This window comes from Kitasatospora sp. NPDC042419 (genome assembly GCF_056437345.1).
This window is the reverse complement of record NZ_JBWKAW010000030.1, coordinates 57,441-114,274: the sequence shown is the minus strand read 5'-3', so window position 1 is coordinate 114,274 and position 56,834 is coordinate 57,441. Positions and strand designations below refer to the sequence as shown.

50 protein-coding genes and 1 tRNA gene (2 of these 51 cut by a window edge) are annotated in these 56,834 nt (G+C 74.2%); 25 read left to right on the top strand and 26 right to left on the bottom strand.

Translation table 11 applies throughout. The features are described from left to right. The 4 genes from AC067J_RS36345 to AC067J_RS36330 all read right to left on the bottom strand — a co-directional run. Positions 1 to 1,070: the 5' portion of a PLL family lectin gene (locus AC067J_RS36345; protein ID WP_478306665.1), read on the bottom strand. Its footprint begins 379 nt before the window's first position; only the first 1,070 of its 1,449 coding nucleotides appear in the window; it begins with the start codon at positions 1,068 to 1,070; its stop codon lies off the left edge, out of view. Positions 1,071 to 1,468: 398 nt separating this feature from the next. Continuing rightward, on the bottom strand, positions 1,469 to 1,678 hold the full coding sequence (locus tag AC067J_RS36340; protein WP_478306663.1) for a hypothetical protein: 210 nt from the start codon (positions 1,676 to 1,678) through the stop codon (positions 1,469 to 1,471). 431 nt (positions 1,679 to 2,109) lie between these two features. Further along, positions 2,110 to 3,897: a glycoside hydrolase family 3 protein gene (locus AC067J_RS36335; RefSeq protein WP_478306661.1), complete on the bottom strand. Its 1,788-nt coding sequence runs from the start codon at positions 3,895 to 3,897 to the stop codon at positions 2,110 to 2,112. Further along, positions 3,894 to 4,682: a tyrosine-protein phosphatase gene (locus AC067J_RS36330; protein ID WP_478306659.1), complete on the bottom strand. Its 789-nt coding sequence runs from the start codon at positions 4,680 to 4,682 to the stop codon at positions 3,894 to 3,896. The genes AC067J_RS36335 and AC067J_RS36330 overlap by 4 nt, the downstream gene beginning before the upstream one ends. Before the next feature lie 251 nt (positions 4,683 to 4,933). On the opposite strand from AC067J_RS36330, the gene AC067J_RS36325 reads away from it, so the two are divergent. After that, the gene (locus AC067J_RS36325) at positions 4,934 to 5,878 is read left to right on the top strand and encodes a GntR family transcriptional regulator (RefSeq protein ID WP_478306657.1); all 945 of its coding nucleotides are present in this window, start codon (positions 4,934 to 4,936) and stop codon (positions 5,876 to 5,878) included. 118 nt (positions 5,879 to 5,996) lie between these two features. Here AC067J_RS36325 and AC067J_RS36320 read toward each other — a convergent pair whose 3' ends face one another. Beyond that, on the bottom strand, positions 5,997 to 6,632 hold the full coding sequence (locus AC067J_RS36320; protein WP_478306655.1) for a TetR family transcriptional regulator: 636 nt from the start codon (positions 6,630 to 6,632) through the stop codon (positions 5,997 to 5,999). A 339-nt stretch (positions 6,633 to 6,971) separates the two neighbouring features. On the opposite strand from AC067J_RS36320, the gene AC067J_RS36315 reads away from it, so the two are divergent. The 9 genes from AC067J_RS36315 to AC067J_RS36275 all read left to right on the top strand — a co-directional run bounded on the left by AC067J_RS36315 (position 6,972) and on the right by AC067J_RS36275 (position 15,893). After that, on the top strand, positions 6,972 to 8,531 hold the full coding sequence (locus tag AC067J_RS36315) for an ABC transporter substrate-binding protein (protein ID WP_478306653.1): 1,560 nt from the start codon (positions 6,972 to 6,974) through the stop codon (positions 8,529 to 8,531). Next, positions 8,528 to 9,496, top strand: a complete 969-nt coding sequence (locus AC067J_RS36310) for an ABC transporter permease (RefSeq protein WP_478306651.1) — start codon at positions 8,528 to 8,530, stop codon at positions 9,494 to 9,496. The genes AC067J_RS36315 and AC067J_RS36310 overlap by 4 nt, the downstream gene beginning before the upstream one ends. After that, on the top strand, positions 9,483 to 10,418 hold the full coding sequence (locus AC067J_RS36305) for an ABC transporter permease (protein WP_478306649.1): 936 nt from the start codon (positions 9,483 to 9,485) through the stop codon (positions 10,416 to 10,418). Before AC067J_RS36310 ends, AC067J_RS36305 begins: the two co-directional genes overlap by 14 nt. Continuing rightward, complete coding sequence (locus tag AC067J_RS36300; RefSeq protein ID WP_478306647.1) at positions 10,415 to 11,482, top strand: ABC transporter ATP-binding protein; 1,068 nt, start codon at positions 10,415 to 10,417, stop codon at positions 11,480 to 11,482. Before AC067J_RS36305 ends, AC067J_RS36300 begins: the two co-directional genes overlap by 4 nt. Continuing rightward, positions 11,479 to 12,426 (top strand): ABC transporter ATP-binding protein, encoded by a 948-nt coding sequence (locus tag AC067J_RS36295; protein WP_478306645.1) that lies wholly within the window; start codon positions 11,479 to 11,481, stop codon positions 12,424 to 12,426. Before AC067J_RS36300 ends, AC067J_RS36295 begins: the two co-directional genes overlap by 4 nt. Before the next feature lie 255 nt (positions 12,427 to 12,681). Continuing rightward, complete coding sequence (locus AC067J_RS36290) at positions 12,682 to 13,980, top strand: PucR family transcriptional regulator (RefSeq protein ID WP_478306643.1); 1,299 nt, start codon at positions 12,682 to 12,684, stop codon at positions 13,978 to 13,980. 284 nt (positions 13,981 to 14,264) lie between these two features. Next, positions 14,265 to 14,642, top strand: a complete 378-nt coding sequence (locus AC067J_RS36285; RefSeq protein WP_478306641.1) for a hypothetical protein — start codon at positions 14,265 to 14,267, stop codon at positions 14,640 to 14,642. 157 nt (positions 14,643 to 14,799) lie between these two features. After that, positions 14,800 to 15,552 (top strand): SDR family NAD(P)-dependent oxidoreductase, encoded by a 753-nt coding sequence (locus AC067J_RS36280; protein ID WP_478306639.1) that lies wholly within the window; start codon positions 14,800 to 14,802, stop codon positions 15,550 to 15,552. After that, positions 15,549 to 15,893, top strand: a complete 345-nt coding sequence (locus tag AC067J_RS36275) for a hypothetical protein (protein ID WP_478306637.1) — start codon at positions 15,549 to 15,551, stop codon at positions 15,891 to 15,893. The genes AC067J_RS36280 and AC067J_RS36275 overlap by 4 nt, the downstream gene beginning before the upstream one ends. Positions 15,894 to 16,114: 221 nt before the next feature. Here AC067J_RS36275 and AC067J_RS36270 read toward each other — a convergent pair whose 3' ends face one another. After that, positions 16,115 to 17,815 carry a 4Fe-4S binding protein gene (locus tag AC067J_RS36270; protein ID WP_478306635.1) on the bottom strand — a complete coding sequence of 567 codons (1,701 nt, stop codon included), beginning with the start codon at positions 17,813 to 17,815 and terminating at the stop codon, positions 16,115 to 16,117. 144 nt (positions 17,816 to 17,959) lie between these two features. Next, entirely contained in the window at positions 17,960 to 18,907 is a 948-nt protein-coding gene (locus AC067J_RS36265) for an AurF N-oxygenase family protein (RefSeq protein WP_478306633.1), read from the bottom strand. A 449-nt stretch (positions 18,908 to 19,356) separates the two neighbouring features. On the opposite strand from AC067J_RS36265, the gene AC067J_RS36260 reads away from it, so the two are divergent. The 4 genes from AC067J_RS36260 (at position 19,357) to AC067J_RS36245 (ending at position 26,255) form a co-directional block, all read left to right on the top strand. After that, complete coding sequence (locus tag AC067J_RS36260) at positions 19,357 to 21,888, top strand: SpoIIE family protein phosphatase (RefSeq protein WP_478306632.1); 2,532 nt, start codon at positions 19,357 to 19,359, stop codon at positions 21,886 to 21,888. Between the two features lie 860 nt (positions 21,889 to 22,748). Further along, positions 22,749 to 22,982 carry a chaplin gene (locus tag AC067J_RS36255; RefSeq protein ID WP_478306630.1) on the top strand — a complete coding sequence of 78 codons (234 nt, stop codon included), beginning with the start codon at positions 22,749 to 22,751 and terminating at the stop codon, positions 22,980 to 22,982. Positions 22,983 to 23,091: 109 nt separating this feature from the next. After that, positions 23,092 to 24,858: a flavin monoamine oxidase family protein gene (locus tag AC067J_RS36250; protein ID WP_478306628.1), complete on the top strand. Its 1,767-nt coding sequence runs from the start codon at positions 23,092 to 23,094 to the stop codon at positions 24,856 to 24,858. Further along, positions 24,855 to 26,255, top strand: coding sequence for a glutamate-cysteine ligase family protein (locus AC067J_RS36245; RefSeq protein WP_478306627.1), 1,401 nt, complete (start codon positions 24,855 to 24,857; stop codon positions 26,253 to 26,255). Before AC067J_RS36250 ends, AC067J_RS36245 begins: the two co-directional genes overlap by 4 nt. Positions 26,256 to 26,486: 231 nt before the next feature. Here AC067J_RS36245 and AC067J_RS36240 read toward each other — a convergent pair whose 3' ends face one another. From AC067J_RS36240 to AC067J_RS36230, 3 genes are all read right to left on the bottom strand, one after another. Further along, the gene (locus tag AC067J_RS36240) at positions 26,487 to 27,854 is read right to left on the bottom strand and encodes a glycoside hydrolase family 18 protein (RefSeq protein WP_478306625.1); all 1,368 of its coding nucleotides are present in this window, start codon (positions 27,852 to 27,854) and stop codon (positions 26,487 to 26,489) included. 326 nt (positions 27,855 to 28,180) lie between these two features. Continuing rightward, entirely contained in the window at positions 28,181 to 28,447 is a 267-nt protein-coding gene (locus AC067J_RS36235; protein WP_327681464.1) for a metal-sensitive transcriptional regulator, read from the bottom strand. Between the two features lie 145 nt (positions 28,448 to 28,592). Continuing rightward, positions 28,593 to 30,056, bottom strand: a complete 1,464-nt coding sequence (locus AC067J_RS36230) for an MBL fold metallo-hydrolase (protein WP_478306623.1) — start codon at positions 30,054 to 30,056, stop codon at positions 28,593 to 28,595. A 323-nt stretch (positions 30,057 to 30,379) separates the two neighbouring features. On the opposite strand from AC067J_RS36230, the gene AC067J_RS36225 reads away from it, so the two are divergent. Beyond that, positions 30,380 to 31,252 (top strand): sulfite exporter TauE/SafE family protein, encoded by an 873-nt coding sequence (locus tag AC067J_RS36225; RefSeq protein WP_478306621.1) that lies wholly within the window; start codon positions 30,380 to 30,382, stop codon positions 31,250 to 31,252. Positions 31,253 to 31,331: 79 nt separating this feature from the next. Beyond that, positions 31,332 to 31,910, top strand: a complete 579-nt coding sequence (locus tag AC067J_RS36220; RefSeq protein ID WP_478306619.1) for a rhodanese-like domain-containing protein — start codon at positions 31,332 to 31,334, stop codon at positions 31,908 to 31,910. A 144-nt stretch (positions 31,911 to 32,054) separates the two neighbouring features. Here AC067J_RS36220 and AC067J_RS36215 read toward each other — a convergent pair whose 3' ends face one another. The 9 genes from AC067J_RS36215 to AC067J_RS36175 all read right to left on the bottom strand — a co-directional run bounded on the left by AC067J_RS36215 (position 32,055) and on the right by AC067J_RS36175 (position 44,711). Continuing rightward, entirely contained in the window at positions 32,055 to 33,065 is a 1,011-nt protein-coding gene (locus AC067J_RS36215) for a M12 family metallopeptidase (RefSeq protein WP_478306617.1), read from the bottom strand. 332 nt (positions 33,066 to 33,397) lie between these two features. Next, positions 33,398 to 34,333 carry an ABC transporter ATP-binding protein gene (locus AC067J_RS36210; protein ID WP_478306615.1) on the bottom strand — a complete coding sequence of 312 codons (936 nt, stop codon included), beginning with the start codon at positions 34,331 to 34,333 and terminating at the stop codon, positions 33,398 to 33,400. Positions 34,334 to 34,398: 65 nt separating this feature from the next. Further along, positions 34,399 to 37,248 carry a hypothetical protein gene (locus AC067J_RS36205; RefSeq protein WP_478306613.1) on the bottom strand — a complete coding sequence of 950 codons (2,850 nt, stop codon included), beginning with the start codon at positions 37,246 to 37,248 and terminating at the stop codon, positions 34,399 to 34,401. Positions 37,249 to 37,438: 190 nt separating this feature from the next. After that, on the bottom strand, positions 37,439 to 40,801 hold the full coding sequence (locus AC067J_RS36200; RefSeq protein ID WP_478306612.1) for an FtsX-like permease family protein: 3,363 nt from the start codon (positions 40,799 to 40,801) through the stop codon (positions 37,439 to 37,441). 379 nt (positions 40,802 to 41,180) lie between these two features. Continuing rightward, a complete protein-coding gene (locus AC067J_RS36195; RefSeq protein ID WP_478306610.1) occupies positions 41,181 to 41,576 on the bottom strand; it encodes a hypothetical protein in 396 nt (131 codons plus the stop codon). Between the two features lie 317 nt (positions 41,577 to 41,893). Then, on the bottom strand, positions 41,894 to 42,214 hold the full coding sequence (locus AC067J_RS36190; protein ID WP_478306608.1) for a hypothetical protein: 321 nt from the start codon (positions 42,212 to 42,214) through the stop codon (positions 41,894 to 41,896). Between the two features lie 352 nt (positions 42,215 to 42,566). Further along, positions 42,567 to 42,941: a hypothetical protein gene (locus AC067J_RS36185; RefSeq protein WP_478306606.1), complete on the bottom strand. Its 375-nt coding sequence runs from the start codon at positions 42,939 to 42,941 to the stop codon at positions 42,567 to 42,569. Positions 42,942 to 43,068: 127 nt separating this feature from the next. After that, a complete protein-coding gene (locus AC067J_RS36180; protein ID WP_478306604.1) occupies positions 43,069 to 44,088 on the bottom strand; it encodes an endonuclease/exonuclease/phosphatase family protein in 1,020 nt (339 codons plus the stop codon). Continuing rightward, positions 44,085 to 44,711, bottom strand: a complete 627-nt coding sequence (locus AC067J_RS36175; protein ID WP_478306602.1) for a M15 family metallopeptidase — start codon at positions 44,709 to 44,711, stop codon at positions 44,085 to 44,087. Before AC067J_RS36175 ends, AC067J_RS36180 begins: the two co-directional genes overlap by 4 nt. Before the next feature lie 169 nt (positions 44,712 to 44,880). Between AC067J_RS36175 and AC067J_RS36170 the strand changes: the two genes are divergently transcribed. Both AC067J_RS36170 and AC067J_RS36165 read left to right on the top strand, forming a co-directional pair. Then, positions 44,881 to 45,567, top strand: coding sequence for a response regulator transcription factor (locus AC067J_RS36170; RefSeq protein ID WP_478306600.1), 687 nt, complete (start codon positions 44,881 to 44,883; stop codon positions 45,565 to 45,567). Next, positions 45,564 to 46,691: a sensor histidine kinase gene (locus AC067J_RS36165; protein ID WP_478306598.1), complete on the top strand. Its 1,128-nt coding sequence runs from the start codon at positions 45,564 to 45,566 to the stop codon at positions 46,689 to 46,691. The genes AC067J_RS36170 and AC067J_RS36165 overlap by 4 nt, the downstream gene beginning before the upstream one ends. Before the next feature lie 120 nt (positions 46,692 to 46,811). Here the strand turns inward: AC067J_RS36165 and AC067J_RS36160 are convergent. The 4 genes from AC067J_RS36160 to AC067J_RS36145 form a co-directional block, all read right to left on the bottom strand. Further along, a tRNA-Leu gene (locus AC067J_RS36160) sits at positions 46,812 to 46,895 on the bottom strand. 70 nt (positions 46,896 to 46,965) lie between these two features. Next, the gene (locus tag AC067J_RS36155) at positions 46,966 to 48,291 is read right to left on the bottom strand and encodes an alpha/beta hydrolase (RefSeq protein ID WP_478306596.1); all 1,326 of its coding nucleotides are present in this window, start codon (positions 48,289 to 48,291) and stop codon (positions 46,966 to 46,968) included. A gap of 122 nt (positions 48,292 to 48,413) precedes the next feature. Continuing rightward, positions 48,414 to 48,551, bottom strand: coding sequence for a DUF397 domain-containing protein (locus tag AC067J_RS36150; protein WP_478306594.1), 138 nt, complete (start codon positions 48,549 to 48,551; stop codon positions 48,414 to 48,416). Next, the gene (locus AC067J_RS36145; protein WP_478306592.1) at positions 48,508 to 49,464 is read right to left on the bottom strand and encodes a helix-turn-helix domain-containing protein; all 957 of its coding nucleotides are present in this window, start codon (positions 49,462 to 49,464) and stop codon (positions 48,508 to 48,510) included. The genes AC067J_RS36150 and AC067J_RS36145 overlap by 44 nt, the downstream gene beginning before the upstream one ends. Before the next feature lie 170 nt (positions 49,465 to 49,634). On the opposite strand from AC067J_RS36145, the gene AC067J_RS36140 reads away from it, so the two are divergent. The 3 genes from AC067J_RS36140 (at position 49,635) to AC067J_RS36130 (ending at position 51,155) form a co-directional block, all read left to right on the top strand. After that, entirely contained in the window at positions 49,635 to 50,123 is a 489-nt protein-coding gene (locus tag AC067J_RS36140) for an ATP-binding protein (protein WP_478306590.1), read from the top strand. A 166-nt stretch (positions 50,124 to 50,289) separates the two neighbouring features. Further along, on the top strand, positions 50,290 to 50,478 hold the full coding sequence (locus tag AC067J_RS36135) for a hypothetical protein (RefSeq protein WP_478306588.1): 189 nt from the start codon (positions 50,290 to 50,292) through the stop codon (positions 50,476 to 50,478). A 23-nt stretch (positions 50,479 to 50,501) separates the two neighbouring features. Then, on the top strand, positions 50,502 to 51,155 hold the full coding sequence (locus AC067J_RS36130) for a hypothetical protein (RefSeq protein ID WP_478306586.1): 654 nt from the start codon (positions 50,502 to 50,504) through the stop codon (positions 51,153 to 51,155). Positions 51,156 to 51,235: 80 nt separating this feature from the next. Here the strand turns inward: AC067J_RS36130 and AC067J_RS36125 are convergent, their stop codons facing one another. Beyond that, complete coding sequence (locus AC067J_RS36125; protein ID WP_478306584.1) at positions 51,236 to 51,721, bottom strand: hypothetical protein; 486 nt, start codon at positions 51,719 to 51,721, stop codon at positions 51,236 to 51,238. 17 nt (positions 51,722 to 51,738) lie between these two features. Beyond that, complete coding sequence (locus tag AC067J_RS36120) at positions 51,739 to 53,196, bottom strand: hypothetical protein (RefSeq protein WP_478306582.1); 1,458 nt, start codon at positions 53,194 to 53,196, stop codon at positions 51,739 to 51,741. A 266-nt stretch (positions 53,197 to 53,462) separates the two neighbouring features. Between AC067J_RS36120 and AC067J_RS36115 the strand changes: the two genes are divergently transcribed. The 4 genes from AC067J_RS36115 to AC067J_RS36100 all read left to right on the top strand — a co-directional run bounded on the left by AC067J_RS36115 (position 53,463) and on the right by AC067J_RS36100 (position 56,304). After that, positions 53,463 to 53,945, top strand: coding sequence for an ATP-binding protein (locus tag AC067J_RS36115; protein WP_478306580.1), 483 nt, complete (start codon positions 53,463 to 53,465; stop codon positions 53,943 to 53,945). A 183-nt stretch (positions 53,946 to 54,128) separates the two neighbouring features. Continuing rightward, positions 54,129 to 54,299 carry a hypothetical protein gene (locus AC067J_RS36110; RefSeq protein ID WP_478306578.1) on the top strand — a complete coding sequence of 57 codons (171 nt, stop codon included), beginning with the start codon at positions 54,129 to 54,131 and terminating at the stop codon, positions 54,297 to 54,299. Positions 54,300 to 54,379: 80 nt separating this feature from the next. Beyond that, positions 54,380 to 55,573, top strand: a complete 1,194-nt coding sequence (locus AC067J_RS36105; protein WP_478306576.1) for a JmjC domain-containing protein — start codon at positions 54,380 to 54,382, stop codon at positions 55,571 to 55,573. After that, positions 55,507 to 56,304: an aldo/keto reductase gene (locus AC067J_RS36100; protein ID WP_478306574.1), complete on the top strand. Its 798-nt coding sequence runs from the start codon at positions 55,507 to 55,509 to the stop codon at positions 56,302 to 56,304. Before AC067J_RS36105 ends, AC067J_RS36100 begins: the two co-directional genes overlap by 67 nt. On the opposite strand, the gene AC067J_RS36095 is transcribed toward AC067J_RS36100, so the two are convergent. After that, positions 56,292 to 56,834 carry the 3' portion of a hypothetical protein gene (locus AC067J_RS36095; RefSeq protein WP_478306572.1) on the bottom strand. It continues 285 nt past the right edge of the window, so only the last 543 of its 828 coding nucleotides appear in the window; its start codon lies beyond the right edge, outside the window; the stop codon is at positions 56,292 to 56,294. The genes AC067J_RS36100 and AC067J_RS36095 overlap by 13 nt on opposite strands.

Below are 56,834 nucleotides of genomic sequence, written 5' to 3'. Positions count from 1 at the left end.
GAGCCGCTGACGGCGCGGATGGTGTGCTGGACCGCGCCGCCCGAGGCGGCCACGACCTGGAGCTGGCCGTTGACGTTCGCGGCCGCCGCGCTCGTCACCGTGTCCGCCGACGGGCTGATGTCGCCGAACTGCAGCCAGGTGCCGTTGGCGAGCCGGGCCGTGTGGAAGAGCCGCCCGTTGGCCACCGCGACGACGTGGAGGTCGCCGCCGATCGAGACCGCGGAGAGCTTGGTAACGCTGCCCAGCCAGTTGGCCTGCGAGCCGATGTCGGCGAACCCGTCCCACGAGCCGTTGGAGTGCCGGATGGTGTGGTAGATGTTCCCGTTGCCGCCGACCGCGACCAGGTGGGTGTCGCCGTTGATGCCGGCGTCCGCGATCGCCCGGACCACGCCGATGTCGCCCGCCGCGGCCTCCACGTTGCCGAAGCCGCTCCAGGAGCCGTTGGAGGAGCGGGTGCTGTGGAAGACGTCGCCGCCGCCGTTCACCACGACCTGGGCGCCCCAGCCGACCGGTGCCGGCTTGGGCGGCAGCGGGGCGCTGTCGACGGTCTTGTCGTAGCGGTAGGGCTTGAAGCCGTTGGCGACGAGGTAGCTGCGGGTGTAGTTGACCTTGCGGGCCGTCAGGCCGGGCCGCGGCTCCTCGTAGACGACGGCGGTGGTGTGGCTGCTGTCGGTCCAGCCGGCGAAGAGCACGACGTGGGTGGTGATGTTGTCGATCATGTCGCCGGGCTGCAGCGCGTCGAGGCTGTTGAGCTGCGTGGACACGTCGTCGAGGGTGGAGGTGACCCGGCTGCGGTCGAGGTGCCAGGCCATCGAGACCATGCCCGAGCAGTCCTGCCGGTAGGAGCCGTTGCTGTCGCTGTGCCAGAGACTCTGGCTGTACGGCACCGCCTGGTCCACCCAGTTCTGGGCCCGGGCGATGATCTCGGACCGGGTGATCGGGCCGTTGACGGAGGACGTGCCGATGGCGTGCGCCGCCGGTGCGGTCAGCGAGACGGTGGAGACGGCCGCGCCGAGGGCGAGGGCGCCGGCCAGGACGACGTTGGTGAGCTTGGAACGGTTGACAGACATGGCTGATCTCCAGGGAGAGGTGGTGGTTCGTCATCCGGGTCCGCGCAGGGCGCCCGGGAGGTCGGTGTCGGCGGTCGGCGCACGTGGTGCGCGGACCTGCCTGCCGCCCGCTCCTCGGGAGCCGCCGGCTCGGTGGCGGCAGCGGCGCGACGGGAGGCGGTGCGGTGGTGCGGCGGTGCTGAGCGGCTTCGGTGGTGCGGCGGTGCTGAGCGGCTTCGGTGCTGCGGTGCTGCTGAGCGGCTTCGGTGCCGCGGCGGTCGTGCGGTGCGGCGGCCAGGTGGACGGCTGCCCTGCAGGAGCAGCCGGTCTACGGAGGCGGGGACGGCCGGGGACGGCCGGGGACGGCCGGGAAGGGCGAGGAGGGCGAGAAGGGCGGGCGAGGTGCGGGCCCTGCGCCGTCAGCCCCAGATCATGTTGTCGCCGGTGCCGGGGGTGCCCGACCGGGTGGGGGCGGGCTGCGTGGGCGCCGGCTGCGTGGCGGCGGGCTCCGCGGCTTCCGCGGCGGCGGCCGGCCGGGCCGGGGCGGCCTCCGCGGCGACGACCGGGGCCAGACCGATCAGGGCGAGGGCGAGGACCGCGGCGGCCTTGGCGATGACGGTGCGGAACATGGTGGGCTCCTTCGGCTTCGATGCGACGGGGTGAGCCGGTTGTCGCGTCCCGCGGTGACGCGTCCTCCGGTGTGCCGCCCGGGCGGTGCTCTCGGCGGCAGTCATAAGCTTCGTCGCAGCTCAGCGGTCGTGGAAGGGCCCTCGGCTGGCCGGAAACGTCCCTGGACCGTTTCGGCCAGGAGGAGTGCGGCGGCGTGCGGCGGCGTGCGGTGGCGGAGCGTCGTCACCGGTGGGGGCCGCGCGCCGACGCCCCGTGAACCGACCGGGGAGAACACGCCGGAGCAGGAAGTCGGTCCGGCCGACTTCCTGCTCCGTGTCCCCTGCTCCGTAATCTCCTGCTCAGGGCGGGCCGGGCGCGCCTCGGACCGGGCTGCCCTCGCCCGCCGTGGTGTCACCCTCGATGCGGTGCGCGCCCGGCAGCGGCCCGCCGGTCAGCCCGCCGCCGCGCGCGGGGCCGTCGGGTGGCCGAAGCGGAAGAGCGGGTCCGCCGTGTCGAAGGGGACGTCCTCGCGGGCGGCCTCGACGGCGGCGTCCGAGCGCGGCAGGTCGAACGGCAGCGAGCCCGTCATCGGGGCCCGGCCGAACACCGCGTCCAGCACAACGTCGTCGGCCGCGCCGAACTCGCCGACCAGCAGGGCCGCGTGAGGCTCCAGCGGGGTCAGCACCGCGGGCCGCTCCAGCTGCGCCACGAACGCCGTCGGCACCACGCCGGCCAGCGCCGCCAGCCGCCCGGCCTCCGCCGGGGCGAACTCCAGCGAGCCGGAGTGGAAGGCCTGCTCCAACAGCCCCTCGCGCTGCTCGTACGGCGTGGCGAGCCGGATCACCGCGGCGTCCGCGTCCTCGGGCCGCTCGACGAGCGTGCCGTAGCGGGCGGCGACCTCCCGGTCCACGCCCTCCACGTACAGGCGCGCCCCGGTGAGGGGCTGCCCGGCGAGGTGGACCAGCGAGCGGGCCTGCACCCGGCGGCCCAGCGCGCGCCCGTCCGGGGTGCCGACCAGGTCGGCGGCGGCCTCGACGTCCACGTACGGGTCGTCGAACAGGCCGAGGCGGAACTTGTCGCGCAGGATGCGGCGCACCGACTCGTCGATCCGGGCCTCGCTCACCGCGCCGGAGCGGACCACGCCCAGGATCAGCTCCGGGTCGGTCTCGCCACCGAGCTGGTCGGCGCCGGCGTGCAGCGTCAGCGCGACCTGCTCGGGCACCGACAGCTCCTCGACGCCCCAGTGGCGCGGCGGGAGGCTGACGATGCCCGGGACGTCCATGCCGGTGATCGCGTTGAAGTCGGTGCAGACGACGCCGTCGAACCCGTACTTGCCGCGCAGCAGGCCGGTGATGACGTCGTGGTTGAAGTTGGCGCCGACCTCGGCCAGCCCGCTGCCGGACGGGATCGCGTAGGCGGGCATGATCTGCGCGGTGCCCGCCTCGAACGCGGCCTCGAAGGGCCGCAGGTGCCGCTCGAACGCGCCGCCCGGGTAGACCAGCCGCCGCCCGGCCGCGAAGTGCGAGTCCTCGCCCCGGAACTGCGGGCCGCCGCCGGGGAAGTGCTTGGTCATGCAGGCGACGCTGTCCGGGCCGACCCGCTCCCCCTGGAGGCCGCGGATGTAGGCGGCGATGGTCCGGGAGGCGCGGTCCGCGTCCTCGCCGAAGGTGCCGGCGATCCGGGCCCAGCGCGGTTCGGTGGCGAGGTCGGCCATCGGGTGGATGGCGAGCCGGATGCCGACGGCGCGCAGCTCGCGCCCGATCAGCTCGGCGTACTCGCGGACGAGGCCCGGGTCGTCGGTGGCGGCGAGGCCGATCGGCTCGGGGCCGGTGGAGAAGCCGCCGCCGGTGAAGGCGGTGGCGGGGTTCTCCGTGAAGCCGTGCCGCGGGTCGGAGGCGAGGGTGACCGGGATGCCCAGGCGGCCGGCGGCGGCGAGGTCCTGGACGTGGTTGTTCCAGGCGGCCATGGTGCGGGCGTCGGGCACCGCCATCATGCCGAAGGCGGTGAGGCCGCGCTCGGTGATCAGGTGCGCGCCGGACGGGAAGGGGCCGTGGTCGCCGGGGAGCATCCGCCCGTGGCACATCAGGGCGGCCTTCTCGGCGAGGGTCATCCGGTCGAGCAGGTCGTCGACGCGCTCCTCGACGGGCAGCCGCGGGTCCTCGTACGGCTCCATGGTGCCGTTGTGGTTGAGGTCCCGGAACGGGGTGCCGTCGTGGTGGCGGAGCAGGGCGCCCGTCATGCGACGGCCTCCGTCCCGGCGGTGGCGGCGGTAACGGTGCCGGCCGGGGCGGCGGCGGTCGCGGCGGCCTTCGCGCGGTAGGCCTCGATGGTGGCGGCCCGGACGCCGCAGTGGGTCAGGAAGCCCTCGGTGCCGCCGTAGCGGGCGGCGACCAGCTCCAGGAAGGCGGCGATCGCGCCGGCCGGGGCCTCCAGCAGCGGGGCGGGCACGGTGAGCGAGCCGGCGTGGTAGTCGTTCAGGGCGCTGCGGTTGCGCTCGGCGAGGATCTCGAAGATCTGCGTCAGCGCCTCGTTGGTGCGGGCGTAGTCGGCGATGATCTCCTCGGCGGGGACGCCGACGAGGTCCAGCAGCAGGGCGACGAGCAGGCCGGTGCGGTCCTTGCCGGCGGCGCAGTGCAGCAGGACGCCGCCGGGGCGGGCCGCGGCCTCGACCGCGAGCACCACGGACTCGGGGGCGGACTCGGCCATCAGCAGGTAGAAGGTGCCGAGGTCGGCGGCGGTGCTCATCTCCCGCATGCACGCGTCCAGGGCCGGGTTGGTGGGCTGGATGCGCGCCGCGACGATCTCGATCCCGGCGGCCGCCGCCGCGGCCCAGTCCTCCTGGTCGGCCTCGGCGTCACCGCGCAGGTCGATGACGGTGCGGATGCCGGCGCCGTTCAGCAGGTCGACGGTGGCCTGGTCGGCGGCGGGGTAGGGCTGGGCGGAGCGGTGGACCACGCCGGGGCGGATCCAGCGGCTGTCGGGGTCGGCGAGGACGGCGGGGTCGCGGAAGTTGACCAGGGTCATGGGAGGGCCTTTCGGAGGGGAGGTGGGGGATGAGGCGATGGGGAGCGCCGGGGCGGCGGTGGAGCGGTGGAGCGGTGGAGCTTTCTTGGAGCAGGACATCTAGATGTCTAGATGTCTACCCGGTGAGTCCGGTGCAGGGCAAGCGTCGGTGGGATGAACACCGGGCCAACCCCGCGTTCGCACCGACCGTCGGCACCCGCAGGCCGCCCGCGGACCGCCCGCGGACCGCCCGGATCCGTAGGATCTGGCCCGTGGCAACGCACCGAAGCGACACCCCGCTGTACCGCCGACTGGCCCGGCAGCTCCAGGAGCGGATCGACGCCGGCACGTACCCGGCGGGCGCCCGACTGCCCAGCGAGCCCGAGCTCAGCGCCGAGTTCGGCGTCAACCGGCTGACCGTCCGGCAGGCGGTGGCCGAGCTGGAGCGGGCGGCCGTGCTGGAGATCCGCCGGGGCGTGGGGACCTTCGTCCGCCAGCCGGCCGTCCGGATCTCGATCGCCGTCGACCCGCGCAGCCAGCGGTTCGACCTGGGCAGCGTGCACGGCTCGCTGCCGCTGCACGCGGAGTCCGTGGCGGACACCCGGCCCGCGCCGGGCGGCACCGCGAGCGGGCCCGCCGCGAGCAGCCCTCGCGCGAACAGCGAGAGCGGCCCCGGCGGGGACGGCACCGGCACGGACGGCACCGGCACCCGCGCGGAAGGCACCGGCACGGACGACTCCGGCACGGACGGCGAGTTCGTGGTCGCCGCCCCGCCGGTGGCCGGCTCCGCCGAGGACGAGGAGGCCGCCCGGCAACTCGGCCGCCCGGCCGCCGAACTGGCCCGGGTGGACACCGTGATCCGCCTCGGCGGCCGACCCCGGGTGGTCAGCAGCTACTGGGTGACGGCCGGACCGCTGCCCGCCGAGCTGGTCCGGCCGGGCCGCCCCGGCAACATGGTGCCGGCCCTGGCCGGGGCCGCCGGGGTGGAGCTGGAGTACGACTGGCGGGCGTTCGGCGCGATCGGCGCGGACCTCGGAGACGCGGAGCTGCTCGGGGTGCCGGTCGGCACCGCGCTGCTGGTCCGCGAGGGGGTCAGCTGCACCCCCGACGGCACGCCCGCGCTGTACGTCCGGCGGCGGATCGACGGCAGCAGTGCGCGGTTCGTCCTGCACTACCGGGACGGGGACGGCGCGGGCGGCTCCGCCCGGGAGAAGTAGCCCCGGGAAAAGTAGCCCCGGAAGGAGCAGCCGCGGCAGAAGGAGCAGCGGCGGCCGGGCTCCGGCGGGTCCGGTCCGGGGCCCGCCCGCCGGCCGGCCGCCCCGCCGGGGGCCCGCCTCACCGCGGGTCCCCCGCCGGTCCGCCCGGCCCGACCAGCTCGCGGAACGCCTCCGCCCACGCCGCCATCGGCTCCGAGCCGCCGGGGGACATCACGTGCCGCCGGGTCAGGCCGGCGAGGGCCGCCCCCAGCACCTGCGGCCGCAGGTCGGCGGCGGGGGAGACGCCGAGCCGCTCCCCCGCGATCGCCACCGCCCGCTGCGAGATGGCGTCGATCTGGATCACCGCGAAGTCGTGCACGGACCGGACGTCGAGGAACCGCCGGCGCAGCGCGCGGCGCCGGGCGGTGTGCTCGGCGGGCTCCTCCAGCTGCCCGTCCGTGACCTGCACGGCGTGCTCGAAGGCCGCCCAGAGGCCGAGTGCGGCCGGCGCCTGCGCGAAGGCCTCCAGCACCACCAGGCCGAAGTCGAGCCCGAAGAGGATCGCCTCCTTGCACGCGTAGTAGCGGAAGAAGGTGCGGTGGGCGACGTCCGCGCGCCGGCAGATCTGGTCCACCGTGGTGCCCTCGAAGCCCTGTTCCTCGAAGAGGTCGAGCCCGGCCGTCCGGATCGCCTGCCGGGTCCGCGCCCGCTTCCGGTCGCGCAGCCCGATCTCGGCGGCGCTCGCCGCCCCGGTGTCCGTCCCCTGCCCCTGCATACCTTGCTCGCCCCTCGTCGCGCCCGGTTCCCTCGGGCGTCGTGCGTGTCGGTCCTGCGCGTCGGTCCTGCGTGTCGGTCGTGCGCGTCGGTCGTGCGTGTCGCGTGTCAACTGCCGTACCGCATACGGCTTCGTCCGTACGCAATCACGCCGGGTGCGGGTCGCTCAAGGCGGGAGCGAATTCGTCGTCAGTTCGTCACGCGAAGTTTGCACAACTGCCAATTGGCAGTTGTGCCACTTCCGAAAGGTGGTCCCCGGCGACGTCCCCGGCGACGACCGGAACAGCATCGTCCGCCCCTCGCCACCCCCTCCCCCCATTCCGAGGAAGCACGGGAAACCATGAAGCGGCACACGCACGTTCTGGTAGCGACGGCCTGCACGGCCGCCCTCGCCCTCACCGCAGGCGCCTGCTCGGCCTCCGACGACACGGTCTCCGCCGGCGGCCCCGCCAGGAGCACGGCCGACGACGGGCCCGCCGTCGACGGCGGCACCCTGAAGATCGGCCTGGACCGGCCCTTCGCGAAGCTCGACCCCGCCGACACCGGCCTCGCCTCGATGCCGCTGATGATCCTCACCAACGCGCTCTACGACCCGCTGATGGTCAACGGCGACAACGGCGCCGTCCAGCCGTACCTGGCGAAGTCCTTCACCCCCAACGCCGACGCCACCGGCTGGACGCTCGGCCTGCGCGAGGGCGTCACCTTCAGCGACGGCAAGCCGCTCGACGGACAGGCCGTCGTCGACCACGTCACCCGCCTCTCCAGGCCCGAGAACAAGTGCGCCTGCGCCGCCGACGCCGCCACCATCGGCACGATGGCGGTCGACTCCCCCACCTCCGTGACCTTCACCCTCAAGGCCCCCAACGCCGCCTTCCCCAACCTGTTCACCCGCTCGCTCGGCTACGTCTCCGAGGCCCCCGCCGCCGCCGACGCCCCCGCCGTCGGCTCCGGCCCGTACACGGTGGAGAGCGTGCAGCCCGGCGTCTCCGTCACGCTCGCCCGCAACCCCTCCTACTGGGGCGCCAAGGGCCACGCCGACAAACTCGTCTACAAGGTGCTGCCCGACTCCGACAGCCGCTACCAGTCGCTGCGCTCCGGCGACGCCGACCTGATCTGGGCCGAGACGCCCGCCCAGTTCAAGCAGGCCGCCGGCGACGGCCTGCGCTCCGCCACCGGCCCCGGCTCCACCTCCACCGTGCTGTTCAACACCAAGGCCGCCCCCTTCGACGACCCGAAGGTGCGCAAGGCCCTCCAGCACGCGGTGGACCGCGAGGCCGTCGAGAAGATCGTCTACCTCGGCCAGGGCAAGGTCTCGGACGGCCCGATCGGCTCCACCTCCCCCTACCGCGGCACCGCCGCCCACCCCGCGCGCGACGTCGCCAAGGCCCGCGCCCTGCTCGCCGAGGCCGGCCACCCCGACCTCTCCTTCGAGTACCTGGTCGACAGCCGCCCCGAGGGCCAGCAGCGCGCCACCGTGCTCCAGCAGATGTTCGCCGAGGCCGGCGTCAAGATGACCATCAAGCCGCTCGACCCGGCGAGCCTCGGCACCGCGATGTACCAGCGCCAGTTCCAGGTGATGGACTTCATCACCAGCATCTTCGGCGACACCGACACCGCACTCGCCAGCCTCTTCGCGACCGGCGCCCCCTACAACTTCACCGGCTGGAGCGGCCCCGCCGCCGGGAAGGCCATCGCCACCGGGCGCGCCACCCTCGACCAGGCCCAGCGGGCCCGCTCCTACCAGGAGGCCGCGCAGGCCGTCGTCGAGGAGGCCCCGATGCTCTTCCTCACCGAGAACACGGTCGGCTTCCTCGCCTCCGCCAAGGTCGCCGGACTGCCCGACGTCTCCGAGCGGACCGTCGTCAGCGTCTCCCCGGCCGCCCTGTGGGTGAAGAAGTGACACCCCGGACCCTGCGCGTCGCCGGCTGGGCCGGCCAGGCCGGACGCGCCGGCGCCGTCCTGCTGCTGGTCACCGTGGCCGCACTCGCCCTGCCGCACCTGATGCCCGGATCCCCCGCGCTCGCCGCACTCGGCCCCACCGCCACCCCCGAACAGGTCGCCGCGTACGAGGCGAAGCTCGGCCTCGACGAGAACGTCCTCACCGCCACCTGGCGCTGGATCGGCGACGCCCTGCACGGCGACCTCGGCCACTCGCTCTCCACCGGCGGCGCCGTCACCGCCGAACTCGCCGCCCGCATCCCCGTCACCCTCGAACTCTTCGTCACCGCCCAGGTGGTGGCGCTCGGCGTGGCCCTGCCGGTCGCGCTGTACTCGGCCTGGAAGCCGGGCGGCGCGGTCGACCGGATCGCCACCGCGGGCGCCTTCGTCTGGCTCGCCGTGCCCGGCTTCGTGCTCGGCCTGCTGCTGATCTGGATCGCCGCCGTCCAGCTGCGGATCCTGCCCGCCACCGGCTGGACCCCGTTCACCGAGGACCCGCTGGACAACCTCCGCCACCTGGTCCTGCCCGCGCTCACCCTCGGCCTCACCGAGGCCGCCGTCTTCACCCGCACCCTGCGCGGCCAGCTCATCGACACCCTCGACCAGACGTACGTCGCCGCCGCGCGCAGCCGGGGCATGGGCACCGTGCGGCTGCTGCTGCGCCGGGCGCTGCGGCCGTCCTCGCTGCCGCTGGTCACCCTGGTCGGGATCGGCGTCGGGACGTCGCTCGGCGGCTCGGTGCTCGTCGAGTCGCTGTTCGCGGTGCCCGGCGTCGGCAGCCTCGCCGCCGGGGCCATCAACGGACGCGACTTCCCGGTCGTCCAGGCGGTGGTGGTGGTCAGCGCCGCCGCCGTGGTGGCGGCCACCTTCGCGGTGGACCTGCTGTACCGCACGATCGACCCGAGGATCGCCCATGACCACCGCTGAACCCGCCACCACCGCCGGGGCCGGGGCGGCCACCACTGCCCGGGCCAGCGAGGCCGCCGAGGCCGCCGCGAAGGGATCCGCCGGCGGGCGCCCCGCGGCCCCCCGCCCCCGCAGGGCCCGGCGGCGGCCGTCCGCCGGAGTGATCGCCGCCGCCGGCTGGCTGGCCGTCGTCGCGCTCGCCGCCCTGCTCCTCCCGCTGCTCCCCGGCTTCGACCCGCTGCACGGCGACTTCGCCCACCCCTCCGCCGCCCCCGGCCCCGGCCACTGGCTCGGCACCGACGCCGCCGGGCGCGACGTCCTCCAGCGCACCGTGGCCGGCGCCCGCGCCTCCTTCGCCGTCGCCGGACTCACCATCGCCGTCGGCCTGCTCGGCGGCGGCGCCCTCGGCGTGGCCGCCGGCTGGTTCCGCGGCCCGGTCGACAAGGCCATCGGCTTCGCCACCGACCTGCTGATGTCCGTGCCCACCCTGATCCTGGTGATGATCGTGGTCGCCCTGCGCGGCCCCAGCCTGACCGTGATCGGCACCCTGATCGGCGTGTTCACCGTGCCGCACTTCACCCGCGTGGTACGCGCCGTCGTGCTCTCGCTCAGCGAGCGCGGCTTCGTCCAGGCCGCCCGGATGATCGGCACCGCCCCGCTGCGCATCCTGCGCCGCGAGGTCGTGCCGCACGTCGCGCCGGCCGCCCTGACCTTCGCGTTCACCGCCACCACCGTCGCCATCGTCGCCGAGGGCTCGCTCAGCTTCCTCGGCTTCGGGCTCCGCCCGCCGGAGCCGTCCTGGGGCGGCATCATCGCCGAGGGCCGGACCACCCTCGGCAGCGCGCCGTGGATCTCGCTCGCCCCCGCGGCGGTGCTCTGCCTGACCGTCCTCGCCCTCAACTACCTCGGCGAGCAGCTCCGTTCGAAGGGAAGCCGCACATGACCGCCCCGGTCCTGGAGGTCCGCTCGCTCGACACCACCCTGCACACCCCCGACGGCCGGGACCTGCACGTCCTGCACGGCGTCGACCTCACCATCGACGCGGGCGAGTGCCTCGGCGTGGTCGGCGAGTCCGGCTCCGGCAAGTCCGTGCTCGCCCGCACCGTCCTCGGCGTCCACCCCCGCACCACCAGGGTCACCGCCACCGGACAGGTGCTGCTCGACGGCGAGGACCTGCTCACCGCCGCCCCCGCCCGGCGCGCCGAACTCCTCGGCACCGGCGTCGCCATGGTCCACCAGGACCCGATGACCTCGCTCAACCCCGTCGTCCGGATCGCCGACCAGGTCACCGAGTCGCTCACCAACCGGCGCCGGCTCTCCCGCCGGGCCCGCCGCGAGACCGCCGCCGAACTGCTCGCCGCCGTCGACGTCCCCGACCCGGCCCGGCGCGCCCGCGCCTACCCGCACGAGCTCTCCGGCGGCCTGCGCCAGCGCGTCGGCATCGCCGCCGCCCTCGCCGGCTCCCCCGCCCTGCTGCTCGCCGACGAACCCACCACCGCACTCGACGTCACCGTCCAGCGCACCGTCCTCGACCTGCTCGACCGCCACCGCGAGGACCGCGGCCTCGCCACCCTCCTGATCACCCACGACATCGGCCTGCTCTACGGCCGGGCCCGGCGGATCGCCGTCATGTACGGCGGGCGGATCGTCGAGACCGGCCGCACCGAGGACGTCACCGAACGCCCCGCCCACCCCTACACCGCCGCGCTGCTCCGCTCGGTGCCACGCGTCACCGGGCCGCTGCGCCGCACCCTCCCCGCCATCCCCGGCTCGCCACCGGACCTCTCGCAGCCGATCCCCGGCTGCCCGTTCGCGCCGCGCTGCGAGCGCGCGGAGACGGTCTGCACGACCGAGGCGCCGCCGCTCCACCTGGCCGGCCCCGGCCGGACCGCGTCCTGCCACTTCCCGCTCACCCCGGCCGCCCCGGTCGCCCTGGATTCGCCCGGCCCGCCCGGCCCGCTCACCCCGTCGGAGAAGACCGTGACCACCTCGGAGAACGCCGCATGACCGCCGTCCTGCAGGCCACCGGGCTCTCGGTGGTCCACCGCACCCGCTCCGGCCCCCTGCACGCCGTCAGCGACGTCGACCTGACGCTCCACGAACGCCGGACCCTCGCCCTGGTCGGCGAGTCCGGCTCCGGCAAGAGCAGTATCGCCAAGGCCCTGCTCCGGCTCCCCCCTCCCACCACCGGCACCGTCACCCTGGACGGCACCGACCTCGGCGCGCTCGCCCCCCGCGCGCTGCGCGCCCTGCGCCCGAGGATGCAGATGGTCTTCCAGGACCCGGTCTCCTCGCTCAACCCGCGCCGCACCGTCCGCGACCTCGTCGCCGAGCCCCTCGACGCCCACCCGGACCCGGCCCGCGACCGCGCCGAGGTGGTGGAGCGCCAGCTGGAGGCCGTCGGCCTGCCGACCGCCCTGTTCGGCGACCGCCGGCCGGGCCAGCTCTCCGGCGGCCAGGCCCAGCGGGTCGCCATCGCCCGGGCGCTCGCCGCCGAACCGCGCGTCCTGATCGCCGACGAGGCCGTCTCCGCGCTCGACGTCTCCGCCCAGGCCACCGTCCTCAACCTGCTCCGCCGGCTCACCGAGGAACGCGGCCTGGCGAGCCTGTTCATCTCGCACGACCTGGGCGTCGTCCGCGCCGTGAGCGACGACGTCGCCGTGCTCCAGCTCGGCCGGCTCTGCGAGCAGGGCCCCACCGAGGAGGTGCTCGCCGCCCCCGCCCACCCCTACACCGCCGCGCTGCTCGCCGCCGTCCCCGAACCGGGCCGCCCGCTCGGCGAGACCGGCCTGCTCCCCGCCGACCCGCCCTCCCCGCTCGACCCGCCCTCGGGGTGCCGCTTCCGCACCCGCTGCCCGCTCGCCGACGCGCGGTGCGCGAGCGAGGTGCCGGAACTGCTGGAGGTCGCCCCCGGGCGGACCGTCGCCTGCCACCGGCCCCTGCTGCCGTGAGCCCGGCGCCGGCGGGCGCGCGACCCGGTGCCGCGTGCGGGGCGGCGTGCGGGGCGGCGCCGCGTGGGTGCGGGTGCGGCGTGCGGGGCTTGGGCGCGGGGCGGGCGGTCCGAGGACGGCGGCGGGCGGCCCGTTCCACGGCGACGTTCCACGGCGACAAACGCCCCGGGCACCGTCGGTGACAACCCGGTAGCATGCCCGCCCGGGGCAGTGGTTGCGAAGCGGCACGGACGGACCGGGGCGGAGCATGACGGCATGACGGTGACGAACGAACACGGAACGCCGGGACTGCCGGGACTGCCGGGACTGCCGGAACGACCGGGCCCACCGGGACCGCCGGGGCCCCGCGGAGCACCGGCACCGCCCGCCCCGGCCCCGAGACCGTCCGATCCGTCCCCCGCTCCCAGTGCCGCCCCCGCCCCGGCGCCGCCGAGGCCCGACGCCACGGCCGGGCCGCTCGACGTACCCGCCGAACTCACCCTGCGCTGCCTCGACCTGCTCGCCGACGTCTCCCGCACCGGCCGCCTCCTGCGCCGCGCCGAGCTGGAGAGCCTGCGCGCCCTCGGCGAACGCGGAGCCGAGTCCGGCCACGGCCTGCGCGACCTCGTCGCCCACTGCCTCGGGGCCACCCGCCGCGCCTGGCAGACCCTGCCCGGCCTCGCCTCCGCCGCGACCGCCACCGAGATGCGCCGCACCGGCGACGCCGTGCTCGCCGCCACCCAGGCCGCCCTGGGCGCCCTCGGCGAGGGCCACGAACGGGCCCAGCGGCAGGCGATGCACCTGGAGGAGTCCAACCGGCGGGAGTTCATCGACGACCTGCTGCACGGCCGCGGCGACCTCAGTCTGCTCGCCGAGCGCGCCGAACGGTTCGGCGTGCACCTCGCCGCCGGCTACACCGTCGCCGTCGCGATCGCCGAACGCCCGTACGTCGACGGGCAGATCGGCCGCTGCCGGATCCTCAGCGAGCTGTGCGGCCGGTTCGACGAGCGGACCGTCCTGCTCGCCGCCCGCAACGGCAGGCTGATCTGCATCGCCCCCGACAACGCGCACGCGGTGCTCGACGCCTTCATCGACCTCGCCCTCCGGCCCGGCCCCGGCCACAACCCGGCGCACCGGGTGGCGAGCGGCCGCCGGCACACCGGCACCGGCGGCGTCGTCCGCAGCTACGAGGAGGCGCTCAGCACCCTGGAGTACGCGGAGCGGCTGGCACTGCCCGCGAAGCGGCTGCGCGCCGAGGAACTGCTGGTCTTCCCGGTCCTGATGCGCGACCGGGCCGCCATGGCCGACCTGGTCCACAACGTGCTCGGCCCGCTCACCGCCGCCCGCGGCGGAGCGCAGCCGCTGCTGGAGACCATCACCGTGCAGTCCGAGGCCGGGTACGTGAACGCGGAGACCGCCCGCCGGCTCGGCGTCAGCGTCCGCACCCTCGGCTACCGGCTGGAGCGGATCCGCACCCTGACCGGCTACGACCCGGCCGACGCGCTGCACCGCTACACGCTGGAGACCGCCGTGATGGGCGCCCGCCTGCTGGAGTGGCCGGCCCGGCAGCTCTGACCGGCCCGGGCGCGGCGGCCGCCGTGCGTCGTGTGCCGTGGGCCGCGTGCCATGTGCCGTGTGACTGGCGACCGGTTCCCCCCGATCGGTCCCGGAAGTTCCGATCCGATGATCCGTTCCGGGTGTCAAAACGTCGTCAAGATTGCCGGATCCTGGCAATGTGCGAACGGCCCTTCTCCTGCCAGGATCTTCACGGCGCCCGGGGGAACCGGCGCCACGGGGAGAGCCGGGGGGACGGTCGGATGCAGGGGTTCTTCGAGACGGCACCGGTTTCTCCGATTCCGGTGACGGGTGCCGAGTCGTGGGCGCTGCCCCCGCTCGGCGGCCGGGGGGCCGACGCCGCTCACGGGGGTGGCGACGTCGGCCACCGCACCGCGCCCGAAGGCGGCGGCGCGGGCCCCTCCGCCGAGTCCTGCGACTGGGAGGCCGACTCGTTCCCCCTCGTCGGCCGCGCCTGCGCGATCCTCGCCGGCGGCGCCACCGCCTCCACCGGCTGGGCCGAGACCACCACCGACGACGGCTCCCCCGCGCTCCTCCCGGTCCGCACATCGCCCGGCGACCCCGCCCTCCCGGCCGGCCGCACCGCCCTTCTCCACTCGCACGACGCCGCCACCGGCATCTTCCTGGTCTCCCCCCTCGACCTCGCCACCCTCTTCAGCTGACACCCTCCTCGGCTGACACCCTCCTCGGCTGACACCTTCTTCGACTGGCACCCTCCTCGACCGACGGGCCCGGGCAGCCCCGCCGGATCCGTCCCATGAAGTTACCTGGAAGTAGGATCGCCCCCGAAGCAATGACTGCCCAGGACTTGGGGGAACGATGGAGCAGCAGCGGACCGCGGTCGTGTCGGGTGGCGGAACGGGCATCGGCCGGGCCATCGCCGCCGAACTGGCCCACCAGGGCCACCGGGTGGTGATCCTCGGCCGCCGGACCGAGGTGCTGGAGCGGACGGCCGCGGAGCTGGGTCCCCAGGTGGTGCCGCTCGCCGTCGACCTGACGGACGCCGCCCAGGTCACCGAGGCGGCAGCGGAGATCGCGGCGTTCGGCCCGGTGGACGTCCTGGTCAACAACGCCGGCGCGGTGATCACCCCGCCGGCCGACCGGACCCTGGAGGCACTCGCCGCGGCGTGGCGGCGGGACCTCGACACCAACCTGCTGACCGCCGTCCTGCTCACCACCGCCCTCGCCGACCGACTCCGCCGCCCCGGCGGCCGGGTGGTCCTGATCAGTTCGGCCGCCGCCCAGCGCGGCGGAGCCGGCCCCCACTCGGCCGGCTCGTACGCGGCCGCCAAGGCCGCCCTGCACGGCTGGGCGTTCGGCCTGGCCCGCCAGTTCGGCCCGGACGGCATCACCGTCAACGTCCTCGCCCCCGGCTACGTCGCCGACACCGAGATCTTCGGCGCCGACTGGACACCCGGCTTCCACGCCGACAAGGTCGCCGCCACGCTGGTCGGCCGCGCCGGCACCCCCGAGGACGTCGCCGCCGCCGTCGGCTACCTCGCCTCCCCCGCCGCCGGCTACGTCACCGGCCAGATCATCGGCATCAACGGCGGCGCGGTGCTGGGCCGATGACGACCGGCACCGAAGCCCCTGACCCCCTGGCCGGACCCGCCGGTCCGCCCGCGCTCCGCATCCCCGCGGCCGACCTGCACCGGGCGCTCGACGTCCTCGTCCGCCACCTCACGGAACGGCTGCCGGACGACGGGATCGCCGTCCACCACGACTTCTACTGGTCCCTCCCGCCCGCCGAGGCCGCCGACGTCCACGCCGACCCGCCGGAACCCACCGTCGGCCAGGTGACGGAGGCGTGGGAGCACCTGGAGAGGATGATCGGGGGCGAGACGGCCGCCGTCGGCTACGGCTTCGTCTGGCTCGGCGACGTCCTGCGCGCCATCGGCGCCGAGGCACTCTGACCTCCGCCCCCGGGCGGCGGACACGACGGGCCCTGCGGACCGATCGGATCGGACGAGGCCGCGGCGCCTGGGCGCGTGCATCGCAGGCGGAGGGCGGGGGTACCGCCTGGCGCCCGGCTACCCGGCTACCCGGCCTCCTGGCTTCCCGGACTTCCGGACTTCCGGACTTCCGGACTTCCGGACTTCCGGCCGAAGGCTGGGGCACGCCCGCCCCCGGGGCCTCAGCGGCGGGCGGCGGCGAGGAGGGCCGGGACGGTGGGGAGTTTGACGCGGGGGCGGCCGGTGGCCTCCCCCTGGGCGCGTTCGGCGCGGTCGATGGCCCGGAGCTGGCGCAGTCCGAGCGCGTCGGGGCGGCGGACCCGGACCAGGCGGTCGAACTCCTTGCGGGTCCCCGTGGGGACGGGCAGGGCACGGGCGACGGCGTCGTCGAGGAGGGCGTCGACGGTCTCCTGCGCGCAGGCCCGGTTGGCGCCGATGCCGCCGGACGGGCCGCGCTTGGCCCAGCCGACGAGGTAAGTGCCGGGCAGCGGAAGGCCGGTGGCCGGGTCGAGGACGCGGCCCGCCCGGTGGGGGACGGTGCCTGCGGCCTCGTCGAAGGGCAGGCCGGGGACGGGGACGCCGCGGTGGCCGATGGAGCGGACCACCAGGCCCGCGAGGAGCGGGGTCCCGTCACCGTCCAGCCGAACGCCCTGTACCCGAACGGCACTTGCGGTGGTGGCGGCGGTGCCGGACGTGCCGGCCGCGGCGGCGGCGGTGCCGATGAACTCGGTGGGCGTGGCGTGGAAGCGCAGCACGACCCGTCGGCCGGGGCGCGGTTCACGGCCGCCGTCGTGGGCGACGAGCGGGAGGCCGGCGAGCAGCGCCGCGTGCGAGCCCTCGGGGGCGGCGGCGAGGGCCGCCCGCACCTCCGGATGGTCGTCCACCACCACCTCCACGCCCGGCAGTCGGGTGAGGGCGAGCAGCTCCGGCCTGGTCCACGCGGCCTGCTCGGGCCCGCGCCGGGCGACCAGCACGACCTCGCGGATCCGGCTCCGGCGGAGCGCGGCGAGCGCGTGGTCGGCGATGTCGGTGGCGGCGAGCCGGTCGGGGTCGGTGAGCAGGATCCGGGCGATGTCGACGGCGACGTTGCCGTTGCCGATGACGACCGCCCGCTCCGCGCCGGGACCGTCCGCACCGGCGGCGCCCAGGTCGACGGCGTCGGCCGGGACCGTCGGCTCGGCGTTGTACCAGCGGACGAAGGTGGTGGCGGGCAGGCTGCCGGGGAGGTCCTCGCCGGGCAGGCCGAGCCGGCGGTCGGCGGCGGCGCCGACCGCGTACACCACCGCGTGGTGGTGGGCGGCGAGTTCGGCGTGGGTGAGGTCGGTGCCGACCTCGACGTTGAGGTAGACCCGCAGGCGCGGGTCGTGGAAGACGGAGGCGAAGCTGTCGGCGATCCGCTTGGTCGACTGGTGGTCGGGGGCGACGCCGTGCCGCAGCAGCCCGCCGGAGACCGGAAGCCGGTCGATCATGGTGAGTTCGGCACCGGTGGAGCGCAGCAGCGTCTGCGCGGTGTAGCCGGCGGACGGTCCGGTGCCGACGATGGCGACCCGCAGCGGCCCGGTGCCGAGGTCGAGCCCGCCGGGCAGGCTGCGCGGGAACGCGGGCGCGCCCCAGGAGTGGTCGGCGGGGTGGTCGCGGAAGTAGTCGCGGTTGAGGTCGCCGAAGACGCTGTCGGACCCCGTCAGGCGGTCGACGGGGAAGACGGCGTCCACCGGGCAGGCGTCGGCGCACGCGCCGCAGTCGATGCAGGCGGCCGGGTCGATGTAGAGCATGTCGGTGCGGCCGAACTCGGGCTCGTCCGGGGTGGGGTGGATGCAGTTGACCGGGCAGACGGACACGCACGAGGCGTCGTTGCAGCAGGTACGGGTGATCGCGTAGGCCATGGCGGGGGTGGGGTCCTCGCTGCGTGGGTTCCGGTGGGTTGCGGTGGTCCGGCGGCTTGCGGTGCTCCGGCGGCTTGCGGTGGGTGGCGGCGGGTCGCGGTGCTCCGGCGGCGGGGCTCCCCGCCGTGGACGGGCGGGGCGGCGTCAGAGCATGTGGATGCGGCGGTACACCGCCGCCGAGGCCCTGGTGAGCAGGCCGGTCTCGGCCAGGAACGCCATCAGGTGGCGGCTGCTGGTCCGCATCATCGCCCGCCGGTGCTCGCTGGCCCGGGCCTCGGCCACCGCCCGGCCGACGTCCAGCCCGGCGGCCGCGTACACGCCCGGGTGGACCATGCTGCTGACGATGACGAACGCCCCGGCCGCGATCCCGGTGGCGGCGGACCGGCGACGGGCGTTCCCCGCGCCGCGCAGCCGTTCGCGGATCTCCTGGCGGGCGAACTTCATGTGCCGGGACTCCTCGACCACGTGGATCCGGGAGGTCCCGCGGACGATCTCCAGGACGTTCTCGCCGCGCATCCAGTCGCGCTGCATGACGTCCAGCACCTCCTCGGCCACCAGGATGCCGCCGTAGGCGAGTTCGCCGCGGGCGAGGGCCTTGTAGGCGCGGCCGGCCTGGGCGATGAACCGGTTCGGCTTGTACTGGGGGACGCCCATCTTCTCGCAGGCGCGGGCGAACATGATCGAGTGCCGGCACTCGTCGGCGATCTCGGTGAGCGCGAAGCGGAACTCGGCGCTGGCGGGGTCCTTGAGGTACTGGTCGCGCAGCACCATCTGCTGGAGGATCATCTCGAACCAGATGCCGGTCGTCATGATCGAGCAGACCTCGTGCCGGGTGAGGGTGACCCGCTGCTCCTCGGTCATCTCCGTCCAGAGCGGGGTGCCGTAGAGGGTGCTCCACTCGGGGTTGAGGCCGTAGTCCCCGGGCGGGAGCGGGGCGTCCCAGTCGATCTCGACCGCCGGGTCGTAGGAGAGCGTCGCGGCGGAGTCGAGCAGCCGCCTGGAGACGTCGTCGTCGGCCGCGGTGTGGGTGCGCGCGCGGGTGCCGGGGGTGTGGGTGCCGGTGGTGTGGGTGCGTGCCGCCGGGTGAGCCATGGCTGCCTCCAGGTGCGAGCTCCGGGTGCGTGCTCCGAGTGCGTGGCCTGCGCGGGATCCGCCCCGCCCCGCTTATTGACGGAGAGTACAATAAGAGCCCGCGCCCGAGAACCCCCTGCGCGACAGGACCCCGGTTCCCGCGGTCGGCACGGTCGGCACGACGGCCCGGGAGGCACGGGCACGGGGCCGGCGCGGCAGCCGACACGGGGAGCGGTACGGGGGGCCGGCGCGGGTCGGTCCGGGCTCGGTACGGCGTCGCTCCGGGGTCGGTCCGGAGTCCGGCGGCGTGACCCGTGCCGTGGTCCGTGCCGCGCACCCGCCCGCCACCGGTCCCCCGGGCGGCCCTGCCACCCCGCCCGCGGAACTGGCGGCCTCGGCCGACCGAGGGATGATGGAGGGGTCCCAGGCCGCGCCCGGAGAGGTGCCGGCGGAGGAGAGGAGCGGACCGGATGAGCGCGGCGGACGCCCTGCACCGTGGCCGATCGCCCTTCCTCGGCAACGCCGCCGGAGCGCTGCTCGACGCGGACGGCCTGATCGTCGGCTGGACCCTGGAGGCCGAACGGCTGCTCGCGCTCGGCGCCGCCCAGGTCCGCGGCCGGCCCGTCCGGGACCTGCTCGCCGACCCCGCGGGATGGCCCTCGCTGTCCGCCCTCACCGATCAGCAGCGGGCCGACGGCTGGTCCGGCGAGGCCGAACTCCGCTCCGGACGGGGCGACGAGCTCGCGGTCGCCTACCAGGTGCTGCCGCTCGGCGGCCCACCCGCGGGCCCGCCGACAGGACCTCCGACCGGACCCCCCGAAGGACCCACCGGACCCGGCGCCCCCGCCCGGTACTTCGTGCTCGCCGCCCCCGCCTCGCAGGTCGCCCGCTCGCGCCAGGACCAGGCGTTCACCCGCGAACTGTTCCTCCAGGACCGCGTCGGCCTCGCCGTCTTCGACGACCGCCTGCGGCTGATCCGCACCAACACCCACCTGCTCCCGTACAGCGGCCTCCCCCCGGACCTCCGCGGCCGCCGCCTCGGCGACTTCCTCCAGCCCCAGGACGCCGAGGCCGTCGAACGCGGACTGCACGAGGTGCTGCGCACCGGCCGGCCGCTGGTCGGCGCGGAGGAACTGGTCCGCACCATCGAGGACCCGGCCGGCGGCGCGGTGATGGCGATCTCGGCGTTCCGGCTCCAGACCCCGGACGGTCAGGTCATCGGCGTCACCGCGCTGTTCACCGACGTCACCGAACTGCACCGGTCCGGCGAACGGCTCGCACTGCTGCACCGGGCCACGGCCGCCGTCGGCGGCTCGCTGTCGGTGACCGCCACCGCCGAGGAACTGGCCGCCGTCCTCGCCCCGGGGCTCGCCGACCTCGTCATGGTCGACGTCGCCGAGGCCGTGTTCGCCGGCGAGGAGCCCGCGCCCGGCCGGGACGGCCGCCTGCTGCTGCGCCGCACCGCCGTGGCCGTCTCGACGGGACCGAACGCACCCGTGCCCCCGCCCACCGGCGTGGCCGTCCAGGCCGACCCCGACGACCCGCCCGCCCCGGCCGACGACCAGACCGCCGACCTGGCCACCGACCCGGCCACCGACGCGGCCGCCGACCTGGCCGCCGACGCCGACTCCCCCGGGGGCCTCGGCAACCCCGACGACCCCGACGACCCCGAGCCCCCCGAGATGACGGCCCCGATGCGCGCCGGCGGCAGCCTGCTCGGCCGGGTGACCGTCCGCCGCGCCGCACACCGGCCGCCCTACCTGGCGGCCGACCGGGAACTGCTGCGCGAGATCGCCGACCGCGCCGCCCTCGCCCTGGACAACGCCCGCCGCTACACCCGCGAACACCGCGCCGCCGTCGGCCTCCAGCGCAGCCTGCTGCCGCCCTCACAGGCCGAGACCGCCGCCGTCTCCACCGCGAGCGTCTACCTGCCGACCGACACCGCCAGCGGCATCGGCGGCGACTGGTTCGACGTGATCCCGCTCTCCTCCGCCCGGGTCGCCCTGGTCGCCGGGGACGTCGTCGGCCACGGACTCGCCGCCAGCGCCACCATGGGCCGGCTGCGCACCGCCGTCCGGACGCTCGCCGACCTCGACCTCGAACCGGACGAGCTGCTGGTCCACCTGGACGACCTGGTCGCCCAACTGATGGTCGAGGCCGAGCGACCGGACGAGGAAGGCGACCCGGACGGCCACCAGCAGGCCGTCCCCTTCGGCGCGACCTGTGTGTACGCGGTGTACGACCCGGTGTCGCGACGCTGCGCGATGTCCTCCGCCGGACACCCGCCGCCGGCCGTCGTCGCCCCGGACGGCACCGTCACGTACGTACCCGTCCGGCCGGGACCGCCGCTCGGCGTGACCGGGCTGCCGTTCGAGATGACGGAGGTCGAACTGGCGCCGGGCAGCCTGCTCGCGCTCTACACCGACGGACTGATCCAGGGGTACGGCGACGACCTCGACGAGGGCATGGCCGAACTGGGCCGCCGCCTGTCCGCCGCCGCGGCAGGCCCGGCGGCCGCACCCGCCACCGGGTCGCTGCGCGACCTCGGCCGCGAGGTCGTCGCCGACCTGCCGGCGCACCGCCTCACCGACGACGTGACCCTGCTGCTCGCCCGCACCCGGGCGGTACCGCCGGAGGCCACCGCCGGCTGGACCCTGGAGGCCGACCCGGCCGGCGTCGCCCGGGTCCGGGAGGCCGCCACCGAACAGCTCCGCACCTGGGGGCTGGAGGAGTTGGCGTTCACCACCGAACTGGTGCTGAGCGAGCTGGTGACCAACGCGATCCGCTACGCAGGCGGCCCGGTCGGCGTCCGGCTGATCCGCGCCGAACGCCTCACCTGCGAGGTGTCCGACCCCAGCGCCACCCAGCCCCGCATGCGCCGCGCCCGCCTCACCGACGAGGGTGGCCGGGGCCTCTACCTGGTCGCCCAGCTCACCACCCGCTGGGGCAGCCGCTACACCCGCCAGGGCAAGACCATCTGGGCCGAGCAGGACCTCCCCTGAGCCCCGCGCCGTCTTCCCCGCCCACCCACACGCGGCAAAAATATGTCGACCGGTCTACAGAAAGGTGGCGAATATACCGACCGGTCTACGGATTTCTCCTCACCGGCGCCGCCCTCATCCACCCACGCTTGCGCAGAAAGTCGGCCGGTCCGACTTCCTGCGCCACCCCGCACCCCACACCGGTCCGCTCGCCGGCTCTCGCCACGATCAGCCCCTGCACAGAAAGTCGGACCGGCCGACTTCTGGATCCGGGCCAGCGCTGGGCAACAAATATCTCGGTCGGTCTACATATTTCTCCCCCGGATTCGACGCGGCGGAGCAGAATCCGATCGGCGACCGGGGAGGCCGCACGGCGCTCTCGCCCCTTGGCAGTCGCACGCCTTCGGTCGGCGGAGGGCAGAGGAATGAGCCCCCAGCCGCGCGCACTCCAACTCTGCTTGTCAGCACCAGGAGTCGTTCACCATGACTCAAGCAAAGCCTCCCGAAAGGCAGTAGCCTTCGACGGACCGCTCGCCTCGCTGCGACTCTGCCGGTAACGCCGCGGCCCGCGAAGCATCAGCCCCGCGCTCGCGGGGATGATTCCCCTGCGAGGGAGGACATCGGGTACATCCACGCGTCGGCCCCGCGACAGCGGGGATGGCTCACACGGCACCCGGCTGGCCGCTACGATCCGCCGATCGGCCCCGCGTGCGTGGGGAGCTGTGTTGAGAAGCGCACCGTTCGACGTCCGGGGCCGGGGACTGCGGTCGGGTTTGGGGGGCGTGTGGACACGCCCCCGATCCGACCAATGCGGGCCGGTCGACGCCCTCCACCGGTGTGATTGGTGCTCTGATCTGCCAACTCACCCGTCAAGGAGAGACATGCGTACTCGCACCACCCTCGCCGCCTGCGCCCTCGCCGCCGCCGTCCTCGCCGGCGGTGGTACCGCCGCCGCCGACTCCGTCGCGGAGGGTGTGGCGGTCGGCTCCCCCGGCGTCCTCTCCGGCAACCAGATCCAGATCCCGGTCCACATCCCGATCAACATCTGCGGCAACTCGATCAACGTGATCGGCATCCTGAACCCGACCTTCGGCAACACCTGCGTCAACGCCTGATCCGGCACCACCCGCGCGGGCCCGCCCCCCAGGGCGGGCCCGCGCCCGTGCGCGGGGGCGGCGGCCCGGATGGGCGCACCCCGGTGGCTCGTGCACGATGCACCGGTCCATGCTGGGGCGACGACCCAGCGAGGTGCTGATGTTCGACGAGAGCTTCGCCTTCCCCAGGAGCCTGCTGACCCCGGCGGCCGGCGCGACCGGCCGCGGCGCGGTGATCGGAGCCGGCATCGCCGGCCTGGTCGCCGGCTACGAGCTCCAGCGCCGGGGCTTCGACATCGTCCTGTACGAGCGGCTGGACCGCCCGGGAGGCCGGGTCCGGACCCACCGCTTCTGGGACGGCACGTTCGCGGACCTGGGAGCCATGCGGGTCCCCGCCAACCACCACTGCATCCTGCACTACATCTCGGTGTTCGGGCTGCGGACCCGGCCGTTCGTCAACTTCAACCCCGCCGCCTACTACCACCTGCGGGGCCACCGCGTCCGGATCCGGGAGGGGCGGTCGCTGAGCGCCGTGTACGCGCTGCGCGCCGAGGAGCGGGGTGCGCCGATCGACGTCCTGGACAGGCTGCTGCGGGCGGTGTGGGGCTCCCTGACCGCGGACCAGCAGCGGCGCCTGCTGGCCGGCCGGTGGGACGACCCGGCCCTCGACCGGCTCACCACCGTGTCCCTCTGGCAGTACGTCCACGAGCGCCTGTCCCCGGACGCCTGGCACCTCCTCGGTCACGCCAGCGGCTTGGCGCACTACGAGCAGTCGTGCCTGCTGGAGGTCCTCGTCGACTACTTCGGGCTCTTCCACCTGGGCCAGGTGGAGCTGGTCGACGGGATGGACACCCTGGTGCGGGCGTTCACCCGGGCGCTGCGGCCGGGGACCCTCCAGCTGTCCACCCGGATCGACGAGCTCGCGCTGACCGCCTCGGGCGGCGTGCGGGTGCAGGGGACGCGGCTGGGCAGCGCGGTCTCGGACCTGTTCGACTTCGTGGTCTGCTGCGTCCCGGTGCCGGCCCTGGACCAGATCGGCTTCCGCCCCGCCTTGCCGCACCACCAGCAGCACGCCATCCGCGGCATCAGCTACGCCAGCAGCACCAAGGTCCTGGTGCACACGCGACGGCGCCGCTGGGAGCTGGCGGACGGGATCTTCGGCGGGGGCAGCTTCACGGACATGCCGATCCAGCAGTGCTGGTACCCGTCGGACAACGCCCGCTCGGTCGCGGGCGGGGGCCTCCCCGACGGAAGCGGCTCCGGCGGCAACGGCTCCGGCGGGAAGGGCTCCGACGGGAAGGGACGCCGGGGTGGCGGGGTCGGCGCGGCTCACCACGCCGTCGGGCAGCACGGCAACGGGCACAGTGGCAACGGCTCCGGCGGCCCGAACGGCAACGGTCCGCACGGCAACGGTCAGAGCGGCAACGGTCCGAACGGCGCAGGCTCGACCGCGGACCCGTACCTGGTCGCCCTCGACCCCGGTCGTTCGCACGAGTCCGCGGTCCTCACCGGCGCCTACCTCTGGGGCGCCAACGCCCGGCGGTTCACGACACTCCCGCAGGCCGACCGCGACCTGCTGGTGCTCAAGTGCCTGGAACGGCTGCACCCCCTGATCCGCGACGACGTCGACGACATCGTGCACTGGAACTGGGACGACCAGATCGGCCTGGGCGGCGGTGCGTTCGCCCACCTCGCGCCCGGTGAGCACACCCGCTACCTGGGCGGTCTGGGCACTCCGCACCCGGTCGACGACCCGCGGATCTACTTCGCCGGCGAGCACCTCTCGGCCGCGCACGCGTGGATGCAGGGCGCCGCCCAGTCGGCACTCGACGCGGTGCTCCAGGTGCTCGACCGGGGGAGGCGGTACGGCACCGCCACCGTGGGGAGCCGACGGTGAGCGGTGCGACGGGCAACGGCAACGGCAACGACACCCGCACCGGCACCGGCCCGGCAGGCCGGCTGCGGCGCGAGGACCTCCGGTCCCTCTTCACCCCGCCCACCGCCGGGGCCGAGCTGGTCGGGCTGGAGGTCGAGAACGGCGTGGTCGACCCCGAGACCGGCCGCGCCGCCCGCTACGAGGGTCCGGGCGGGATCGAGGAGATCCTGGAGACGGTGCTCGACGAGTGGGGCGGCGAGCGCCTGGCGGACGCCGGGCGGCTGACCGGCGTCGACCTGCCGGACGGCGCCCGCGTCACGCTGGAGCACGGCGGGCAGTTGGAGTACTCGTCCGTCCCGGTCGCCGGACTCGCCGCGGCGGTCGACGGCACGCGGGAGGCGCTGGAGCAACTGTCCGAGCTGGTCGGACGGTTCGGCTTGGCGCTGCTGCCCGGCGCGCGGCTGCCCTTCGACCGGGTCGACGCGATGGAGTGGGTGCCGATGGTCCGCGGCGCCGTCATGCGGGACTACTTCCGCCGGATCGGCGCGGCCGGGAGCGGGGCGCCGCGCGTCATGGCGCTCTCGCTGTCCGCCCAGGTGCACCTGGACTACCTCTCGGAGCGGGACTTCACCGAGAAGCTGCGGATGCAGATGGCGGCGTCCTCGACGGTCACCGCGCTGTTCGTCAACTCGCCGCTGAACGAGGGACGTTCGAACGGCCTGCTGTCGCACCGGTCGCGGGACTGGCTGCGGATGGACCCGGGCCGCTGCGGCATCATGCCGCCCGCCCTGCGGGCCGACGTCGGCGTCGACGACGTCGTCGACTGGGCCCTCGGCCTCCCGATGATCTACCACCGGGGCCCGGACGGGGGCTACCGGCCGGCCCCCGACCGGCCGTTCGGCACGATCCTGCGAGAGGGCTTCGACGACGGCGAGCTTCCGCGGTACGGCGACTGGGTCTCCCACATGTCGCAGATCTGGACGGCGGTCCGGGTGCGCCGGACCCTGGAGCTGCGGGCGGGGGACGGGCCGCCGTACCGGCACTTCGCGGCCGTGCCGGCGCTGTGGGTGGGACTCAGCTACCACCCGCCGTCGCGGGCGGCGGCGTGGGAGCTGCTGCGGTCGTACAGTGCGGCCGACCACCGGGCGGCGATGGCCGCGCTGCCGTCCGAGGGCCTGCGCACGGCGCTCGGCGGCGACCGCGTCCACGACCTCGCGGCGGAGCTGGTCAGGCTCTCCCGGGCGGGCCTGCGGGCCCGGGTCGAGGACGGCCTGGAACCCCCGAAGGTCCTGGACTACCTCGACCCGCTCGACGAGCTGCTGCACACCAGGAAGACCTTCGCCGAGCAGTGCGCGGACCGCTGGGAGACCGACCTTCGGCGCGAACCGCGCCGCTACGTCGCGGAGTTCCGCGTCTGACCCTTCCCGACCGGGGCTCCCGGCCCGAGGCCCGGCCGGCCCCGATCGGCCCTGGCCGACCCCGGCCCCGGCCACACCTGCCCCCGATCGCCCCGGCCACACTGCCCACCCCGACCACACCGACCGACCACGCCGACCGCCCGGTTGCGACGGAAGGCCTGTCGCCCCGGAAGGCCGGCCCGACCCGGTGGGAGTCGGTCCGGCCTTCCGGGGCGTGCGGGTCGCGCCGCGTCAGTGCCGGCGGCTCAGGCCCTGGTCGATCGCCGTGATCAGCTCACCGTCCGGGGTGTCCCCGTCGAGCGACCAGATCATGGCCCCGCCGAGGCCCTCGTTGCGCACGTACGCGGCCTTGGTGCGCAGCACCGTCGGGTCGTCGTACGTCCAGAGGGTGTTGCCGTCGAAGAGCCAGGCGTGGCCGTTCTTCTGGCCCCGGTACAGCTTGTAGGTGCCGGAGTCGGCGAGCTTCTTGAGGGCCTTGTAGTCCTCGGTGCCGGCCGTCCAGGTCGCCGGGGCGGGACCGGCGGCGGGCTGCCCGAGACCGTCGCCGCCGCCCGTGACACCGGTCCAGCCCTGACCGTAGAACGGGAGGCCGGTCACCAGCTTGCGCGCGGGGGCGCCGCGCCGGAGCCAGGCGTCGACGGTCTGGTCGACGCTGAAGTCCTTCCTGGCGTAGAGCGCGGACTGCTGGGCGGTGGTCTTCTCGCCGGAGACGTGGAAGTCGTAGCCCTGGAGGTTCACGAAGTCGAAGTCCCGGATGATCTTCGAGACCTCGAAGCCCGCGTCGATCTTGGCGGGGGCGGTGGGCACGTACGCGCTCAGCTCGAAGTGCTTGCGCTTGGGCAGCGACTTGCCGTACGCGTCGATCTGGGTGCGGAACTCGTGGACGAGGGCGGTGAAGTTCTTCTTGTCCTCGGGGCGGATGCCGTTGCCGGGGGCGCCCTCGGAGCCGGGCCACTCCCAGTCGAGGTCGATGCCGTCGAAGAGCCCGGCGGCCGCGCCCGCGCCGCCGCGGGCGCCGTCGGCCGGCAGGTTGCCCTTGAGGTAGAGGTCGATGCAGGAGGAGACCAGGGCCTTGCGCCCGGCGGCGGTGCGCACCGCGTCCGAGAAGTAGGCCGATCCGCTCCAACCGCCCAGCGAGATCATCAGCTTGAGGTCGGGGTGCGCGGCCTTGAGCTTGCGCAGCTGGTTGAAGTTGCCGGCCAGCGCCTGGCCGTCGGCGTCGCCCGCGCCGTCCACCGACTCGGCCGCGCCGACCGGGCGGACGTAGTCGGCCCAGGCGTCGGACCCGGGGCCGCCGATCTGGCAGGTGCCCGCCGAACCGACGTTGCCGAAGGCGTAGTTGATGTGGGTGAGCTTGCCGGCGGTGCCGCTCGTCTCAAGGTCCTTGACGTGGAAGTTGCGGGCGTAGATGCCCCACTGGATGAAGTAGCCGACCCGCTTGTAGGCGGCGGAGCCGTGCCGGGCGGAGTCGGCGGCGCCGTCGAGGTCGGCCGCGGCGGCGGCCGGGGCCAGCGGGGCCAGGAGGCCGACAACGGCTGCCGCGGCGATGCCGAGGGTCAGCCGGGTGGTGGATCTGCGAGGCGTGGAACCGGTACGCATGACGAGATCACCCCTAGTGCGGTGGGGGCCGCACGGTCGTGGGAAACGGAGGACTGCGGCAGGGAGACCACCACCCCGCGCGGCGGCCCCGGAGGGCGAACCGGCCCGGGCGCCCGCCGGACGGGGCGCGACGACTCAACAGGGGTAGGTCTAGACCTGTCAACCGATTCAGGCAAAGGTTTTGCAAACGCCGCACCTCGACCGGCCGATCGTCCCCGCACGACCCAAGTCCCCCGGCACCGCGATCAATTGACGACGAGTCCGAAAACCGGCAGCACGCATCCCGTGATCCGGCCGGAGCGGCGGCCGGATCCCCTCGGGGCGCCTCAGGCCAGGGCGAGGAAGAGCTTCTCCAGCTCGGCCTCGCTCATCGGCGGCGCGTCGCCGTCCGCCGTGGCCATGCACTGGCGCATGCCGCTGGCCACGATCTTGAAACCGGCCCGGTCGAGGGCGCGGGACACCGCCGCCAGCTGGGTGACGACGTCCTTGCAGTCACGCCCGGCCTCGATCATCGCGATCACGCCGGCGAGCTGTCCCTGGGCCCGGCGGAGCCGGTTCAGGACCGCGCCGACCGAATCCTCGTCGACCTGCACAACCAGCCACCTTCCAGATGAAATGTCGTGAACGAGTGTACCGGGAGGGGTATGGGCGACGGGCGTCCCGACGGGGCGCCGCCCGGCCCCCTCGCACCTCGGCCGGTCGGCCGGCCGACCGGCCCGTCGCCCCCTCCGGCTCCCCTCAGGCCTCCCCCGGCACACTCGGCGCACCCGGCGCACCCGGCTCGGCCGGTTCCGCCGCCCGCCACGCTCCGTAGCCGCCGAGCAGGTCGGAGACGTCCCGGAAGCCGTGGTGGCGCAGCAGGCTGGCGGCGACGGAGGAGCGGTGGCCGCCGGCACAGTGCAGGACGAGGGGCCGGTCGGCGGGCAGCTCGCCGAGGCGGCGGGGCAGGTCGCTCAGCGCGATGTGCAGGGAGCCGGGGATGAACCCCTCGGCTCGCTCCGAGCAGGTGCGGACGTCGACGACCACGGGCTGCCACACGGCCGCCCCGGCGGCTCCGGCGGCCCCGGCGGGCGCGGCACCCGGCCCGGCGAGCGCGGCGCGCAGCTGGTGGACGGTGAGACGGCCGGCGGGCGCGAGGTCGTCGGCCATGGCCACGAGCGCCGTGCCGGGATCGGACAGGTAACCGGCGACGCGGTCGAAGCCGATCCGGGCGAGGCGGGTGACGGTCTCCCCCTCGCGGCCCTCGGGTGCGACGACGAGGAGGTCGGCGTCGGGGGCGAGGACGGTGCCGGCCTGCTCGGCGAAGCGGCCGTCGGCGGGGACGTTGATCGAGCCGCGCAGGTGACCCGCGCCGAACTCCTGCGGGTCCCGGGCGTCGACCACGACCGCGCCGGCGGACCGGCGGGTAAGGAACTCCTCGACGGACAGCGGCCGTTCGGCCTGCGCCGCGTCGAAGAGGTGGTGGTCCCGGCGGTTGAGGGCGGCGTCGTAGCCGAAGTAGCCGGGCGCGGCGCTCTGACCGGCGGTGACGATCGCAACGAACCGGTCCTCGCTCATCGGGGCGCAGGCGTAGTTGGTGGCGCGCTGGGCTCCGATGGTGGAGTGCCGTTCGGTGGAGAGGTTCTTGCCGCAGGCCGATCCGGCGCCGTGGGCCGGGAAGACGCGGACCTCGTCCGGCAGGGCCATGAGCTTGCGCTGGACGCTGTCGTAGAGCATCCGGCCGAGTTCGTCGGCGGTGACTCCCGAGGAGGCGAGCAGGTCGGGGCGGCCGACGTCGCCGATGAACAGCGCGTCGCCGGTCAGCACCCCGTACGGGACGGTGTCGTCGGCGTGTTCGTAGACCAGGATGCTGATCGACTCGGGGGTGTGACCGGGGGTTTCGAGGATCTCCAGGGTGACGTCGCCCAGACTGATCCGTTCGCCGTCGGCGAGGCCCCGGATCTCGTACTCGGTCTCCGCGCGCCGGCCGTAGCCGATCCAGGCGCCGGTGCGGGCCGCGAGCTCCAGGTGGCCGGCGAGGAAGTCGGCGTGGAAGTGGGTGTTGACGACGGCCTCGACGGTGAAGCCGTGCGCCTCGGCGTCCGCGACGTACTCGTCGACGTCGCGGCGCGGATCCACCACCACCGCACGGCCGGTGGTCTCGTCGGCGATCAGGTAGGAGGCCTGGGAGAGGCAGTCGAGGTAGTGCTGGGCGAAGTACACATCGGCTCCTGAAAATACGGGTGGGGGTATCTGTCTTGCCTCCAAGCATACCCCCGTGGGTATTATTGCGACTGTCCGGCCGGACAGCGGGGCCCGAAGCGCCCCTCCCCCGGACACCCCCGCCCCCGCCGCAGGACCCGGCCCCAGCCGGCCACGCACGCGCGCCGAGCGGTCTCCCCCACCCCCAATCGCACCACGCCGCACCGGAGTTCACCCATGCCCTCCCCCGCCGACCACCCCCGCACCCCCACGCCCGACACCCCCGGCACCCCCGGCATCCCCGGTTCCCCGGGCTCCCGAGGCCGTCCGGACGGACCGGCCGCATGAGCACGCTCGTCCTCGCCCTGATCGCCGGCGCCGTGGTGGGCCTCGCGCTCGGCGGACTGGGCGGCGGCGGCAGCATGCTCACCGTCCCCGCCCTGATCTACCTGCTCGGCTTCACCCCCGCCCACGCCGGCACCGCCGGCCTGATCATCGTGGCCGCCACCTCGCTCACCGGCCTGCTCGCCCACGCCAGGGCCGGCCGGGTCCGCTGGCGCACCGGGCTGCTGTTCGCCGCAGCCGGCCTGCCCGTCGCGGCGGCCGCCGGCGCGCTCTCCGCCCGGCTGCCCGCGGCCCTGCTCACAGTCGCGTTCGCGGTCCTCGCCGCGCTGGCCGCCTGGCGGATGCTCGCCTCGGCCCGCGCACCGGGAAAGCCCGCCCGCCGACCCGCGGACAACACCCGGACGACCACGGACACCGCCCGTACGCCTGCGGACACCGCCCGCCACCACGGCGGGCACCGGCCCGGCGGCACGGCCGGGCGACCGGCGACCGGCGGCGGCCCCGCACGCTCGACCGCCGCCACCGCCACCGCCGGGGCCGGGCTCGGCGCGGTCACCGGGCTGCTCGGCGTCGGCGGCGGCTTCCTGGCCGTCCCCGCCCTGGTGTCCGTGCTCGCGTTCACGATGGCCGAGGCCGTCGGCACCAGCCTCCTGGTCATCAGCGCCAACTCGCTGGCCGCCCTGGTCCCCCGCCTGGGCTCGACCGGTGCGCTGGACTGGGCGGTCGTCGCCCCGTTCACCGCCGCCGCCGTCCTCGGCGCCTGGGACGGCAAGCGCCTCGCCGAGCGATTCAGCGGGCGCGCCCTCCAGACCGCCTTCGCCACCGCCCTGCTGGCCGTCGCGGCCCTGATGCTCGTCGACGCCCTCGTCTGACGGCACCGCCTCTCACCCGGCCGTCTCCCCCACCGGCCGCCTTCTCCCACCCCGAATCCCCCCGGAAGGACCCACCCCCATGACCGCGCTCCTTACCGTCGAGCAGCTCCACCCCCGGCTCCGGCAGCTCACCGTCGTCGACGTCCGCTCCCCCGGCGAGTACGCCGGCGGGCACATCCCCGGTGCCCACAACATCCCGCTCGACCGGCTCGACCACGCCGTCCCCGCCCTGCGCAGGGCGGCCGAACGCGGCGAACTCGCCGTCGTCTGCGCGTCCGGCAACCGCTCGCGGACCGCCTGCGACGTGCTCGCCGCCGCCGGGGTCGCCGCGCACAGCGTCGCGGGCGGCACCAACGCCTGGTCCGGGAGCGGCCACCCGCTCGACCGCGTCGCGGGCGCCCGGGCCGTCTGGGGCATGGAGCGCCAGGTCCGTCTCGCCGCCGGTGCCCTCGTCCTCCTCGGCGTCCTCGCCGACCTCGTCCTCCCCGGTGCCCGCTGGCTCGCGGCGGCCGTCGGCGCGGGGCTCGCCTTCGCGGCCGTCACCGACACCTGCGCCATGGGCGCACTCCTCGGCAGGCTCCCCCACAACCGCCCCCGCCGCGGCGCGCCCGACCTCGACTCCGTCCTCGCCGCACTCGACCGCCGACCCGCCGCGTAACCCGCCGCGCCACGAGCCACGCGACGAACCGCGCGACGAACCGCGCCGCGTACCGCGCGACCGACGCGCCACTCCGCCCGGAGCCGGACCCGGTCCCCTGCGAAACCGCAACGGGCCCGCCCCGTCTCCGGGCGGAAGCGGATGTCACCAGTGCATCAGCGCCGCCTCGCCGCTGCCCCAGACGGAGTAGATGCGCGCCCGCACCACGTAGCTGCGCCCCTTGAAGAGCTTGACGTCGAAGCGGCCGTTGCGGTCCTCGCCGCTGTCGTCCTCGCCGGTGACGTACCGCAGCTCGCCGTTGATCCGCTCGAACAGGGCCATCACCACGTCGGCGTCCCCGAAGGTGGCGATCGCGTACTTGCGGCTCTCGGCCGGCGTGACCTCGAAGTCGACCTGGTCCCCGACCCCGGTCGGCAACGCGGCGGACACCCGCGGTCGCAGCGGCTTCGGCCGGGCGGGCAGGCCCGGGTACCACCTCAGGACCTCCTCCTTGTCGGTCGCCGACAAGGACAACGGCTCGGGGATGCCCAGCCGGCGGAGGACCTTCGGCCGCCGGATCCACCCGGGCTCGATGGGGTACTCCATGACCGAGTCCTTGTCGAAGGTCGAGCCGGTGACTGCGGACGGGTCCAGTTTGCGGATGATGTTGAAGACGGTCGTGGCCCGGTCCCACTCATTGGGGGGCAGGGCGAGGGCCGCGATGACCACTTCCTCGTCCCACGTGATGCCGGCGTTCGGGTTCTGGTGCTCGTGCTCGAAGCCCAGGACGTGCCCGAGCTCGTGCAGCGCCGTGGAACGGCCGGACGCGTCGGTCAGGTCCCAGCCGTAGCTGGTGGTGGGCTGATGCCGAGGGATCCGCAACACCCCCCGGCCCACGCCGGACTCGGACCTGTCCCCCTTGAAACTGATCCGGACCTCGGCCTCGGAGCGGTCGTCGACCTCCCGGAAGTCCAGGCCGATCCCGAGGTCCTCCCACTCCTGGATGGCGTCGCGGACGGCGTCAGCCTGACCGGGCGGGCGATCGGGGCCACCTTGGTCGAGGAAGCAGTAGTGGAGGACGGTGCCGTTCAGCCACTTGCTCCTCGTGGTGACTATCGCGCTCGCCCGGGCCGGATCCAGGCCTAACCTGGGAACGCGCTGGGCGGACGGTTTCACAGAACAGAGCCGCGACGCCGGATAGGCCGCCGCTCTCTTTCCACCAGCCATGAGGGGATCCTCCGATCTGCGAACCAGCGTACGGGTGCGACTGGTTGAGGACGGCTGGGGTGGCTGTCGGGCCTCTGGGAATCCTTCCTTCATCGTCTCGCCGTCCGGGCTCTACCACAACCCTCGACCGGCGTCCAGGTGAGGCGGAGGGTCAGATGGCAGGGCCGGAGGCGGTCGTGACACCCCTTCGACCACGCTCCGCACCCGGACGACTACGGGGACGCCGTGTCGCCGCCCGGCTCCGGCGGGTGACCGCGGACGGCCGGGCATCGGCCCCACGCTCACTTCCCAGCCTCGGCCTCCGCCACACCCGCACCCGCACCCGCACCCGCACCCGCACCCGCCGGACGGTCGTGGTCGGGCCACACGGTGATGTGATCGCGCTCCAGGACCAGCCGCACCCGGTCCGCCAGCCCCAGCGACTCGGTGAACTCGCGCGGCAGTTGGAGCCGGCCGACCCGGTCCAGCACGGTGTACTCCTGGGCGGTGAGCGCGCCCTCCGCACCGGTGGCGACCGTGTGGCGCAGCACCTCGGTGGAGGTGCGCCCGTCGCGGATCCGCACCGTGCGGCTGACCTGGTCGGCCACCAGGGCGTCGTGCGTGACGATCAGCACGGTGGTGCCCAGCTCGCTGTTGGCGGTGCGCAGGGCCCCGAAGATCTCCTCCGAGGTGGCGGTGTCCAGCTCTCCGGTGGGCTCGTCGGCGAGCAGCAGCCGCGGCTCGTTGGCCAGTGCGATGGCGATCGCCACCCGCTGCTGCTCACCGCCGGAGAGCCCGGCCGGGGTGCGGTCGGCGGCCCGGGCGATACCCATCAGGTCGAGCAGTTCCATCGCCCGGGCGGCGCGCCGGCCGCGCGGCACGCCGACGTAGCCCATCGGCAGCTGCACGTTCTCGCGGGCCGTCAGGTAGGGCAGCAGGTTGCGCGCGGTCTGCTGCTGGATCACCCCGACGGTCCGGCGCCGGTAGGCGGTCCGCTCGCGCCGCTTGAGCGTGCCCAGGTCGGTGCCGGCCACCTCGGCGGTACCGGCGCTGGGGGCATCCTGGCCGGCCAGGATGCCGAGCAGGGTGGACTTGCCGGAGCCGGACGCACCGACCAGGGCCGTCATCTCGCCCTCCCGCACGGTCAGGTCGAGCCCCTGGAGGGCCTGGACCTCGACCCCGTCACGGGCGCGGGTGCCGGTGCGGAAGATCCGCACCAGGCTCTCGCACACCACCATGGGCCGGTCGGCCCCGGACGCGGATCGGTCGGTCCCGGACGCGGGCCCGCCGGTCGGCCGGACGGTCACAATGCCTCCCCCAGTCGTAGCACGGCGCCGAGTCCGCGGCGGCGGCTGATCGCCGCCTCCAGGACGGCGGCCGCCGTCATCAGCGCCACCAGTGCGACGCCGAGCGCCGCGGTGGTCGTCCAGTCGATGTGCGTGGCGGGCTCGAACGGCCCGCCGGTGACCGCCCCCAGCCGCAGGCCGGAGCCGAGCGCGACGGGCAGCAGCAGGCCGAGCGCGGTGCCGCCGACCGCCGCCGCCAGCAGCAGCGGCACCAGTTGGAGCAGTTGCAGGCCGAGCACCGCCCGGCTGCCGATCCCCAGGGTGCGCAGGTAGGACGTCGTACGGGCGCGTTCGGTGGCGCTGAGCAGCAGGTCCAGGGCGAACGTGCCGAGTGCGAGCAGCAGGCCGAGCACGGTGGTGACCTGGAAGGCGACCCGGGCCGTACGCGCCAGCCCGTCCGTGCGGAGCGCTTCGAGCTCGCCGCTCCGGGACCGGAACTCGACCTGCTGCCCGAACTTCCCGGTCGGAGCGAGCTGCGCGACGGCGGCGGTGCGCACCTCGGCGGGGTCCGGATCCGGTCCGCCGGCGGGCGGGTAGAGCAGGAGGGCGGAGGGGTGGTTGGCCTGGGCGGGCAGGCGCAGCGCGGACGGGCCGGTGAACACCAGCAGCGCCCCGGAGCCCGGCCCGTCACCGAGCACCGGCCCGTCGCCGAGCACCGGCCCGAGCACCGGGTCGCGCAGCGCCTCCTCGGGCAGGCCGCCGACCACGTGGACCAGGGCGCGGCCGGTGCCGAGCGCGGACAGCTCGAAGGTGCCGTCGGGGAACCGGGCGGCGAGCGCCGGGTCCGCCAGGGCGGTGAGCACGGGCACGTCGCCGTCGGCGCCGCTCCGCCCGACCGGAGCGTCGGCGCCGTCGGCGGCCAGCAGGGCGCGGGCCACCGGGGAGGACGAGTCGGCGGCGCCCAGGGCGGCGGCGTCCAGCCCGACGAACCGGGCGCCGGGGAAGGCGGTGCCGTCGTCCTGCGCGACGAGTTCCCCGCGCGCGCCGGTGACGGTGACCTGCCGCCCCGCGACGGGGACCGGCGGCAGGTCGCCGGCGAGCCGGTCCGTCGGCCCGACCAGGGCCACGGACGCCCCGCCGGTGCGCCAGTCGGCGAGCTGCGCCTGGCCGTCCGCGAGGGTGCGCGGTATCAGTCCCCCGTAGACGCCGTAGCCCAGGGCCAGCACCAGGACCAGCAGGGAGAGCGCGGCCGCGCCGCTCTGCGCCCCGGCCCTGGCGAGCGCCACCAGCGGGACCAGGCCGCGCGAGCGCCGCGCCGAACGGGCCGCCCGGCGCACCAGCGGGGGCAGCAGGCGGAGCAGGACCCCGACCGTGACCAGCGCCAGGAGGACCGGCGCGGCGGCGAGTTGGGGGTCGATGCCGGTGCCCGCGTAGGCGCCGCGGGCCCGCAGTGCGGCCAGCCCGCCGACGGCCGCCAGCAGCACCAGGGCCTCCAGGACGATCCGGCGCGAGCGCGGCACGGGCCGGCTCCGCCCGGACGACACCAGCAGCACGGCGGCCGGCGCGCACCAGACCAGCAGGGCGGCGACCAGGACGGGCACCGGCGAGCCCAGCTCGGCGCCCCGCGGCGCGAGCGTGCGGCCGAGCGCCCAGCCCACCGCGGCCCCGGCGCCGACCGCCACCGCGGCCTCCGCCAGCAGCCGTCCCGCGATCCCGAGCAGCTCGGCGCCGCGGGAGAGTTGGAGCGCGAAGGCGCCGGCCCGGCGGCGGGTGCCGAGCCGGGCGGCGGCGACCGCGGTGGCCACCACCATGGCGAGCAGCCCGGCGAGCGCGAAGCTCTGCAGTTGCTCGGTGCGCTGACGCTGGGCGGCGAAGCCGTCCAGCTCCGGGCCGAGCCGCTCGGCGACGTTGACCGAGGGCACGATCTGACCTGCCAGCATGCAGGAGTCCCCGACGCCGAACCCGCACAGCTTCTCCGGCCCGGCGACGCGCAGCTCCCGCAGGACGGACTGCAGGGCGGCGAGCCCGCCCGGTGTGGCGGCGGGCCCGGAGCGGTCGGTGGCCACCGGCAGCTCCCAGTCCACACCGACCGCGAGGCCCTGCGCCGCGATCATCTCGATCCCGCCGGAGCTGGTCAGCATCTGGCCGTGGAGTTCCTGGCCGGAGTTGGTCGACACGATCCACGGGGCGACCAGCATCGGGGACCGCTGCCAGAGCCGGGACGCGCCGCGGTCGGTCCGGAAGATCCCGACCAGGACCACCGGGGCGGACACACCGCGGTTGGACACCGTGAATCGCTGATTGAGCGTCAGTTCCAGTCTGGCGCGGGTCGCTTCGGACACCGCCACCTCGATCGGGCCCGCCTCGGCGGACGGGAGGCGGAGGTCGGCCTCGGGCTGCCGGGGTTCGCGGCCCTGGAGGTACTCGACCGTCCCGCCCCGGCTGTCGGGCTGCGCGTGGACGAGGCCGAACACCGGATCCTTGCCGAACGGCATCGGTACCCCGGGGCCGCTCGCACGCACGCCCCGGGTGGTGACGCGGGCCTGCGGCCTGCCGAGCACGGCGGCCAGTCGCGGACCGGCCGCCGTGCGCACCCGCTCGCCGAGCCCGTCCAGCTCCCGGTCGAGCGAGCCGGCGCTCGACGGCGCCAGCCCGTCCAGGGGAACGGTGGTGGTCTCGGCGGAGACCAGTGGCGCGTACCGCTGGGCGCGCTCCACCCGGTCGGCGAGCGTACCGGCCGCCAGCCGGTCGAACTGCGGCGGCCAGGCCAGCGGGATCGCCGTGAGCAGCACGGTGAGCAGCGCGAGCACGGCCGAGACCGGCCAGGCGATCCGCGCCTCGCGCCGGATCAGGCGCAGTGTCAGCATGTGGGGCTCCCCCCGTCGAAGCGTCCGTCCTCGCGCACTCCGCCGGGCCGGTCCGCGCGCCGTCGCCGGGCACCCGAACACCGGTCATCCGAAAGCCGGTTGCCCGTGCGCCGGTCATCCGTACGCCGGCCGCCCGGTCGCCCGCCGTCCGGTCGCTCTCCGTCCGGGCGCCGCCCGCCCGCCACCGGGCTCATCCGTCCTCCCCCGCGCGCAGGGCCCGGACCAGGTCGACCCGGGCCAGCAGCCGGGTGAGCACCAGCACGGCGAGGGTCAGCAGCAGACCCCCGGCCAGTGCCGTCAGCACGGCGGCGGGCCGGCCCGGGTCGACGACCAGGGCCGGGAAGACCGGGCCCGCGTAGTCGTCCAGCACGGTGAGCGCCAGCAGCAGGGCCGCGAGCAGCAGGCCCAGCAGCCCTCCGAACAGCACCGGCAGCACCGTCACCGCCACCTGTTCGGCGCGTAGCAGCGCCGTCAGCTCGGCACGCCGCACCCCCAGCGCGCGGAGCAGCGCGAACTCCCGCTGACGGGAGCGGACCGAGCTCACCGCGTGCAGGGCCAGCACGGTCACCGCGAAGAGCGGTGCGGTGAGCAGGACCAGCAGCCAGGCGCAGCGCAGTCCGCCCCGGAACGGGTCGTCCGCCAGACCCGCGGCGACCCTCAGGGCGCTCTGCGGCCGGCCGAACTCGCCGCGGCCGTCGACGGCGGCCCAGGTGGCCGCCGGGTCCGTACTCGCCAGCCACCAGTGGGCGGCGACCGGCGGGGCGGCCCCGGCGAGCGTGCGGTTGGCGGCGAGCGTGCGCACGTCCAGCAGCAGGTGGCCCTGGCCGCGTCCGTAGCCGGGCAGCACGTCGACCTCCCCGGTGATCACGACATTCTGGGTGCTCCGCCCGTCCCGCTCCCAGTTCAGCGGAACGGTGTCGCCGACCCTGGCGTTCACCGCGTCGAGCAGCGCGCGGTCGGCGATCGCGGGCAGCGCGGGCGGCGTCGGCACCAGGGAGCCCCCCGGCAGGGTGCGCAGTGCGGGCGCGCCGTCCGTCACGGGCTGCACCGCGAGGACGGCGTCCGCGCCCAGCGGGTCGAGGGGGTTCTCCGGCTCGTGGGAGCGCATCACGGTGTGCAGCAGCTCGGACCCCCCGCTCTCCCAGCTGCAGGCCTCGGCCTGATGGGGGCTCTCCTCCGAGCGGCCGTGCTCGGTGCCGGGGCAGTCGAGCGCGGACGGGGCGGCGAGGACCTTGCCGGAGCGGGCCCACCCCTGTCCCGGCGGGAGCGCGAGGTCGGTCCGCTCGCCGGCGGCGCCGACGGCCGTGATCCTCGGCAGGCGCAGGTCGAGGGTGGAGCGCAGGACCGCGGTGCCGGGAAAGTGCACACCGAGCCGGCTGAGCGTCAGCGGACCGGCCCGCCGCCCGCCGCCGGCCAGCGGGAAGGCCAGGGTGTGCGGGCGGCCGTCGGCCGTCAGCGGGACGGTGAGCTGCTCGGTCAGCCCGTCGGCGTCCTGGATCCAGAGCTTCAGGAGCAGGCCGGGTGCCGGGACGGGCAGGTCGGTGCCCGCCTGGACGGTCGCCTCCAGCGCCGTCGGCTCGCCGGGCAGTACGAGCCCTTGGGCGGGTACGGCGGTCAGCGGGGCCAGCAGTTCCGCGACCGGGCGGTCGGCCTGGTCCGCCCGGAGGCGCGGAAGCCCCGCCGCGGAGGCCGCTGTGGTGTCGACGGCGACCGTCTGCACCACGGTGGTGCCCACGAAGGCCGTGTGCTCGGCCACCGGGGTGAGCCCCGTGACACCCGGCAGCGCGGCCAGTACGGCGTGCCGCTGCCCGGGCTCGCCGGACACCCCGGAAAGCCGCAGGTCGGCGCCGACCGTGTAGGCGGCCCGGTCCCGGTCACTGGTCGGCAGCGCGCCCAGCACCCCCGCGGCCAGGCTGCTGCACGCCACCGCCAGCAGCGTCACCAGCACCGGCACGGACTGGCGGCCGGTGTCGCGGCTCAGCCGCCAGGCGCCCAGCGGCAGGACCAGCCCGCGGGCCCGGCCGGCCGCCCGCTCCAGCAGCCGCCCCACCACCGGCAGCACCCGCAGCAGCAGGACGGCACCGGCCACCGCCATGGCCACCGGGGCCAGCACCAGCGTCGGGTCGACCCAGGAGTCGAACCCGGCATCGGCGCCCTTCACCACCACCCCCTCGTAGTGGCGGAGCTGGTAGAAGCCGAAGGCCGCCAGGGCGAGCAGCGCCAGGTCCGCGCCGGCCCGTTGCAGGCCCAGCCGGCGCGGGCTGCGTGCCCGCAGCGCCCGCTGCGCGCCCGGGTCCGCCGCCTGCCGGGCGAGCGGCAGCAGCAGCGCCGCGCCGTGCACCAGGAGCGCGAAGATCGCGGCCCACCAGACCGTCCCGCTGTCGCCCGCGGTCAGACCGGGCACCCCGAGGGCGCGCAGCACGACGGCGAGCAGCGGCTCGGCCAGCAGCAGCCCGCCGGCCGCCGCCGGTACCGCGACGAGCGACCACTCGCCGGCCGCCGCCGCGAGCAGCCGCGCCGCGCCGGCCCCCCGGGCGTTCCGGAGTGCCTGCTCGCCGGCGACCGCGTCGGCGAGTCTGCGGGCGGTCAGGGCGAGGACCACCGCGGCGAGCAGGGCGAGCAGGGCGAGCGGTACGGCGGTCTCGGACCTGGCCGTCAGGACCGGCACCACCTGGCCGTCGACGGCGGCGGGCAGTCCGCTGCGCACGGCGGTGTCGGCCAGGGCCGGTTCGGCGCCGCGGTAGACCGAGCGGGCGGTGTCGGAGCGGGCGAAGGCGGCCACCCGGTCGCGCAGCGCGGCGAGTTCGGCGAGGCTCGACCGCCCGGTGTCGGGCAGGGCCAGCCAGACGGCGAGCATGCGGCCGTCGAACCCGGGCAGCGCGGCCAGCCGGGCGCCGTCGACCGGTACGAGGGTCTGGCTCGCGGCGTCGGCGCCGCCGAGGCCGGTCCAGAACGCGGCGGCGTCCGGGTCCTGCCGGTAGACGCCGGTCACGGTGAGGGTGAGCGGTTCGCCGGTGCCGGGCGTGCGGACGACCGTGGTGCCGCCGGTGTCCAGGCCGAGCCGGTCGGCGGCGGTCTCGGGGAGGGCGACGCGCAGCCCGTCGCCGACGGCCGGAGCGGCCCCGGGCGCGTCCGGCCAGTTGCCGCTGCGCAGGCGGGCGAAGCGGCCGGGGTCCGGCAGCACCACCGGGAGGACGGGGAGCGCGGTCTCGGTGGCCCAGCGGCGCCCGGCGGGCGGCAGTGGAACGTCGACGGTGCCGAGGCCGCGCTGTGCGGTCTCGGTGCGGAACGGGGTACCGCCCATCGTACGGACCAGCGCCGAGTGCACCGCGCGGTCGGCCCCGGGCAGGCCCGGCGCCGACCAGCGCGCGGTCACCTCGACCGAGCGGCCGGCGTCGGCGGCCATCCGCTGGCGCACCCCGGCGGTGGCGGCCGACTGGGCCAGCCCGGCCACCGCGGACAGCACCGCCGTCGCCACCAGGATGCTCACGGCGACGGCCGCCAGCACCAGACCGTGCCGGCTGAGCCGACGCCACACCCCCGCCAGTGCCATCCCCTGCTCCCCTCGGCGCCCTCCTCGACGGAGGGCCGTACGCCACGAGTCCAACTGCCGGACAGGGATGGGGTTCTGTCGCGACAACCCCGCTGTGGTCTGTACCAATCCGATCCCGGGGGCCCATCTTGCACGACGACCCGCCGACTCGACCCGACCGGTTTCCGATTGACCGCCTTTCTGCCTGAAGGGGCAACCGGGCCGCCCTCCCCGGGCACCCCGGAAGGTGGGCGACGGGCCCCCGGACGCGCCCTCCGCCGCCTACCCGGAGGTCCGCTTCGCCAAGTAGGCCGCCCCGCCGACGAATCCGCCCGCCCCCGGGCAGTCGGTCGGGGGGCGGGCGGCCAACGGCTCAACCGGCTCAACCGGCTCAACCGGCTCAACCGGCCAGGGTGGCGTCCAGCCAGGGGGTGATCACGGCCATCGCCTCGCCGAAGCGCGAGATGGCGCAGTGGCTGGTGTCCGGGATCAGTTCGACCGGGGTGTCCCGGCGGCCCTCGAACACCAGGGTGTCGTCCAGGGGAACGTGGACGTCCTCGGTGCCGTTGACCACCAGCATCGGCCCGTTGGCGTCCCGGTCCAGCAGCGGGCGCAGGTCGAAGGCCGCGAAGGCCTCCTCGCGCTCGGCCGCGCTCGGCATCGCCTCGAAGCCCAGGGCGTTGCCGACGATGCCGTCCATGCCGAAGGCGAAGCCGCGGCCCGGGGCGAAGGACCGCTCCACCGGGCCGCCGAGCACCACGGCGGCGTCCACCGCACCGGTCAGTCGCTCCCCCATCCAGACCCGCGCCCTGCTCGGCCACCGCCCGATCGAGCCGGACCTGCCGGAACGCCTGACGGACATCGTGCTGGACGGCCTGAGGGGGAAGGGCTAGGACCGGGAGGGCTCACCGGGTCGGCACCGGCAGGCCCTGAGCCGACCGGATACCGCGGGACGTCCCGACGAGACCCGCCTCGCCCCCCGGTGCGCGGGAGGCTGCACCCTCCTGCCCGACCCCGACGACGGGGACTTCGTAGTCCGGGCCGCCGCCGACCGCCCGACCCGGCCGGGGACGCCGTTCACCCGCCGGCTCCGGCGGTGGGCCCGGTGGCGGGTCAGCAGTGGGTGCGCGCCTGCTTGATCCCCGGTTCGGCACGGTGGATGTCGAAGGTGACGGAGAACGTCTGCCGGGCGGTGGCAAGTGCGTCGGCGAGCGGCTGGTGCTTCGCGTCCTCCAGAGCGGCCACCCGGGCCAGCTCCGCCGCCGCGCCCAACCGGCCCAGCGCGACGTCCCAGGAGTGGTCCGACGAACCACTGGCCGGCTGGTCCGGCATCGGATCGGGCAGCTTCCGCACCAGCGTGCAGGCCAACTCGCCGTCACTGCCGACCAGCCGGCCGGCGGACCCGGCCGAGCTGCAGGCAGCGAGGACCAACATCCCTGCGAGCAATGGAACAAGACGTCTCATCATGTGCGGCTTCCTTCCCCCGGCCGAACGGCCCCGACCACCTTAGGGGATGCACCTCGACCCCGGGCAAGGGTCGCGCCCCGAGCTCTCGACCCCTGACCTGCCCTGTCCCTCGGCCCGTTCCTCCGGGTCGGGACGTCCCGCCGCAGCCGACCGACCCAAGCCCCGGACCGGCCGGTGCGGCCCCGCGAACTCTCCCGGCCGGAGCACCGGCGAACGCGCCCCTCGGCTCCCGGCCGAGCGGCACGGACGCCGAGGTCCCTCCCGGAACCGCGGAGGCAGGCCCGTTCCCCGACCGACGGGGCGCGGCGCCGGACGAGCTCTAGCCCCGGAACGCCCCGCTCGGGCCGGACCGGCCGGTGCGGGCGGAGCGCAGCGAGCAGTGGTGGCAGTGCAGCACCGCGACCGACTCGGCCGAACGCAGCTCCGCGACGGCCTTGGCGCACCAGCCCGCGGAGAGGGCGGCGACACCGAGAACGGCCGCCGCGGCGTTCGGGCTTCCCTGGAGCAGGAGTTCGAGGCCCGTGACCGCCAGGACCGCCGCCGCCAGGAACCGCACGACGCCCCTGCCCCGGGCGACCGGTCGGCGGTCCTCCCGGAACTCGCTGGTGTCCGCCGACTCCTCACACCGCGGGCAGGTCGCTCCACGGGCACCGGCAAGGCCGGCCGGGGCGGCACCGGCGCTCACTGCAGTCATGCGGACACCATAGACGACCGGTCACACACGCACCCGGGTCCGTGCCGCGTCCGTCCGCACGGCAGATCGGCCGCCGCGATCGTGCCCCCGGGCCCCAGGGCCCGGAGAGGTCGACACCGGAGAGGGCTCAGGACACCCCGCGGGCCCGGATCCTCCCCGCCAGGGGAAGGTGGTCGCTGGCCGTGGCGGGCAGGGTCCAGGTGGCGGCCGACAGGTCGCGGGTCAGGACGTGGTCGATGCGGGCGAGCGGGAAGGCGGCGGGCCAGGTGAAGCCGAAGCCGCCGCGGGCGAGGGTCAGCCGCTCGGTGAGCGGGGCCAGGGCGTGGTCGTCGGTGGCGGCGTTGAGGTCTCCCAGCAGCACCACCCGGCGCAGGGGTTCCGCGTCCAACGCGGCGCCGAGCGCCGCGAGGTCGCGGTCACGGTGGGAGGTGGCGAAACCCGTGAGGGTCGGCCGGACGGACCCGAGGTGGGCCACGTAGACCGCCAACGGTCCGACCGGGGAGAGGACTTCGGCCCGCAGCGAGCGGTTCCACCCCGGATCGATGACCAGCCGCCCGGCCTCCGCCAGCGGGTACCGGCTCCACAGGCCGACGGTGCCGGAGCGGATGTGGTGGGGCAGTTCGGCGGCGAGCACGTCCTGGTACGCGGGCCACGCCGTCCCGGCCACCTCCTCCAGCGCGACCAGGTCCGGGTGGGCGGCCAGCAGGGCGCGGGCGGTGCCGGACGGGTCCCGGTTGTCGGCGTGCACGTTGTGGGTCACCACCGTCAGGCCGTCCCCGGCCTCCGGACCGCCCTGGACCGCCAACAGCAGCGGGCCGAACAACGCCGCCCAGACCGCCAACAGCACCCCGCCCGCGCAGGCCGCCACCGGGGCCCGGCGCACCGCCGCCCAGAGCAGCAGGCCCGCAGCCGGCACCGCGCTCCACGGCAGCACGCTCTCCCACAGGCTCCGCAGCCCGATGCCCGGGTCGGGCAGCTGCCGGTGCCCGGCAAGGGCGAGCGCGGCCGCCAGTCCGAGCCCGGCCGGGACCCGTCCCCGCCGCCAACCGGCCTTCGGCGGCGAGGCCTCGGGCCTGTCGGCCTCGGCGGCATCAACCTCCGCGGCGTCGACCGTCCCGGTGGACACCGGGACCGTGTCCGCCGTCATCCGGCCGCGTCCGGAAGCTGCGCCGGGCAGGTCCCGCCCGGGGTGGTGAGCAGCTCGTAGTGCCAGACCTCGTTGGCGTACACCTGGCACAGCCCGTACCGGGGGCCGTACTGGGCCATCCAGTACGCCGCGTCCGTCGGGCCGACGTCCACCGCCTTGCCCGCCACGTGCGTGGAGGCGTCCGGCGTGTTGACGAACCGGCGGGCCCGCTCCAGAGTCCCGTGCTCGACCACCGCGCGGTCCAGCAGCCCCTGTTGGTAGTCCCGGCTGCGCCAGCCGGAGGTGACGGTGATCTCGATGTGCTTGGCGCGGGCGTCGGTGGCGGCCCGCTGCAGGGCCGCCAGCAGCGCGCCGTCGAGCTTGCGGACGGCCGGGGCCCCGGGGTCGAAGGGGCTCAGCCCGGCCCCCTTGGGGACCGCCCCGTCCTCCACCCCCGGCGACTCGCCGCTGACCATCGCCGTGATCCCGCGCACGCCGGCCGCTCCCGAGCCGGCCACCCACACCCCCGCCGAGGCCAGCACCACGACCGCGACGACGCCTGCGGCCATCCGCCCGCGGCGACGCCGCCGGCCGACCGCCGGCCCTTCCGTGCGGTCCGCCGCCTCCTTGGGTTCCGCGTCCATCCCAGCCTCCCGGTGTCGTCGGTGCGTTGCCGGGAGCCATTCGAAGGGAGGCGATGTTGCGAGGGTGTTCGCGCGGGCCGATACGTTTTCGATAGGCCCAATGGGGTCCAATGGGGGACAAACGACCGCCGCCGGCGGCCGTGAGCAGGCACAGACGGGAGAACGGCGCGTGCGGGTCCTGGTGGTGGAGGACGAGATCTACCTCGCGGAGGCGGTCCAGGCCGGACTGCGGCTGGAGGCGATCGCCGCCGACGTGGTGGGCGACGGCGACGCCGCGCTCGAACGGCTCGCCGTCCACGCGTACGACGTCGTCGTCCTCGACCGGGACATCCCCGGCACCCACGGGGACGAGGTCTGCCGGACCATCGTCGAGCGCGGCCTCGGCTGCCGGGTCCTGATGCTCACCGCCGCCGCCCGCCTGGGCGACAAGGTCGACGGCTTCGAGCTCGGCGCCGACGACTACCTGACCAAGCCGTTCGACCTCCCCGAACTGGTCGTCCGGCTGCGCGCCCTGGCCCGCCGCCCGGTGCAGTCCGCCCCGCCGGTCCTGGAGCAGGCCGGCCTGCGGCTGGACGCGTTCCGCCGCGAGGTCTACCGCGACGGGCGGTACGTTCCGCTCTCCCGCAAGCAGTTCGCCGTGCTGGAGGTGCTGATGGCCGCCCGGGGCGGCGTCATCAGCGCCGAGGAGTTGCTGGAGCGGGCCTGGGACGAGAACGCCGACCCCTTCACCAACGCGGTCCGGATCACCATCTCCAGCCTGCGCAAACGCCTCGGCCACCCCTGGGTCATCCACACCGTCCCCGGCGTCGGCTACCGCTTCGGCGAGCCGGCCCCCGAAGAGGGGCGCACCCGGTGAACCCGCCCGCCGGCGGCAGGCCCCGGCCGCGGCGCCTGACGGCGCGGATGCGCCTCACCCTCAGCTACACGCTCTTCTCCCTGGCCGCCGGAGTGCTGTCGCTGGCCGTGATCTACGTCGCCATGAAGTACGTCCCCAACTACCCGCTGACCTCCTCCAACCCGCGCTACCGCTCGGACGCGCCGTCGCGCCAGGAGATCCTCAGCTCCCTCCTCCGGGCGGGCGGTTTCGCCCTGGCGCTGATGACGGCCGTCGGCCTCACCGGCGGCTGGTTCATCGCCGGACGCGTCCTGCAACCCCTCCAGGACCTCACCGGTGCCGCACGGCGGGCCGCCGACGGGGCGCTGGAACACCGGGTCGCCCTGCGCGGGCCCCGGGACGAGTTCACCGAGCTCTCCGACGCCTTCGACGACATGCTGGAACGCCTCCAGCAGTCCTTCGAGGCACAGCAGCGGTTCGCCGCCAACGCCTCCCACGAGCTGCGCACCCCGCTGGCCATCACCCGCACCATGCTCCAGGTCGCCGCCGCCGACCCGGCCGGCCAGGACTGGGACCGCCTGGTCACCCGCCTCCAGGACACCAACCAACGCGGCATCGAGATCAGCGAGGCCCTGCTCCAACTCGCCGCCCTCGACCAGACCCCGCCCGAGCTCACCCCGACCGACCTGGCCACCGCCACCCGGGAGGCCCTGGCCACCGTCCAGGACGAGGCCCGCACCCACGGCACCACCGTCACCGCCTCGCTCGACCCCGCACCCACCACCGGCAACCCGGTCCTCCTCCGCCAGGCCGCGCTCAACCTCCTCCACAACGCCCTCCGCCACAACCACCCCACCGGCGGCACCGTCACCGTCAGCACCGGCCCCCACCCCCGCCGCCCCGACCGCGTCCGACTCACCGTCACCAACACCGGCCCCCCGCTCACCCCCGGGACCGTCGCCACCCTCACCGAGCCCTTCCTCCGCGCCCGGGGCCGCACCGCCACCACCGACCCCACCCGCCGCGGCCACGGTCTCGGCCTCACCATCGTCGCCGCGATCACCACCGCCCACCACGGCGAACTGCACCTCTCCCCCGGCCCGGACGGCGGCCTCACGGTGACCCTCGACCTCCCGACAGGCTGAAGCCCGCCGGACCGGCAAAACGTGGATCGCCCCTCACGACACCGTGAGGGGCGATCCACGTCGTCTCCGGAAAACAGAACGGCCGGTCGGATCCGAAGATCCGACCGGCCGTTCTCTGTGTGCGCGAGGGGGGAGTTGAACCCCCACGCCCTTTCGGGCACTGGAACCTGAATCCAGCGCGTCTGCCTATTCCGCCACCCGCGCATCTGGGTGATGGGTAAACCATAGCCCATCCGTGGGGGTGCTTCGAACCAATTCCGCGGAGCAGGCCAGGTCAGCGCCCGACGTGCGCCACGATCCAGTCGATCAGGCGGCCGGAGATGTGGCTGTGCTCGGTGTTGTCGTCGTCGAACGCGACCTCGTCCAGGTGGCCGGCGGCGAGGTCCGCGTCGGTGATCGACAGTGTCGGGACGACGTCCCACTTCACCGGGTCGAAGTTCAGCGCCGCCGCACTCACGGACGGCACGAAAGCGCCGCTGCGGTAGTCGTCGGAGATCTTCGCCTTCAGCGCGTCCGCGACCCTGCCGAAGGAGTCCAGGGTGCCGCCGGGCGCCCCGTCCAGCGCCGGGACCTCGGTGGTCGTGCTGCGGCGGACCTCCAGGCCCAGGTGCATGCCGCCGATCTTCTGCTTCTCGCCCCGGTCGGCCTGGAACCGGGCCGTCGCGCTGGCGATCAGCGCCTGCCAGTCGAACGCCACCTCGCCCGCCGGCAGCGGGAGGCCGATCCCGTCACGCCGGCCGTTGGAGACACCGAGCTTGAGCGGGATGGACGGGTAGTCGCCGAAGCGCTTCAGGTCCTCCAGGAACTCCTTGCGCAGCGGGCTGGAGGTGGCCACCGGCCCGGAGTACTTGGAGTTCTCCACCCAGGCCCAGAGCAGCTGCTGGGCGGCGGGGCTGCGGATCAGGTCCGCCTGCTTGACCCCGTCGGGGCCGGGAGGGGTGACGGCCTCGAAGAAGTACGCCAGCTGCTGGAGGATCAGCGGGATCCAGGCACCGTTGTGCGGGGAGTCGTAGGAGATGTAGGTCTGCGTCTGGTGATCCATCTTCTGGGTCTCCAGCTTGGCGAGCGCGAAGCGGGTGATGATGCCGCCCATGCTCACCCCGCCGACCGTGAGCCGCTCCTCGCCGACGCGCTCCGCGATCACCCGGAGGATGCCGTCGATCGCGACCTCGGCATTGGCCTGGATGTGGGTGTGCCGCTCCTCGAAGCCGAGGAGGACCACGTCGATGCCCTGACCGAGCAGCTGGTCGAAGAAGCCCGGCTTGCCGTCGTACGGCGTGTTGAAGTAGGCGAACAGGCCGGGCAGGTCGCTCGGGCCGTAGTTGAAGCCGTCCGCGAAGACGAAGGGCCGGCGCAGGCCGATCTTCGGGTTGGCGTAGTAGACGGCCGCCTGGCCCCGCGCGACCTGGTCCTTGTAGGTGCCGCTCAAGTCCCAGACCACATCGGCCTGCCGCCCGCCGCCGCCCACGCGCTCCAGCGCACCGGCGAACCACACTTCGGAGGAGAGGGTGGCGGCGAGCTCCGCCACCTCCGCCGAACCGGGCTCCGCCTGGCCCTCCTTGAGTGCGAGGGCTACGTCGATCCTGGGTTCCTGTGCCATGGCTACCGCCTCAGTCCGGTCGAACGGAGATCATCCGTATGCGACTTGCGACTGTAGCGATCCGATCACCCAGCGCAACGGCGAACCGCCGGTGCCGATCGAAAGCAATCGGGAAGGACCGGTCAGGATCCGAAGTCGCCACGGTGGAGCGCGGAGAGGAAGGACTGCCAGGACGCGGCCGGGAAGCGGAGGACCGGCCCGGAGGGATCCTTGGAGTCACGCACCGGGACGACGCCGGGGGTAGGGGACGCGAGGGCCACCTCCACGCAGTCCCCGCCGTTGCTTCCGCTGTAGCTGCTCTTGCGCCAAGCGGTCGGAGCGATCTCGTTCCTCGTCATCCTTGAACCCTTCCAGCGCGTCAGCGATCAGCGCGAGCGAGTCCCTCACTGAGAGCGCCTCCCCACGGAGGCGATCATAGCTAGCCAGGTGGCCGGAGACGATTGCCGCAACGTCACACGGGTGCCCACGATCCAGGCTCTCCGAGTAGACCCAGTGCTGCCCGTCGGGCATCTCAAGAAAGACCATGGACTTGTCCACGACCGTCTGACACTGCACGAACGGCACCACCTGAATGACGATGTTCGGCCGGTCGGCAACAGCAATCAGGTGGGCCATCTGTCGCCTCATCACACCCGCACCGCCGACGACATTGCGGACCGCACTCTCATCCAGGAGCGCGATCAGCGACGGCGGCCCCTTCTCCATAAGGAACCGCTGCTGCCTGCCCAATCGTGCGGCTGTACGTTCCTCCACCAAATCGGGGCTTCCGGCGGCATCTCCAGTTGCGAACAGCGCGCGAGCGTACTCCCTGCACTGCAAGAGCCCGTGCATGAAGTTGTACTGGAGGACCCGAATGGCAACCGCCTCCGCCTCCATGTCCGCATGGTTCTGAAACCAGTCCGGGTGCTCGATCTCCGCGTTCCAGTCCACCCGGTCCCACAGGCGCTTCAGTAAGCCGCCCGTACTGAACAGCCGGTCCGCGTCCTCGACGGTCTCGGGCTGCATCCGGCGCTTGCCGCCTTCGCAGCGCGTCACCACCGTGCGGTCGCAGTGCAGGAGCTTCCCCAACTCCTCCTGCGTGTAGCCGGCCAGCTCCCGGTAGAACCGCAGCTCCTCGCCGAACATCACCGCCGAGCTCGCCGTCGGTCCGCGCTCGATCCTCCGGTGTGACATGACCGATCCCCTCACGTGCCGCACAGACGCCACACTGCAAATCGGTCGTCACCGTACCTGCGCGGGCCGATGATTGTTACCGGAAAGCAGCCTTCTGCTTGCACAGCGTGAGTGTGCGCGCCCTGGTCGCGAGCTGCTTCCACTCCCCCCTCACCCCCGGAGGCCCCGCCATGCCCGAGAACTGTGCCCACCACCCCCCGGCCGCCCCGCGCCGGCCCCGCGAGTTCGCCGCCCGGCTGGACTCGCGGCCCGAGTCCGCGCCCCTCGCCCGACTGCTGCTGCGCGCCTACCTCGCCGCCCTACCGTGCGGCGAACGCTACTCGGACGTCGGCGAGTTGCTGCTCGGCGAGCTGTTCGCCAACGCCGTCCAGCACAGCGACACGCCGCCGGACCGCTTCGTCGAGGTCCGGATCGCGCTGGTCGCCGACCGGCTCCGGCTCGAAGTCCACGACGCGGGCCGCGGGCGGCCGAACCTGCGTTCCGCGGCCACCGCCGACGAGAACGGGCGGGGCCTCCTGCTCGTCGACGAGCTCGCCGAGCACTGGGGCTGCTGCCCCCGCGCGGGCGGGATCGGCAAGTTCGTCTGGGTGCTGATCGCCCCGGCCTCCGACGGCACCGGCATCGGGCTCGGTCAGGTGCCGAGCGTGATCGCCGTCTGAGATTCCCTCCAAGGTGGGGTTTGGCTCAACTCCCCACCACTCCGCCGCCGATGACCTCGTCGGTGCGGGCCCGTACGGACGGTCCCGCCGGCACGAGAGGGATCACCTGATGCTGCGCGGCATGATCCCCAATACACAGATGAGTCCGTAATGGGGATGGTTCATCATGGACCGTATTTTCACGAACGAATACGACGGCTGCGGCAAGTGCCTGGTGGGGGTGCGCCGACTCTCCCGCAAGGTGGATGCCACCAGTTCCCCCGAGAAGCAGGTCCGTGAGGCTACCAGCGCCATCGGCGGGCACATCATCGCCTGGGCGGACGACTGGAGGTCTCGGGCGCCACGGACCCGCTGACGCGCCCCGCCCTCGGGCCGTGGTTGCGCGGGGAGAAGGGGCCTTACTCGGGCATCGCGGGCTCGACGGTGGACCGGATCTGCCGCATTCAGCGCGATGTGCTGACCACGGGATACATGATCAAGGACGCGGGCATGCTGCTCGTGACCTACGGCCACGACGGGCCGTGGGACCTGGACGACACCGTGGACCGAGATGCGGTTCTCCATGGAGGCGCTCGACGCACAGATGGAGCTTCAGGCCATCCAGCGCCCAACCGCGAGGAAACCGTCAGGGCGCGGGAAGCGGGCGTTCCCAAGCGGAAGAGCGCCTACGGCTACCGGTACGTCCGGCTCCGCCCGGGCGGGATGCGCTGGATTCGGCTTGACCAGACCGTGGGTGAGCAGTGGCTCGCCGCTGCCGACGCTGCTGCCCGGCGGGAGCTGTTGGCGCAGAACGAGGTCCGGGCGACCCTGTACCCGATGGGGTCCGAGGCGCGGATTCGGGTGCCCGGGGTGGAGATGGAAGCCCTGGCCATGGAGCAGGAAGCCGCCGCCGAGCGAGCGCTGACCGAGGCGGAGTTCGCACTCGAAATCGCTCAGGCGGAGGCCGACCTCACCTATCAGGCCGAGGTGGAAGCAGAAGCGTTCGAGGGTCTGCCGATGGACTCGGAGACCGTTTCGCCAGTGCACTCGTGAACCCATCGGGGCGGCTTGAGCCCTGACCGACCGGCCCGCGCTCTGATCTTGGAGCGCGGGCCGGTCCGGTATCGGGGTCGTCAGCTTGCGCGGACAGTACCTTCGGGCCAGACGACGGTTACGGGCACCTGAGCTGCACGCGCCGCCGCGACGGTGTCTGCGGTGCCCCCGCGCCCGTAGCCGGGCCGGCCGTCCCAGACGGCGAACAGGTGGTCGGCACGGCGCAGCAACTCGGTGTTGGCGGCTTCGTACGCCTCGCGGTTGGCCTCGGCGAACGGCATGACCACGACCTCGGTGGCGGCCTGGTGAAGGCGGTCGAACTCGGCGGCGAACGCGGGCTTCACCTTGAACTGCCGGTAGTCGGTCGACGGGACAACGGCGACCAGTCGACCGCCGAGCGACAGCACCACGTCGGCGAAGATCGAGTCCGCACCCTCCGCGATGCACGAGACACCGGTGAGGCCGTGCTCGATGTGGTCGGCGAGCAGCGCTTCTAGTGCTCCACGGACCAGGGTGACGCTTTCTTCGGTGAGGTCCATGTGCCCGGTCACCGCGATCACGGTCATGCCGCTTCCCCTTCGGGTCAGTTCGCCAGTAGCTCGCGGATGCTATCGCGGGCTTCCTTGACAGCCGGGTTCGTTGATTCCCGGACGGTGTAGCGGTAGAGGCTGCCGAGTTGGGCGCGGACCCGGTCGGATTTGGTGAGTTCGGCGGCGGCGACTGCACGCCCGGTCTCCACGATGGCTCCTGGTACGTCTCCCATGAGGAACTGGGCCTCGGCGAGCCCGATCCGGTCCAGTGCGTGGGAGCGGCTGGCCTCCGATCCGCGTTCGCTCAGGGCCGCCCGGATGTGGTCGGCGGCGGCCTCGGCATGGGCGCGCGGGTCGGTGCGGGCGAGGTCCAACAGTCGCCCGCCGGTGACTCCCGAGATCTCGGCTCCGCCGAAGTAGGCGATCCAGTGCGGTTCGTCCTCGGGGGCGCCAGCGGAAGCAAGTTCCTCCTCGGCTTGGCCGGTCGCTCGGCGGAACGCGGCGACCCGCCCCATCGCCGCGTAGGCCCAAGCCTCCCGAGTGCGGAGCATGGCCCGGACCCGGGCACCGGCGTGTCCGCGACTGCCCTCCTGTGCGAGCCGGACGAGTTCGAGCGCGTCCCCGGGCTGTTCCGTGTAGAGCATCTGACGGGCCATTCCCGCCAGGACGTTGGCGCCGAACGCACGGTCACCGCCTTCGTGCGCCGAGCGAAGCGCCAAGCGGTAGTAGTCCTGTGCGCGGCGCTGGTAACCGGAGTCCCACATCATGGTCGCTGCGGACCCCGCGAGTTGCGCCATGACGCAGTGGAGCCGTCGTTCGATGTCGGGTCGCTGCCGGTCTTCGAGAGCGGCGGCCGTGTCGTTGAGCTGGCCGAGCACAGCCTTGGTCCGCAGGCCTCCGCCGAAGCGGTGGTCCCACTGGCGGAAGGCGACGGCGGTGTGTTCGAGCTGGGCGATGTCGTGGGTTCCGAGACGGCCCGGCCGTCGGCGCTCGGAGGCGGCTCCCGGTGGGACCAACCATCCTTCGAGTGGATCGAGGAGAGCGGTCCCGGTGATCGCGGCGGCGGTGAGAAGGCGGGTGGCGGTGCGTCTGTCCATGGCGAGATCTGTTCCGGTGAGGGCGGCGGCCAGTGCGGTCGTCACCTCCGGCTGCCATGGGAAATCAAGGTCCGGCGGGCTGACCGCGATCGGGTACGGCACCTCCGTGCTGTGCTTCTCCCATGGGCGCGGGGCCAGACCGAGAAGACCGCCGGGGATGCCCAGCCCGTCCGCGATCCGGGCGATCACCTCGTAGGAGGTGATCCGCTTGGAACCGTCGGACATGATCACGGAGACCTTGCCCGGTGTCAGTTGGCAAGCCGCCGCGATGCGGTTCTGGGACAGACCGCCGTACTTCTTGATCAGGCCGAAGACTGCTGCGAAGTCGTGCTCGGTGAGTGCCAGGCGGAGGTCTTCGCGTGCTAACAGCTCAGCTGACAGCAGCGGACCACGGGTCGGGCCGGTGTGCGTCATCGGACACAGCCTTCACTGGAAGCATATCCGGTTACGGATCATCACATCCCGTGCTCGTGGAGCGTATTACCGCCTAGGTAATACGCGGTGGGCATCGTCTGAATCTGCCTCCGACCCGATCCTTTTGGAGTGCGGTTCGCCGCACAGTCCGAGAGTCCGGTTGGAGGTCGCATGCCTGTCACTGTCGCTGCCGCGTCTGTCGGCCCCTGCGGGTCTGGGCGCTTCGGGCAGCCCACGTCCGTCGGTTCGAACGGCGGTGGTTGCCGGTGAGTGGCATCGCTTCGTTTCCGGTGTCGCAGGAGTGGAATGTCGAGCCGGACCCGCTGGCAGTCCCGGCAGCCCGCCGGCTGGTGGTCGAGATCGCACGGTTCTGGAGCGTGCCGCTGTCCGACGATGCCTTGCGTGACGTCGAACTGTGTACGAGTGAGCTTCTGGCCAATGCCATGGAGCACACCGGAGCGCGCTGCAAGGTGACGGTGTGCTGGACAGGTGTTCGCCTGCGGGTGGAGGTGGCGGACACCATCCTCCGGCTCCCGGACCCGGACTCGGTGCAAGGCACCGTGACGGGAGGACGGGGCCTGATGCTGGTCGCAGGGCTGTCCCACTCCTGGGGATGGGATCCCGTTGGGGTCGGGAAGGTCGTGTGGTTCGAGTGCGCGGCTGATCAGCTGGTGACGGCCGATTCGCGACTCGCGGTGCTCGTAAACGCCGCACAGGCATGGGCTGACCCGCTCGCCCCGATCACCTGACACCTCCTCATTCTCCACCTGGCCGCACTCGGGAATCGCGGCCTGGTGGACGAGTTGCGCCAGCCGCTACCCCCTCGGCGGGCGCCGCTCACCGCTCCATGACCCCGTGCCGGAAGCACGGGGTGTCTGCCCTCAGATCTTCCGCTCACCGGTGGGCGGAAGCCGACATGGAAGGAGCACCACGTGAACGACACCACGAGGAAGCCGCCGACGGACACGAGCGGGCTGCTGGTCGCGGTGGAGGAGTTGACCGCCGTCCAGGACAGGTACGACAGCCTCCGCTCCGACAACGCCGGTTCCTCGGGCGACGCGCCGTGGCCCGGTGGTGACGGCAACCTGACCGAGGTCGCGTAGGACCCGGTCACCCCGGGGGCGGGGGCTCGCGCACCGAGCGGGCTCCCGCCCCGTGTCCAGCACGCCCCACGGAGGTAGCAGTGGAACACCGCTTGGTCACCGCCATCGAGACGGCCCTGAACTGGGACGGCTCCGGACCGATCGGCACAGGCTTCGCGCTCGGCCGGACCGAGGACGACGCGCTGATGTCGCGCATCCTCACCTCGAACAAGCTCCTCGACATCGTCATGCGGCGCAGCCTCAACCGGCCGCAGTTCCGCGCCTTCCAGAAGGGCGAGGAAGTCCACCCGGCCGTCTACTTCACCGATACGGTCAGTCCGCGCGGACAGTCCGTCCCGATGGCCAACATGCACCGTCTCGGCGACCTGCTCCGGCAGGGCGCGACGCTGATCATGGACCAGGTCAACGTCTTCGACCCCACGATGGAAGTCACCTGCCGCGCCTTGCAATGGTGGGCACGTGAGCGGGTGCAGGTGAACGCCTACCTCACCACCAACGACGCCGCCGGCTTCCCGCTGCACTGGGACGACCACGACGTGATCGTCGTCCAGCTCTCGGGCGAGAAGGACTGGGAAGTCCGGTCCACGTCCCGCACCGCGCCCATGTACCGGGACGCCGACCCCAACAACACCCCCAGCGAAACCGTGATCTTCAACGGCACGCTCCAGGCGGGCGATGTCATGCACATCCCGCGGGGCCACTGGCACCAGGCGACCCGCACCCGCAGCGGCACTGGTCACAGCCTGCACGTCACCTTCGGCATCACCAAGCGCACCGGCGCCTCCTGGCTGGCCTGGCTGGGTGACTGGTGTCGCGAGCAGGAGGTCTTCCGCCACGACCTCGACCGCACCGGTGCCGACATCACGCCCTTGGTGGAAGCCGCCACCCGACTCGTCGGCCGGCGCGGTCCGGAGGACTACCTGACGGTCTACGAGCAGCAGGCCGCTCCCGGCCGACAGGTGCCGTTCCTGGACATCTTCGGCCGACTCGACGCCGTGGTGTGCACCACCCACTTCCAGCCCCGGATCACGGAGCACGGAAGCACCGTGGGCGTCACGGCGGCGGGTAGGCAGCTCACCTTCGCGGGCAAGGCGCTGCCCGCCCTGCGGCTGCTGCTGAGCGGTCAGCCGGTCCTGCTCGACCACGCGGCCGAGACTGCCGGGGACGAGGTCCACGAGGTGGCCGACATCCTGATCAAGGAGGAGCTGTGCGCACCGCTGACCGACGAGCTGTCCTCGGGCTACACCGGTCTCGTCACCACCGCGACCTCCTGACCGGGGCACTCGACCTCGGCGTCACCGCGATCGACACCGCCTCGAACTACTACCGCCACCGCTCCCACCGCCTGCTCGGCGAGGTGGCCGGCGACCTGCTCCCGAAGTTCTCGATCTCCACCAAGGTCGGCTACTTCAGGGACGGGCACAGCCTCTCCCCGGAGCGGCTCCGGAAAGCCGTCGGGAGGGCAGTGGCAGACCTCGGCCGCGAACCGGACACCGTCCTCCTGCACAACCCCGAGCACTCGACACCTGACGCCGAAGCCCTGTCGCGGGCGTGTGCGGTGCTGGCCGGCGCTGCGAAGCAGGGGCAGTGCGGTTCCTGGGGGATCTCCACCTGGGACCCGCTCCCGCTGGTCGGCCTGGACCCTGCCCGGCCGGATGTACTCATGGTCCGCTCGGGACTGCTGGTCAGCAGTAGCGTTCTCGACGCCGCTGAAGCACTGGTGACGGCCTGGAGACCCACCGAGGTCCGGGGGATGAGCCCCTTCGGTGGCAGCACCACTGACCCCGTATGGGGAAGGGCCGATGCACGGATGTTCCTGCCCGCACCCGATGCCACGCCGGTACAAGCGGCGTTCCGGGTCGCCTTCGCACTACCCGAGGTGGAAGCGGTAGCGGTCGGCACCGATGACACCGAGCACCTGCGGGAGTTGTGCGGCGGCCTGGAGTACGAAATCGACACCGACGTCCTCCGGGCTTACCGGCAGCTCCTGCGTCAGTCGGTCTGAAGCTCCTTCACCACCTGCTCCGCGAGTGCGCGGGCTCCATCAAGGCGAGGGTCCTCGGGATGTGCGTACGGCCCGAGGATCTTCGCCGCGACGAACAGCGTCATCAGCTTGCCGTCCCGGCTGGCAAAGTCGGCGCTCCGCTCGGTGCGGACGCGATCGGCCAGCGCGGGTACCGCGAGCGAAGCACCCCACAGCGTGGCCGAGTCCAGTCCGCGCGGGGCCATCCCCCAGTCCTCCCAGTCGAAGACGCAGAACTCGGGCGCCGTCACGTTGGCCCAGTTGAGATCCGCGTGCGCCGGACGCCACTCGCTCACCGTCGCCTCGACCTGCGGGAACACCTGGCGGATCGTCCGCGCCACCAACTCCTGCGTGATCGTCTCCGTGTCCGGCGTGGCGATCCGGTTCGTCCGGTGCAGCGCGAGCGCGTCCAGTGAGCCGTTCAGCTGAGCCCACCAGCCGGACGGCAGCTCGGGCTCATCGGCCACGACCGCCGATCCCACAGGTGGGGAGGGCAGGAGATCGGTCTCGTC

Bases quoted from the DNA above. Each gene is read 5' to 3' on its own strand.
- AC067J_RS36340 (WP_478306663.1), bottom strand. From the start codon at position 1,678: ATGTTCCGCACCGTCATCGCCAAGGCCGCCGCGGTCCTCGCCCTCGCC.
- AC067J_RS36335 (WP_478306661.1), bottom strand. From the start codon at position 3,897: ATGACGGGCGCCCTGCTCCGCCACCACGACGGCACCCCGTTCCGGGAC.
- AC067J_RS36330 (WP_478306659.1), bottom strand. From the start codon at position 4,682: ATGACCCTGGTCAACTTCCGCGACCCCGCCGTCCTCGCCGACCCCGAC.
- AC067J_RS36320 (WP_478306655.1), bottom strand. From the start codon at position 6,632: ATGCAGGGGCAGGGGACGGACACCGGGGCGGCGAGCGCCGCCGAGATC.
- AC067J_RS36315 (WP_478306653.1), top strand. From the start codon at position 6,972: ATGAAGCGGCACACGCACGTTCTGGTAGCGACGGCCTGCACGGCCGCC.
- AC067J_RS36305 (WP_478306649.1), top strand. From the start codon at position 9,483: ATGACCACCGCTGAACCCGCCACCACCGCCGGGGCCGGGGCGGCCACC.
- AC067J_RS36300 (WP_478306647.1), top strand. From the start codon at position 10,415: ATGACCGCCCCGGTCCTGGAGGTCCGCTCGCTCGACACCACCCTGCAC.
- AC067J_RS36295 (WP_478306645.1), top strand. From the start codon at position 11,479: ATGACCGCCGTCCTGCAGGCCACCGGGCTCTCGGTGGTCCACCGCACC.
- AC067J_RS36290 (WP_478306643.1), top strand. From the start codon at position 12,682: ATGACGGTGACGAACGAACACGGAACGCCGGGACTGCCGGGACTGCCG.
- AC067J_RS36280 (WP_478306639.1), top strand. From the start codon at position 14,800: ATGGAGCAGCAGCGGACCGCGGTCGTGTCGGGTGGCGGAACGGGCATC.
- AC067J_RS36275 (WP_478306637.1), top strand. From the start codon at position 15,549: ATGACGACCGGCACCGAAGCCCCTGACCCCCTGGCCGGACCCGCCGGT.
- AC067J_RS36270 (WP_478306635.1), bottom strand. From the start codon at position 17,815: ATGGCCTACGCGATCACCCGTACCTGCTGCAACGACGCCTCGTGCGTG.
- AC067J_RS36265 (WP_478306633.1), bottom strand. From the start codon at position 18,907: ATGGCTCACCCGGCGGCACGCACCCACACCACCGGCACCCACACCCCC.
- AC067J_RS36260 (WP_478306632.1), top strand. From the start codon at position 19,357: ATGAGCGCGGCGGACGCCCTGCACCGTGGCCGATCGCCCTTCCTCGGC.
- AC067J_RS36255 (WP_478306630.1), top strand. From the start codon at position 22,749: ATGCGTACTCGCACCACCCTCGCCGCCTGCGCCCTCGCCGCCGCCGTC.
- AC067J_RS36250 (WP_478306628.1), top strand. From the start codon at position 23,092: ATGCTGGGGCGACGACCCAGCGAGGTGCTGATGTTCGACGAGAGCTTC.
- AC067J_RS36240 (WP_478306625.1), bottom strand. From the start codon at position 27,854: ATGCGTACCGGTTCCACGCCTCGCAGATCCACCACCCGGCTGACCCTC.
- AC067J_RS36225 (WP_478306621.1), top strand. From the start codon at position 30,380: ATGAGCACGCTCGTCCTCGCCCTGATCGCCGGCGCCGTGGTGGGCCTC.
- AC067J_RS36220 (WP_478306619.1), top strand. From the start codon at position 31,332: ATGACCGCGCTCCTTACCGTCGAGCAGCTCCACCCCCGGCTCCGGCAG.
- AC067J_RS36210 (WP_478306615.1), bottom strand. From the start codon at position 34,333: ATGGTGGTGTGCGAGAGCCTGGTGCGGATCTTCCGCACCGGCACCCGC.
- AC067J_RS36205 (WP_478306613.1), bottom strand. From the start codon at position 37,248: ATGCTGACACTGCGCCTGATCCGGCGCGAGGCGCGGATCGCCTGGCCG.
- AC067J_RS36200 (WP_478306612.1), bottom strand. From the start codon at position 40,801: ATGGCACTGGCGGGGGTGTGGCGTCGGCTCAGCCGGCACGGTCTGGTG.
- AC067J_RS36195 (WP_478306610.1), bottom strand. From the start codon at position 41,576: ATGGGGGAGCGACTGACCGGTGCGGTGGACGCCGCCGTGGTGCTCGGC.
- AC067J_RS36190 (WP_478306608.1), bottom strand. From the start codon at position 42,214: ATGTTGGTCCTCGCTGCCTGCAGCTCGGCCGGGTCCGCCGGCCGGCTG.
- AC067J_RS36185 (WP_478306606.1), bottom strand. From the start codon at position 42,941: ATGACTGCAGTGAGCGCCGGTGCCGCCCCGGCCGGCCTTGCCGGTGCC.
- AC067J_RS36180 (WP_478306604.1), bottom strand. From the start codon at position 44,088: ATGACGGCGGACACGGTCCCGGTGTCCACCGGGACGGTCGACGCCGCG.
- AC067J_RS36175 (WP_478306602.1), bottom strand. From the start codon at position 44,711: ATGGACGCGGAACCCAAGGAGGCGGCGGACCGCACGGAAGGGCCGGCG.
- AC067J_RS36155 (WP_478306596.1), bottom strand. From the start codon at position 48,291: ATGGCACAGGAACCCAGGATCGACGTAGCCCTCGCACTCAAGGAGGGC.
- AC067J_RS36145 (WP_478306592.1), bottom strand. From the start codon at position 49,464: ATGTCACACCGGAGGATCGAGCGCGGACCGACGGCGAGCTCGGCGGTG.
- AC067J_RS36140 (WP_478306590.1), top strand. From the start codon at position 49,635: ATGCCCGAGAACTGTGCCCACCACCCCCCGGCCGCCCCGCGCCGGCCC.
- AC067J_RS36135 (WP_478306588.1), top strand. From the start codon at position 50,290: ATGGACCGTATTTTCACGAACGAATACGACGGCTGCGGCAAGTGCCTG.
- AC067J_RS36125 (WP_478306584.1), bottom strand. From the start codon at position 51,721: ATGACCGTGATCGCGGTGACCGGGCACATGGACCTCACCGAAGAAAGC.
- AC067J_RS36120 (WP_478306582.1), bottom strand. From the start codon at position 53,196: ATGACGCACACCGGCCCGACCCGTGGTCCGCTGCTGTCAGCTGAGCTG.